This window comes from Novosphingobium sp. PP1Y (assembly GCF_000253255.1).
Lineage (GTDB): Bacteria > Pseudomonadota > Alphaproteobacteria > Sphingomonadales > Sphingomonadaceae > Novosphingobium.
This window is the reverse complement of sequence record NC_015580.1, coordinates 1,544,395-1,602,065: the sequence shown is the minus strand read 5'-3', so window position 1 is coordinate 1,602,065 and position 57,671 is coordinate 1,544,395. Positions and strand designations below refer to the sequence as shown.

Here is a 57,671-nt window from a genome sequence, read left to right as displayed (position 1 = left end):
ACGAGCACTTCCGGCAATGCGTCTTCTACGACGTGCTGCTTGGCCGCTATTCGATGAAGGAGCTCGCCGAGACCAGCGACATCTGGACGACCATCGCGCCCGGCAGTCAGGCGCGGGCCCAGCGCTTCCTCACCCGCGACACGGGGACCGGTCAGGTGACTTCGAATATCATTACCTGCCGCGAAGCCTATGATGCGCTGAACGCGCAGTGGGCCGGTTTGATCGACGGCATGGGGACGGTCTTCGGACGCCAGCTTTATCCCAACCAGACCGCCGCCCTCGCCAAGGCCAAGCTTTTTTCTGACCTGCCGGCGGCTTACCAGTACCTCACCGGGGTCTCGGCCAATGCGACCGAGATCTTCAAGCAGACGCTGACGATCAACGCGATGAGCCAGGCCATGCATTCGATGGCGGCGACGAGCGGCGCGGGCAATGTCGATGTTTACGCCCAGACGCGCGCCGATATTCAGACCGAGCGGACCTACGGCTCGATTGCCAGCAACGCGATGAAGTGGGTGCCGCTCCTCAATGTCGTGCTGACCGTACTTTTCTACGCCCTGTTTCCGGTCCTCTTCCCCCTGTTCCTGCTTCCCAAGACCGGGCCGCTCGCGCTCAAAGGCTATGTGACGGGCTTCTTCTACCTGGCGGCATGGGGACCGCTGTTCGTGATCCTGCACATGATGCTGATGTACAAAGGTGCTGCGGACATGAGCGCGGTTGCTGGAAGCAGCGGGCTTAGTCTTGCAAGCTTCACCGGCATGGCCGATGTGAATAGCGATATCGGGCTGCTCGCAGGCTATCTCATCGCCTCGGTGCCGTTTCTGGCCGGCGGCGTGGCCAAGGGCGCCATGGCGATTTCTCACCATGCGACAAGCTATCTCAATCCGAGCCAGAACGCTGCCGAGGAAGCGGCGCGCGAGGCAAGCACAGGCAACGTCTCGCTGGGCAATACGAGCTTTGAGAATTCGAGCGTTCTGACGCGCCAGTTCGCACAAGGGACGATCGCGCCAAGCTTCACCTATGGCGCGGCGCAGACCCGGACATTCAGCGATACGGGCTCGATGACGACGAGTTTCCCCGAAGCCAGCTATGACCAGCTTCCCAACTCGAGCTATCCCTTCACGCCCAGCCTCGGACAGGAGTTCACCTCGCGCCTGTCGACAATGGCATCGCAAGCCCGCTCGAACAGCGAGAGCTATGCGAACATTGCGACGGAATCGACCACCAGCGCGGTCACGAAATTCCGGGAGCTGCGCAGCCAATTCAGCCGCGGATCGGCTTTCGAGAGCGCCACCGGCACATCCAACTCCGACAGCATCCAGACCGCCTTTAACGAGGTCGACCAGGCATCGACAAACCTGCAGCGCCAATTCGGCCTTTCGCGAAGGGCTGCCGACGACATTTCGACCGCTTGGTTCCTTGGGGGTGAAGCCGGCGCCAGCGCTGGTGTCACGAACGGTGTGGCGTCTGCAAATGTCGGATTGAAAGGGGGCGGTACACGCACCTGGACCGACAGCGATATCGGCATCGCATCTGAGGATCGCTCTCGAATCTTCGGTAGCCTCGCGCAGATGTCGGACAGTCGTAACTGGTCGAGCACACGCGATGGATTTGTTCGCAGCGTCAGCACGTCGTCGAGTTCCTCGATCTCGTCGACCGCGAGCGGCATGAACGCTTCGCTGACCGAGGCCCAGAGTTACAGCCGCGAAGCACGACGGGCTGAGGAACTGGCAAATCGCCTCGAAAGCCAAGCATCGTTCTTCGAGGGCAACAGTGCCGCTGGCACCCTCAACCTCTCACAAGCTTACCGCGAATGGGGATTGGTCGAGATCGAGCGCAACCGCGACTTCTACGGCAGTGTCCGCTTCGACGACCTGACATTCCAGCTCAGTCCGGAAGGTCAGGCGCTGCAGGGCAAATTCATCGAAAGCTACGCTGAACAGCTGCGCGACGGGATCGAGGACAGGCTCGTACTGACGCCAGCACAGCCAATCTCGCGCCCTTCGGTGACAGGACCGGGATCTGTCCGTGGTCGTGCCCAAATCGGTGGAGGGGTCTCTGGAAACGTGCCGCAGGTGGACCCGGGCACCATTCACGACGAAGTGCTGCGCGCTCAGGATTCCGGTCGCCAGCGGATCCGCGGATCCAGAGGCCGCCTTGATGCGGCTACCAAGGGTGCACAGGGTGCGAGCGCGGAGTCTGCCGATGAGGTGAAGGAATGGTGATGGATGGGGTCACCAGAGCCCGGCTGATGCTCCAGCCAAATATGCAAAACCTGCGGCAATCACAAGCAGGACTGTGATCGTGAGCTTCCGTCCCCACGGATCGGCCCAGGACTTCTTGATCCGATACTCCATCAGCCGATTATCGCGGATCGCCTGATCGAGTTCCGAGAAGCCCTCCCAACTTTGGGAGTGCTGTTGCTCGGTTGCGTCGATATCGAATTTGGCCATGATCGCATTCATCTCACTTCTCCTCAGAACATATCGGAAACAAGTGATCAATGACAGAAAAATCGTTGCACTGTCTTGCGATGACCATTTTCGCAGCCTCCACTCCCTTCAACGTCATTTGCTACGATGTCCGGGATTCCGCTTTGACAAAAGGGAAAAGGTATAAGGCAATACTGTAGCTATCCGTTCCCTTTGATCGAACGACAAAGGTCGGTTAAGCCATTCGCGTCCAAGCGTGCTGATAGCGCATCTTTTTGCAGCAAATCCTCGGTCAAGTAAGGATGGAATTTCTCAAACAACAGGTTCGGCGAATGCGCAAATAGGTCCACGTCTTTGCCATCTGCCAGGGTCGAAAGTGCGTCGATCAACTGCGGGCTTTCATCCTTCCCGAACACTTCGAGAAACCCGTCGTGTGCCTGCACGGTGAAGCCGTTCGCGCGAAGGGCGAGTGCCAAGGTTGTTGTCCGAACGGAACCCGTTTTCGTCGCTATGACAGCAGCGTTGTCGCTGAGCTGCGCAATCCTTCCGGGGTCAAATTGCATCTGGCTGTAGCTGCTGCGTGCCTCGTCTAGTAGCTCCAGCGCAGTCGCATCAAGATAGATCGGGCGCTTTTTTCCCTCCAGAACATTGAACATTCGCTCGATCACCCGGTCGTGGATGTTGCCAGGATCACCCCCAAAGATGGGCGGCACTCCGGCTTTCGCCGGTACAACCATAATGACACGATCCCGGTCGAGAACTTCCTGCACCAGCCAGCGCCTGCCCGAAAAAATGAGAAGCATTCCCGGCGCGATCATGTTGTCGATGGGAAGTGTCCCAAGCTCCTTGCCGCTGGAAATCAGCCGGTATTCCTCGGGTGTCTGAAATACGGCGTAGAAGCTATAGTGCTCGACCAGCTTCTCGCCGTTGGCACCGAGCAACAGAAGGCCATCGCTGGCTTGCTCAATGAGCGCGACCTCGGGTTGCCCGAGTGCTCGCAAGACATCCAGAAACAACTGGGTATCGGCCTGGCGGAATGGTCCGCTTTGGCAGAGAATCCCGTATAGTTGTTGCGCACGTATTCCGCCTCGCTCGGCGATCACCGAGAGGATTTGGTGAACGAGGGTCGAAAGGTGAAGGGCCTCGCGTTGCGGCGGTTCACACCAGCCTTCCAAAAGCAATTCGATCATCGCAATGGCCCGCACCATCCCAAGGCGAAGACGGTCCGAAAAATTGCTGGTAGGCGTGAGCTTCGCCTCGACTGCGTATTGCCGAAGGATGGCTGGCTTGCCCGGTCGCCGCCCTGATCGGCCAAGCCTTTGCCTGAGCGATGCGACGCTGAACGGTGCGCCAATCTGGCCGACACAAGTTACATCGCCAATATCAATTCCCAATTCCAGCGTGGAAGTGCAGATGGCAGTCGTCGGCGCAGTACCATCTTTCAGGCGACGTTCGACGAAGTCTCGATGCTCGCGCGACAGGCTGGCGTGGTGAGGGTAAAACTCCTGCGGCAGGTGTTCCTTTTCGCAAAGTGCGCGCAACCGATCCGAGTAGATTTCGACTGCCTGACGCGCACCGCCAAAGACAAGATTGTCGCTGCCTCTCAGGTGTTCGAATAGGTGCTGCGCAATCGCATCCGTCGCTGAAGGGCCTTCATCGTCCTTGTCGCCAGCAACGTAGCCACGGAGCTGGAGCTGCAATTCGGCTGATCCGCCCTCGGCAATGACCTGTTCGACTTCACTTGGGCTGTCAGGACGAAGATAAGCCTTCGCCAGCTCCATATCTCCGAGTGTGGCCGACAAACCAACCCGGCGAATAGGTCTCTTTACAGCAATTTCGAGGCGCGTGAGAAGCGAACGCATCTGGATGCCGCGCTCACTGTCGAGGACCGAATGCAATTCATCGAGAATGACTGCGCGCGTTGCGCCAAACAGCCTCGGAATCTCCAATCCGCGTCGAATGAATAGCGCTTCTAGAGACTCCGGGGTGATTAGCAGCACGCCCCTAGGTCGCTTGGTAGCCTTAGCCTTCACCGATGACGAAACGTCGCCATGCCACGGCGTGATAGGCAAGTCTGTATCGCGACAAATTTCTTCAAGTCGCCGCGCCTGATCGGTGATGAGCGCCTTCAGCGGTGCGACATACAGAACATCAAATCCGGAGGCCTCACTGGGCTCGTCGAGCACTTGGGACAGCAGCGGGAGAAATGCGGCTTCGGTCTTGCCTCCGGCGGTGCTGGCAGCGACAATCAGGTCACGATTGCCGTCCATAAGCACGTGAGTTGCGCGCGCCTGAATATCGCGCAATTCCTTCCAGCCTTGCTGACGAATCCATTTCTGGATCGGTCGAGCCAGCTTGTCGAACGCGGTGCTCACAGTCGGAAGCTGGCTAGCTCGTCGCTCTCGGGAACAGCGCCAACGCTCTCATCCACGTCGCTCATGTCGTCACCAGAATCCTCCGCCACGTCGAGTTCTTCGATGAGGTCCGACCATTCGACGCCGGGGTTTTGTTCGAGCACCGCCAGAAGATTCACGAATGCCGTGACCGTGTTCCGGGGGGTTCTGAAATAGGCCTCCCCGATCCTGTCCGAACAGTGTGCCATAAACGCTTCCAAGGCGTTGTCTGGTAGGATTGCTTCATCGCCCTGCATAACGGCGCGAATGTTGGCCAGAAGCACGAACAAATCTTCGGGCGTAAGGCTGGCCAGTCGAATGACCGGCCCGGAGAGATCGACCAGTCCGTCACGCGCAAAGGTGTTCTCTGCGAGGCGAGATTGGAGGGCCTCATAGCTGTAGAGGCCGCGCCGCGTATTCATGAGGAATTCCGGCGTCCCTCCCATGAGGAACCCAAGGTTTTCCGCGCTCCCTTGCAGAACGTCGTTCAGGATGCGCAGGATTTGCTCATAGTTGGCATTGCGGGCTTGCGATGAAGTCAGCTTGTAAAGGTTGACCATCTCGTCAAGGCCAACGAGCAAGCCCTTGTAGCCCGCTTCACAGACGAATGCGGACATCAGTTTGAGGTGGTCATAGACGCTGGCGTCATTGACGATGGTGCGAACACCAAGGGCCTTACGGGCATCGGTTTTGGTCGCAAATTCGCCGCGTAGCCATCGGATCGCTGCCGATTTGAGCTCTTCATCGCCGGTTTCGTGTCCCTCCCAATACCGGCGGATCACCTGCGCGAAGTCGAAGCCACCTGTCAGCTCCTCGAAATGAGTAAGGCGCTGGCGAATGACCTCGTCTGTCGATTGTTCTTGCGCTTCGGCGTCGTGGTGGGCCTGGCTGACAAATCGCTCGACAACATTCGACAATGCACCGCCATCTGGCTTGGTACGGGTGGCAAGATTTCGCGCCATCTCCGCGTAGAGGCCTCGTGCTTGCCCGCCGGTCGCGTGGATGCGTCGATCCGGGGCAAGGTCGGCGAACATGACAACCAATCCCTTTTCGAGCGCCACAAGCCGGATGAGGTTCATGAAGAAGGTCTTGCCGGAGCCATACTCGCCGATGATAAAGCGAATTGCAGAGCCGCCATCGGCGATCCGGTCCATGTCCTTGACGAGTTCCTCGATCTCTCTCGCGCGTCCGACCTGGATGTGCCGAAGCCCCAGTTTGGGAACAACCCCTGCGCGTAGCGCTTGCACAATAGCGTCGCGTTCGCGCGGCTTCAGTCTCGACATGAATTAATCCCCCTTCGCCATCTCGGCCCTCAACGTATCGGCTATGTCCGGCGATACGTCATATCCGTCATATTCATCGAGCAATGCTTCATCGAATTTTTCGAAAGCCCATTCGTTGATTGCTTCCAGCGCGCCAGAAGGCATCAGACCCTGCTTTCCAGCAAGCTCGTCAAACTCTTCGTCGGTCCAATGTTCGCGCTGGATTATCTGCCCCACAAGCAATGCGTGCTTTGGATCGAGGCCAGTCATTGACAATGGAAGTGCATGTGCTGCGGTGGCCTCGTCGCTCACGTCTTCATCGGTCGAGAAAATCTCGCCCAGAACGCTTGAAACGCGCTCGGTGTCATTTCGGATGGCGGCAATACGCGCCGCATCGAGGGAGGCCACCTTTGCCTTTGCTTCATCGGGGATTTGTTCGCCGGGGACCTCCGCCTCAGCGGCCTTAACGCGAACCGGGCCGTCTGGCACGTCGCCAGCATGGAGGTCGGCGTAAACGAGGCCAGCATCGATTCCTAATGCCTTGTAAATTTTCTCAATACTGGCGACTTCATCGGACTGAATAACGCCATCAGCATGGGCAATCGCGACAACTGCCGCGCGCAAAGCGAGATGATGCTCTGCATCTGCATCTTTCAGCTTACTGCGCAGCCATGACATGTCCGGCGGAACATCGAGATACCATTCGAGGTTGGCGTGAAGTCGCTTTCGTTCTAGCTCTGTCAGCCCTTTAGTTGCCTCGACCTTGTTGCGGAGGGCTCGGCGCTCTGCTTCCACGATCTTACTATCGGCATGTGCCACGAAGGTCGCAAGTGCCAATTCGAACAACTCTGATCGATATGCCGGGGAGACATCCTCCAGTTGCTCGACCGTCACGCCCAGCTCGAAGATCACGACCGGTTCGTCAATCTTCGGTCCACGCAGCGAAAATCTCGGGTCAGGAGCCATGCCGAAACCGATCCGTGCGAGTGCGTCCGCTGCGCCAGTCAAGTTCCGTTTGCCGAGCTTCTCTGGTGTTACTCCTTCCAGCCGCGAGATCACATCAACCGCCGGAATCAACCCACCCGCTGTAACTTGCTCGTGGGCCCAGGTTTTTAGTTCTTCCAATTCACCTGAAGGGAAAAGGCTCCAAAGCTCAGCAGGTAGCAGCGCCTGCGCTTCGATAGTCCCCCGGCCATTAGGATTTCGCCCAAGGTATCGACTGAATTTATCCAGTTCATCCATTGCCTCATCTGCGATCTTTTGTGCTTTCTGCACTGGGGACCGCAAATCGGACACATCAGGGATTGCTACATCTCCGCCATCTCCCGCCGTGAGATTAACGGAGCAATTGAACTCGCTGGATGCCGCACGATAGTCCATTTTCAACAGCTTACGAGGTGTTCGAACCTTTAAGCCATCAGGGTACAGCGCGTCGAACTTCAGTTTGAAAAGTGCCTTGAATTCGTCACCGCAACGCTCAGCTGGAGTGCGAAGGCGTCGCTCTGGGTGGCAATGCAGCCAGAGATGCAGCCACTCGGCATCAAAGGCTTTGCCTTCGGCGATCATGCCGCCGAGTGCGAACTTCAGCGAAAATGGCAAATCCCAGCTACGGTTCTCAAGGATTGTCTGCTTAAGTGTCGCATCGTCCAAGGAGATGCCGCCCATCGCCATGATACGCGCGATGTCGAGGAACTCGCCGAGATACCGTTGGGCGGAGTAGTTATCGGCGAAAAGAACCTTCAGGCGTTCCACCTCAGCAACTATTTCCTGCTTCTCATCGTCGGGTGGTTGGTCGATCAGAAACCTGCGCTCCAGACCATAGAAGAACAGGAACATGTAGCCGGGGTTGATCGTCCCATCTTGGCGACCATCGGCCAGCCAGTCGAGATAGGTGGCCCTGCAAACGGCAGGAATGCTCGAATACCCTGGCCAGTATGACATGTTATCGCCATTCTTGTCCGACCCCACCCGCGCGACGGATAACGATGGATCGATGTAAGCTCGACAGCTCTCACCATAGTAGGATGAGCCAATACGTGGCGGTTTGCCCACAAAGACCATCCCATCGATCGTGCGACCTGCGATAGTGACCGATTGACCTTTTCGCAGCCAACCTTGCGACCTTGCCGGTGAATTTTGATGTGAGCGTTCTGGTTGAGACTGCTGATCAAGAAGAGCACTGGACAGGACTTGCCGTGCCAGTCTTCCAGCTGATCGGTCCTCCGCCGCTGCTTCAAGATCGGCGCGCGCTTGTCGCCCTGCTCCAATAAGCTCGGCATAATTCTGCTTTGGCTGGTAGGGCTTTGGTTGGCTGAGTTGCTCCTCTTCGCTCGTCAGAGCTATGCGTCTTGGGGCTTCGAGTCCGTCGTTCTGGGCGATCCGCGTCTCTCGGTGTTTTTCGTGCCACCATACAAGAAATGCAGGGGTGACAAACGCGAACAGCATTTGCATCCCAACAGATACATTTGGCATCGCAATGGCAACCACGACCATGCAGACGAAGTAGAAGAGGAAATACTTGATTGTCCAGCGAACCAACCTCAAGAACCTAACCCCCTGCAATCAGATTAAATTTTAATCTATCGGATCTACTTTCCATTTTTAAACAAAAAATAAGCAATAGAATGTCCGAGCATAGAAATTTCTGTATGCTTGTATCATATTCTGGCCACTGCGTAGTAGCTCTCTCCCACACCAGAGACGGCAGCGGTTGAGCGAATAAGCTCGCCGACTTGCACCGCAGGCGCTGCACGAAAGTCATGCCGCGGCGAACTGCCCGCGATTCGCCAGTATCCGAATCCCTGGTCGAGCAGGATCAGAACCTTCTGACCATCGGCATATTCTAGCTCAAGCTTGCGGCCATGGTTCGAATTTTCCGTGATCTGAAGTTCGACATCAAGGCCAAACTTTTCGCCCAATAGCTCGGCAACTTCCGCTCGGTCGTCTTCATACTCCCAGTCATGGAAGATCTGATGGGGTGTCCGATCCTTCTTCAGTGGCTGGACCAGGATATCAACTTCGACCGGACTATCCGCCTGCAGGTCAGCGGATAGAGCTTCGCACGTCCGCAGAAAGAGGAGCATGGGTAGAGGCGCATTGAGATAACGGTCGGTGTAAGTGATCCGCACAAGACTGCCGGGCTTCCAAACACCAGCCGCTTCCATCTGTTGCTTCAGTTTCGATCCAAAGCGTTTGCCAAATTGGGTAACCGGGCATTGCCCGAAACCTTGCATCAGCTCGACCTGATCACCAGCCGCAACCTGTCGCTCGAGATCTTCGGGGTTGATCGGGTTGTAGGCGCTGGGGCCGCTGAGAGTACCGGCAACGACAGCATGCGTCTCACCCAAGCCCCAGCGCTCCCCCGGCTGCGCTGCATTCACATCGCGGGAGAAGAACCCTGTGGCGCGATCAGTTGAGATCAATTCGGCCAGGCGCTTACTCCCGAAGGGTGCATCTTCTCCTTTGCCCAGGGCCAAAGAGAATTCGAACCGCACCGAGGCATCGCGCAAAAAGCGCCGTTCGACCTCTTCGAGCTTATCAAAGGAACTTGGATCAAGCACGAGCGTCACCGGAACGCCGCGGGCCGAGGCGGCAGAAAAGAAGGTGCGCATCTTGGTCGAAGTCAGCTCTGCAAGATCGAACACGGTGGGCAACAGGACCGAAATGCTGTCTCCGCTTCGCGCTCTCAAAAGGAGTGTGTTTGCCGCGTCATTAATTGCCCTGGCATCGGGGACCGCACGATCTTCCTGCGGCAGTTCAGCATTCGTCTCAAGAAACGCTTGGACCGCGAGGAGAGCAGACCGCCGGTCGAGACGTCCCTGCTGCTTGTAGAGATCGGCAGCGAGGACGCAGGCCGAACACCCCATCTCGCATTCCTTGGGACAATCGAGGACGCGGGCCGCTCGCTCGAATACATGATAGATGTCGTCGAGAAGTCTCGGAGCGTATCCGGCACCTCCAGATGCCTCATCGAAGATATAGACCGACGGCACTCTGCGACCGAGCTTGCCGTCTCGAGCTGCCACAGAAATTCCAAGCTCGCGCGGCTCAATGCCAAGCCAGCGCGCAAGACTCTCCCGCAAGGCTGCGCCAAGCGCCCAGGCTGCGCCGTCACTTTCCAATCCAGGCAATTGCAGCTCTACGACATCGGTTAGAACTTCATGGCCCAGCGCAAGAGCGCTCGTGATCGCATAACCTTCATCATTGCCCGGACAGCGGTCTATCGCCCTTCGATCCCTCGGCGTGAGTGGCCAATGGTCTTTGAGAGCGTCTGTCCCGGCATCCCCGGCGCGCCCACATTCCAGGCAAATCTCGTAACCCTGGTCGTTGGGTCCACGCGAATGATGGTAGATGTAGCCTTCATGTGAAGCACGGATCCGACCGGTTTCAGGCTGCAGCATGGGTTGCCACAGGGCATCACCAGCACTGACCTTCGGAGACTTGGGTTCGATGTAGACAGCCTGATCGGTGTCGGCATGCGGTTGAGCATTCCAGTCGACGCGGAACCCGGCCGGTTCAAGAAACTGTTCAATGGTAATGCTGCGCTCGCCGCAATGGGCACACTGGTCTGGCATCTGGTGGTCGCTGCTAGCCCCGCCACAATGGTCGCACCACCAGGCCCAACGAAGGTTCTGCGGCTCACGTTGGCCACTGTCGATTGGGCTCAACCAATTGAGGGTGACCCCGGCCGATTTCCAAACCAGCCCGTCAACCACTACCTCTGCCCCCGGGGCATACTCTCGAATGGCGATGTCGGCGTTGCGCGTCGGGCATTCATAGCGCCGATCACGCGCACCTTCCTCTTCCGAACGATTGCGGTCCTGCGCCTTCTGGGTCTCGGCACAGAGGGTATCAAACGGGACAACTGATGTCGGAAAACCGCTTCCAGGAATAAGCGAGCGATTGGCCAGCTCCTTCAAGAGGAACTCCTTGCACAAGCGCCGTGCCTGAAACTCGATCGCCTTCTTTGCCGGCCCTTCGAGCGCGTCCGAGTCTTCCTTTAGACGCTGCCATGTACGACGGAAATTCGCAGCTTCCCGCCCAAACATCTCCGCCGTATGCCCCCGGATCTCGCTGTCGTATTCGAGACCAGTTCCCCTGAGGAGCCGCAGCAGACCTTCTTCGGTTGCGGATGCCGTTGTTGGTAGATCGAGCCATTCGCAAAAGGCGTCCACGGGAGCGAGACCTTCGAAAGGACGAAGGTCAGCACGACAGCCGAAAAAATCCCCGGTCCTGGTCCGGGCAAACTCCCCCTCAACCTCGCGAAACCATTGAGCGAGAAGATAGGCGTTCGCGTGACGTTGCGCGATCCGATCTGAATCAAGCGACACGCGCGGCGATGCGAGTTTGCGGCGCAAATAGCCCGCAGGATCGGCAAACGTTTCGAGATCGAGAGGTGTATTGCGGGCAATTGTGAGACTTGTCGAGAAGCCTTGTCCGCGGCGGCCTGCCCGACCGGCCCGCTGATTGTAGTTGGCGATCGAGGGTGGGACGTTGGTCATCAGTACGGCTTCGATCGAACCGATGTCGACACCCATTTCCATGGTGGTCGAGCAGGCGAGCAGGTTGATATCGCCTTCCTTGAACTGCTCCTCGAACTCCCGCAGTCGGTGCGGGGGCTGCTGGGCACTGTGTTCCTCGGCTCGCAGGTAGGGCGTGGCGAGCGCGGCCTGATCGTGCCAGTTCATCCAGATGCCACCCTCGCGAAGGGCCGCGACTTCTTCGTTGGTCTGGAGCCAGGCTGCGATTTCCTTTTGGCCATCCACCGCAAGAGGCCTTGTCCTTGGGAGACGCGGAAACTCAATTTCACGCGCCGGCTTATTGGCGAACATCTTTCCAGCACTGACCAGATTGGGTGACCTGCCAAAGACCAGGCGGGGCAGGACACGCCGGGTCAAGGGGCACTGCCAAGCCTTGCCAACCGCTTCGACCTCGGCGGATTTCTCCAATCGCAGGCTGAATGTCCCACCAACACCCGACAGAAGAGGAGCGAGCTGATTCCAGGCAACATGCATGACCTGATTGATTTCATGGCGGTCGCGCTGAGACGTAAAGTCAAGGTTCAGGGCTGACGCCAAGAGAAGAATGGAGTCGGGCTGACGTCCTTTGGTATTGACCAATGGCCAGGAGACATCACGCTTGGCGCCAGGGGGCTGGTCGGGCCCGATCACATTGCGAGGCCGCGCGCGCCCAGGCATCCAACGCGCATCACCATCGTCCACTTCAAGGGCAAACTGGCCGCGAAGATAGTCGACCATGTAGTAGAGGAAGCCCCGCCAATCTTCGATCGAATAGCCCTTCTGGCCAACAAGGTCGGGTAATTTATCGGGACCGATCCGCTCGATGTCCGGGAAGCGGAGCCGTGCCAGGCCAAGCGTCTCCATCGCATTGGCGTTGCGCGGACGGCGGGCAAGCTCGCGCAACAGCATAAAGCGGGCCAGGGCTTCCTTGTTATCGTGAAACCGTTCGCTGCGATCGAGGTCCCAGACCTTGGCCATCATGCCAATCGCCGGCTCAGAAGCGAGCCCGGATACGAGGTCCTTCCAGGATATTCCGGTTGCCGCGCCACCCGCGAGCTCCGCGTCAATCTTGGCGATATCATCCTTGAACGCAGGCATGTCTGCCACGAGGTTCGCTAGAGCAGCTTTCTTTTTAAGCAGCTCTTCCCTGCGCTCTTCGGTCAGGTCGGTACCCTGGGCAGCCTTCTGAACGGCATGATAGATAAAGCCGCGGACAAAGGCCCGCTCTCCGTTGGTTTCAATATTGGCGGCAAAGCGAGCTGTTCCTTGCCTGCTGTCCGAAAAGCTGATCAGCTGACGGCCATCGAACGGCAGGGCGTGCTCCGCCTGATGTGGCGACACACCCTCAAGGAGGATCGGTGCCGCATTCTGGGTGAGGAATGGTGTACCAAAGCGAAATGGAAAGACGGCCGGTCGCCCGCGCCGCTTGTTTCCGAGACAGGCCGGGCAACGTCCCTCGTCGAGCTGGGTCAGATGAAAATGCCCCGCCTCGCCAGTGAACTCGCCACTGGATACATCGAAAGCGGTCGCCGTCGCTTCGGATTTCGGGTTGATGGCAATCAGCCGTGGATGGCCGATCCCCTCATGCTCATCTTCTTCATCGTCATCATCATGATCACGATCACGATAGCTATCTTCGCGAAACTCATCTGCATCATGATCACTCCGCCGCGGTACGATCCTGTCGCCCATGTCATCGGCCGGGAGGAAGGGCTCACCACAATCGAGGCAGTTCTGAATTTCGAACACCATCGACTGGCAATGGGGGCATTGGTCCCGATGGTCGAAGAGCACAGCGCCAAATGGCCAATCCTTGGGCCGCATCTCGCCCGGGCAGTCGACATTGATGCAGGTCCAGAGCCCGGCAATTGCCCGCGTGAAGCTGTGCGCTCGCATCGGCAGGACAGGCTTCGCTTCGCTGGCATTATGGGCCGACAGATCGAGCAAAATCCTTTCGGCGTCCGGCGAGAGCGATTTAAGCGAAGCCAGGGTCTGGGGCTCGCCTTCCAGCCTCTCGGCAACCGACGATGCTGCCGGATCATCGGACGCTGTCAGGACTTTCGAAAGATCGACCGGCTGAGGCTTTCCCACAACGACATGCGCCCGCTCAAGCGGAACGCCAGCAATGTCGGCAAGGAATCTCTGAAGGTCGTCGCGGGCCTTCTGGTCGTCAGCAGAGCCGATGGTCGCCGACGTCGCAACGAAGCGGACCTGATCCGGCGTCACATCGAATGCGTTCATTACCCTGCGAAGCAGGAGCGAGAGCTCCGCCGCTGCAGAGCCGATGTAACTGTGCGCTTCGTCGATAACGATCCAGCGCAGTTTGCCTTTTGATGCGTCGAGGATCGGACGATCCTCGCGCCGGATCGTCATGTATTCGAGCATCGTCTGGTTGGTAACGAGGATCGGTGGTGGGTTGGCTCGGAGGGTTTCGCGGTAAAGAACCTGATGCGGTATCTCGTGCTCGGCCTTGTCGCGATTGGACTTCCGCGCCGTTCCCATCAATCCATTGTAGAGGGCAAAGCGGACATCGCCGCGAAGCGGCTTGGTCCAGGCTGTAAGGCGCTTCTCCTGGCTCGCGATAAGAGCATTGAGAGGGTAGAGCATCAAGGCCCGAACCCCTGTCAGAGGACCTTGCTCTTCGGTCTCCCGGACCAGATCATCGAGCATCGGAACCAGGAAGCATTCGGTCTTGCCCGACCCCGTGCCGCTCGAAACCAGAACCGATTGCGGCTCTTTCGTGCTGAGCAGTTCCCACGTCGCCAGCTGGTGCGCGTAGGCAGGGTAATCGAAGCGTAGATCAGTATCCGACGTTTGGGTGATCGCATCGATTGTGCGCTGATGCAGCAGCGCTTGAAGTTGGTCGGGACCTTTTTCTGACGATACATAGCCGGGAGCAGCCTGAAAAAGCTGTTCGGAAAGGAGGCTACCGTTTGCTGGGTCCGTACCGGCAAGAGTGCTCCGGAGAAAAGCGTTGAGCCCTTCGTGCCGGATACCCGCGCGCGAGACCACCGCTTCGGCGAGGCCAGTCCTCAGCCGCTGGTGCACCTCCATCGGCGACAATCGGGATATAGGGAGGGGATCACTGGCGGCCATTCTTGAGCTCCGAAAGGGCATAGCCAAAGGCTTTGGCAAAGTAGTCGGGGTGACGTCGTTCGACGTCTTTGACGGTCAGGACTTGCTCCTTCTCGAGAGAAGCACGTCCGCTAGCGGACAGAGCAGCGGCGAAAGGAGCATCGAAGACCCGCATCAGCGCTTCGACGAAGTTCTCTCTTGGCAGTAGCTCGCTGTAAGCAGGCCGAAAAGGGTTGAAGCCGCCGGCATCCATATTGATGCCCTCGCTTGTATGGCTCGTGAAGTGGTTGCGAAGCTCTTCCCAGCTCAACGGTGAGAAGTCCCGGCAAATGAGTGGCGCAAGCTGCGGCGCACGCGCCGCGATTTCGTTCTGACGTTCCGTGATGTTTGCCAACGCCCACTGAGGGTCATCGAGCCGGCTGACCAGATAGTTACCTTGAGCCTGAAAGGCAGTGTCCCAGGCCTTGATCGGCAAAAGAGACCAGCTTGAGCATAGGCCATCAAACAGCTCGAGGATCGTCGAGAGGTGTTGCTCCTCGCAGCGATAAAGAAGGAGCGGCGCAAGCGGACCGGCAATCTCAAACTTGCTGAAGATTTCGAAGGTTTGCGGAGGCAAGCCATTGAGTGACTGCGCCAAGTCCATGACCGCACGAATTGTCTGGTTCGCTTCGGGAGACATGAGCTCGGCAGCGAGTTCCTCCGCCAGCCTCACGAGGTCCTCGCGGGCTTGCAAAAGAGGCTGTGCCATTGCCCGGCCGAGCCTGTGTTGCGGAACGTCTTGAACCGGATCGCCTTCGATAAACTTCGGCCTCGTGAGGACGCGAGCACCTTCGCGCAGATAGACGAGCCATGGACCGCGCAATCGTGGCAATTGAATCATTTGCCCTCCGAGGCCGCCAAGCAATCCGTCAAACGGACCGAAATCCACCTCTTTCTCGGGAGCTCCAAGAAAGCGGCCGCCAACGCGGACATCTTCGCCGACAATGGCCGTTTTCGGACGCAGCCCTCCCGAAGGTTCCCACTCAAGAGAATTGCCGAATTCCGTGACGTACCAGTTGTCATTGCTGCCGTTGTGAAAGTCGAGCCGGACCTGGGCATCGATGCCGAGCGGCCGCATCAAGGCGGCAATATCGTTGCGCAGAGCCGACAGGCCCAGTTCGACATCGACCTTCCAACTCGCCTCAAGCGACGCTCCAGCGTGATGGGCAACTTCGCCCATCAGCATCGCACGGCCTGGCGCGCGGGCAACGGTGTCACGAAGATCGGCGAGGCCTAGGACAGCATCGCGCCTGAGAAGTTCACCATCCCAGGTGGTCAGCCATTCTTTCGATCGCAATGGCACATTGAGGTCGAAGGTAGAGCCATGTTCGGGGGTGAGGCGCAAGCCGAGCAGCGCGCGACGGGGCGGATCGATCCGCACCCGCCAGCGATGGTCCGCAGTCGGCGTTTCATCGCTGAGCACCGCTTCTCCGGTCCAACCTTCCAAAGCGATGTCCGCATGGGCCGCATTGATCCGCTGGCTGAGTGCAAATTCAGCCGGCAGAACCAGTGCACTTGTCCGGTCCCGAACATGCTTGGTCGTTCCATCGAGCCAGGCGAACTCGCAATGTCCGGGGCCCGCGTTGACAAGATCATCGCGCCAAGTGCTTTCCCCTGCAAACCGCCAGCCGACCTCTCCACGCGTTGCCGTGCGCCGGGAAACCCCGTCTTCGACTTCTGCATGCAGCGGATGTTTGATCAACCGTTCGCCGCCGGGTGCCTGCACACCGGTCGCCTCTTGGGCCACCATGGTCAGGCGATCCTTACGATCTGCACTTTGCCCCGTCCGCACCAGAAATGCGTCGCCATTGGGCTTCTCTGCGATGATCTGGCCAGCACATCGGTAGAGCGAACGACCAGGTGCAAAGGCAAAGTCTTCGGCTTCGATCTCTGTATTGTTGTCCTTGCCGCGAAGCACCCAATCCTGCGGAACATCGACAAAGACTGGTTCGGCGCGATAACCACCCGACCCCTGACCGATTAGGGAAAACGCGACTAGCTCCGTGTCTCCGGTCCGCCGCTCGAATATCCGCAGTCCATGTCCAACCGTTTTGCCGCCCGGCAGAATAAAGCTTTGGGCGAGTCTTTCGCCGCGCGCATGGAATTCGGCGGTGACGGAGAGGTCCAAGGGAAAATCGATCGCAGCTTCGCTGCGCATAGCGCGCGCGATCCAGCTATTCCCCGCTTCAGCCTCAAGGTAAGCGAGCCGACCGGAGATACGGTCCGCCAAGGCGCCCGAGGGCTGAAGAAACACCCGGACATATTCACCTGCGGACAGCACACGATCCTTGTCGTCCCAGCGACCTTCGAGATGGAAATCCAGACTTTCGCGCCATTCACCGTCCTGCGAACGCATCAATCGTCCGACCCGGATGCTACCTGTTCCCGTCAGCTTTCTGGCTTCAAGGAGCGTATCAATGAGGCCCGCCGCAGCCCCGTCGAGCGTCATGGGCAGTTCATCGCGCCAGTCTTCGTAAGCGTGGTCCAGCCGGGCAGAATAAGGGCGACCGTCAACTGGCACTTCCTTGTCGATAAATGCACGAAGCTCGACGATCTTGAGGGCAAGTTCCCCGCAGATTGCGTGCATTTCCGGGCTGCGCCAGATTGAGGGAAGCAAATATTCGTTGCGTTCGCAGATCGAGACAGCGGTAGCGATGTCCTGAATATCTGCCCCGAGCAGCTCACCGACTGCCCGCTCTAGGAAGCGACGCGGCCAGCTCGCACCGCCTGCGATTGCTGCTGCAGGAAAGCCCCCATGCCGCGCGAGATTGGAGAGACGCTGATTTCCGTGCGCCGTAATAAGAGGATCAACGCCCCAGGCATCGAAACCGCGGTCTGCAAGTGCCCGCCATTCCGATTGTGGGAGTTGGAGGCCCAAAACCGCTTCGATATCGGCCCAGCGCTGCATGCCGCCCTGATAGGAGCGCCGAAACCAGTCTGCCGCCCACATAACGAAAGCTGGAGCTAACGACGGCCGCAGCAAATCCGATGCGAGATTGGCAGCAAGCTTCGCTTCGATCCGCTGAAAAATTCCCGGTGCGAGCTTGTAGCGATAAAGCGGGAGGCCAGTCGGGCGAGGTAAACCAAGATCCCCGCAAGTCTTACCCAAAGGATGCGGTCCGCTATCTGCTGCCCGGGCCAGCTGGATCGCGCGGATCATCAAGATACGCGAGCCGCCGCAAGCGTGAATGTCATCGGCAATCTTGCGCAGCCGAACCGGGTCGTTTTGCGCCGCGTCGATTTCAGATTTGAAATCGCGTCCTTCCATCCCCGCACTCACCCCCGGCACCCTCTCGCAATCACGGATGCCAGACAACACCCTCACTTACCGCAACATCTGTGAACGTTACTTCATAATCAATGATGAAGCTCCCGTTTTTCAGTGCATTGCCCGAGAGGTCGAAATCGAGCCCTCGTAAAAAGCATTCACAACGCAAGACCAGCGCGCGTTCATGACGCCGTCGATACCCCGTCCAAGATCCCAGATGACGGTATCGCCATTCTCCAGTTTAGCCCTCACGAAACGATCGTGCAGGTCGCCGCCCGACCGACGTGACTTCTGTGCGAGGTGGAGGGGAACCGAGGCCAGCATACGGTTCCACCGATCTTCAAGGTCCTGGCGCTGGTCACGCGTGCTTTCAGGGTCACGAGTCTGCACGGAATCGGCGTCGAATGTCACGATTTGCACGGCCGCGATTTCCGATGCGAGCTGTTCAAAGCGACCGATGAAATTGATGAGGCGCCCGCGAGCTTGTTCGTCAGCGCAACAATAGGGGTCCTGGATTTCGAGCCGTTCAATTCGCGCGTCGCGCGCGTACTGCTCGAAAATCGTCCAGTCGCGTTGTCCATATTGTTCAAACACGACCCGCTGAACGAAAGGAACGCGCGCTTCAGCCGCCTCGACGGGAGTACGTACGGAGAGAATGGGGCGCCGGTTTTTGCGCTCGGCATTACTCGATGCTGTCTCGCCAGGATCAGAGTGAGACTGCGAGCGCGCCGCTTCTTCTAATCCTAGTTCTGCCGCGTGCTCCGCAGCCGGATCAAGGTTTGCGGAACTCGCTGTGTTGTCGCTCGCGGGTCCGCGGGAGCGAGCACTCTCCTCGTCTCCCGTCGGCTCTTCGATTTCCGGCTGTGCGACTGGAGGGGCAGGCGGTTCTGCTTGTCGAATACTGGCGCTGTAATCGGTGTCCTGAATATCCTTGTCCACCTGCCCTGCGGCGGCATACGCGCTACTTCGATCACGGTTCTCTGCAGGGCACCCGTCGAGCACATCGGAAAGCAGGTCTTCTACATCGCGATCGCTCTCCGGCGGCATGAGCAGACCCCGGCTCAGCGAGCGCTTGCGCTCCATGAGGGCATCGAGACGCTGGTCGAAGCTTGAAGGTCCGATCGCTTCGTCCGGATGGACAGCCATCGGAATGTGAACTGTCACTGGCCTGGTCTGACCGATCCGGTAGGCGCGGTCCGTCGCCTGATCTTCAACGGCCGGATTCCACCAGCGGGACAGATGGATCACATTGTTTGCAGCGGTGATCGTGAGCCCCACGCCGCCAGCCTTGGGCGACAGGATGAGAACGTCGAATGAGGCCGGCGAACTCTGAAAGACAGTGACCATCTCTTGGCGCTTATGGCCCGCAACCTTCCCACTGATGCACATCGGGCGGCGCGCGAGCGCGAAGCGCTCCTGAATTGCCATCGCGAGGAAGGCCTGCATCTCGAGGTCTTCGCAGAATAGCAGAGCCTTTTCGCCGCGCTGCTTGACCTCCTCAAGGATTTCGAAGGTCTTCTTCAGCCGTGCAGATTGCCCGATGTACTCGTCGATGTTCGAAATTCCACGCGGCAGTGACGGGTGGAGCGATGTACCGCGCAACATATGCAGCACTTTGAGCATCGCACCCTGTTCGCCGCTTTCCCGTAGCGCTCGCGCTCTGGCCAGCACGAGGTCGTAGGCCTGCGCTTGCGCGGCCGGCATCTCGACAGGATATTTGCGGGCCTTCTTCTCCGGCAGCCCGGTCAGGATTTCGTCCTTCATCCGACGCAGCATGAAAGGCGGAAGTTCTTTGTCGCGCTCGATCAGACGGTGCTGGAGATCGCCAAGGCGCTCGAGATCGTTCGCCGGGAAACTGCTCTCGAATTCCCGGCTCGAGCCAAGGAAACCGGGATAGACCGTATCGGCAATCGACCACAGGTCCTGCAGCCGGTTCTCAACCGGTGTGCCCGTCATGGCGATCTGGATTGTGCCGTTCAGCGCCTTTGCGGCGCGTGTCATCTGGCTGGCAGGATTCTTGAGCTTCTGGATTTCATCGTAGACGATTGCAGCGAACGGAATGCGCGCGAAGCTCATGTGATAATCGCGCATTGTTTCGTAAGTCGTGAGGACGATTCCGGCGTCATTCCATTCCGACACGTCGAGACGCGAGGTTCCCCCGCGAATGTCGCTCCCAGCCTCGAGACGGAAATTGCGCAGGTTGGAGCCGAACGCCTCGACAACAGGCCCCATGAGATCTGCTTCGATGTGCTGCGAAAGCTCGGCTTGCCAATTTCGCAGAAGACCTGTGGGCGCGACAATCAAGACGGGCTTCTGATGAGGCGTTCTACTGCGCAGCCACAGCAGGAACATAAGCGCCTGGAAGGTCTTTCCGAGCCCCATATCGTCGGCGAGCAAGACGCCCGGCATCCGGCGCTCCCAGGCCTCGGCAAACCATGCGAACGCCTCCACCTGGTGAGGCTTGGGTTCTGATCTCAGTCCTTTGGGGAGCCCGGGAGCATCGAAATCCTGCACTTCGGCGTCGGGACGAGGCAGCCGCGCATAGTCCAACTGCTCAAAATTCTCTCCGACCTGAAGGAAGAAAATATCGACGCTCTCGCGTTCGGTTCTGTCCGAGGCGCGTCCCTCGATCTCATCAGCGATCTCACGTTCGAGGTCTGCAATTGCTCGCGCGGCCTGCAGGGTTGCAGGCGTCGCAGGGATGCTTTCGTCGCGCCAGGCGATCGTTTCCTGGCCTGTGTCAATCGCTGTCTCGACTTCGCTTGCGATCGTTTCAGCTTCACCTGGACCCAACTCGACATGACGCGCGTCAGGCGGATCCCCGATCCGCAATCCAAACCCTTCGGGCAGCCAGCTGTTCGGCTTGGGTTTGATCCAGGGTAGGACCGGCTTTTGCCAGACCTCGATCCCGCTGACCCGCTCGGAAAACTGCTGTGTCTCGATGAAGAGACGATCAGCTGCCTCGTCATCATCTGCCGCGTCAAGCTTGAGCTCTTCACGCAGGATACGTTGCGGCGAACGCAGGAATTCGCGCTTTTCCTGGGAGGTGCCCACCTGCTTTGCGCGCACGATGTCGAGGGCTTTGCCCAGCATCGGGTCAAGAAAAAGGAGCGTTCCGTCGGAAAGCAGATAGCTTCGGCGCCCGCCGTCCTGACCCCGGAACCGGCGCTGAAAATGCTGATTGTCCTGCGGGGTAAGCAGCGACGCTTCTTCTTCGTCGACCAGGTCACCCTCAGCGCTCTCGCTTACGTTTCTCGAGAAGAGGACGGGGTCGAAGTCGAAACGTCCATGGTCGGTCTTTGCGTTGAGTGAAAAATTGGCGGCATAGGCAATCCGGACACGCTCGAGAAAGCCATCCGCCTCGATGCCGGCGCCGATGTCATCTCCGAGCGTCGAACGAAGCTCGGCAAAGGCTGCGCGGCGCTGATCGGGATCATCAGCCGCGTTGACTGCAAGTGCGGACTGAAAGGCCGAGTAAATCGGCTCGGGAATTCGTCCGACACGCCCGCCTTCTCGCAGACGTGCGCCCGCGATGTCGGCTCGAACTGGCAGGCCACCGCGGCGGACCCATTTCGTATCGACTTTGATTGTTCCTTCAGCGAGCGAACCTCCCGAGTTAAGCTGAAGGGTCATCGACGTGGCCGGCGGAAGACCGAGGGCGAATGCGTCGGCCTCATCGAGCCGTGCAACGATCTGCGGTGGAAGGATAATGCCCTCCGCCTCTTCGCTGATCTGACTATCATCATCGAGAGCTCGAGCCAGCGCCAGAGCGGCCTGCCCAGCTTCGGGGGCTACTCTAGGCCACTCTGAGACCGGCACAATTTCGCTTGATGCTCGCCGAAAAAGCCCGCCTGGCTGCTCGCAGAGAAGCGCAATCGTCTCACCGCCGCCCTCGTTCTGTGTGGCAATGAACTTGGTCGTTACCATCGATCATTCCAGTTGCGGCCCCGGCCTCTCCCGAAACGGGGATGCGCGATTGATGTCCGGCGATGGATGATACCGGCGAACTTGCCTTCCCACCCAGGACTCGCAGGGACATGAGACTCATACTCGAAATCCGTCCGTCCGCTGGTGGTTCGCAGCTTCCCACCGTCGTAGACCTTTGCGTAGAGTTTCGGTGCTCCGGGATCGGTGTCACTCCAGAAGCGGCAGGATCCGTTATCGCTCCATTCCGATATGCGCAGGTCGCCTATCTGCATGATGATGGACGAAGATTGGGAGGGACCTCCTCGAATTTGACCGTATTCTGGTCGTTCGCCACTCTGGCGGATTAAAGAATCGATTTGGTATTTCGCGCGTGATCCCAGCGCGGGCCATGCGTCGGTGACCAATCCTTCATCGAGGTATGCAATCCAAAACGCTTCACGTTGCTTCCACTGATCAGGCCGATCCGTGGTCTTCGCGATGGCGCGGAAAAACTCGCGCATGGCGACTTCGGTAAGCCAGCGCTTGAACACCTGAGTGACCTCGCGCGCACGTTCTTCACCGATCGATTCAGCGAGCGATCGCACGATCCTGTCCCACCGGGTACGCTGGAGACGCGGATCACCCACCTGATCGAGCAGAAACTCGGAAACTGCCTTTCGATGCTCGGGTTCGGGTTTGGTCCTGATCCAGGGCTCGAGCAGGGCACGGACAACCAGTTCCAACTGTCCTGCCTGCGCTTCTGTATCAAACATACGCAGGATACTGCGCTGCGGAACGACTGCTTCTGCAGGCTGAAGCTCTGCGGTTGCTTTGCAGGTCTCGGCGAAAGTTGCCTGACCAAACCCGCTCGCCGCAAGGTTTGCGCCAAGGCCAGTCTCGCGCATCAAGAAGGAAATGCCATCAGCATCGCGCGCAACAAAATCGCGTGCCACTTTGGCTGGTCCCATCTGGGGCTTGAACAGATCCCACCGTGCTCCACGCTCGCGCCACGCCCAGTCATGCCGACCGGCAGCCCGGGAGGCAGCTTCTGCAAGCATCGGCATGATCGAGCGGCCTGTCGGGAAATAGGTAAGGTAGCCATCGATTACGGCCTGGTCGGAACTGCGCCGATGATCGACGTCGGCCCGTTCGAGCGCCGCCACGCCCAAATCATCGAATTCCGGGTCACACCATGCGCCGCGCAGGACTCTGTTGAGCTGAAACCGCGGTAAGCCGTTTGCACCCGTATCGGCCACGCCTCGCAGGAATGGCTTAAGCTCAATGACGGGCTCTGCTTCGCCCACACATGCATCGAGCTTTGCCAATTGTCGCTGCAACTCAGGCTGTGTCGTCGGAGGTTTAGCCAGTCCAGCCGATGCCAGGGCCTCCATTCTCGCGATTGCAGACCGCAGCGAACTCATTGCTCCTGCCTCAAAATGTCGCGGTCGAGGCCAGCGCTTGGGGTGGTCATCAGGAAGCGCAAGTCGATCCGACGATTACGCTTCTTGGCTTCTTCGGAGTCTCCACGATCGACGGGACGGTCGGGACCGTAGCCGCTCAGACTTAGGATCGGTGCCGAGCCGTCTTCTCCCGCCGGTCTATTCAGAAAACCGCGCAGGGCCGGTTGGTTGCGCTGGAGCATGGTGAAGGTCGTCTCTGCCCGGCGCACCGAAAGTCCATAGTTGTTCATGCCACCAGACATGACGTCGGAGTCCGTGTGCCCCTCGACAAAGACAGCATCGATCAAATGCGGCGAGCGTTCGCCTTCGCAAAGATCGGAGGCGGTATAGCACGGCAGGACCTCGACCATGGCGCTGGCGACTTTGCTGATGGCGGCCTGCCCCCTTTCCGTCAGTTCCCATTGACCTTTGTCGAACAGGACATCGTCGGGGAGCCTCAGAACTCCGGTCTTGGTGTCGATTTCCACCTGGAGCCCTCGGTCTTTCAAGGACTGCTGCAGATCGTTGAGGATCTCGGCGCGGGTCCTGTTTGCGCCGGTCAGCTCTTCGGTCTTGGTCTGCAGATTGAGGGCAAAGTAGGCTAACAGGATTATGAAAATAAGAAGCAGGCCGACCATCATGTCCGTCATGGACATGAAATAGCTTTCGCCCTCTTCAGGTGGCTTCCGGCGAACCACGCCTTCCATTATTCAGCGGCTTCCCTGTTCTGGTTTGCAAGGATGCCGGCAAGTTCCTCGACGGTGTCCCGCAGGGTCGTGAGCGGTTCGAGTGCGCCGGCGAGCTGCGCCACACCATCGCCCAGAGCCTTGTCGATCTGGCCAACCCGTTCGTTGAGGTTCGACGCATGATTGCCGGCAGCATCCGAGATCTTCTCGATTGCGTCACCAAGAGCGCGGTCCACATCCTCGAAGCGAGCACGATATTCCGACCATGCGGAGGAGGCCGCACTCGCGGTCTCGCTTAGCGCTGCCGCAAGCTGGCGCATTTCGTCACGAGCGCTCTCGGATGACTGCGCATTTCGGGAAACGATGGTCTCAACCGATTTGACTGCTTCGGCTATCGAGACTGCCGACTGGCGTACAGGCGCGGTTGCCGCCTCAACGTCGTTGGCCACCGTTCCGAACGCCGTCGCCAGATCGCTCGAGCGAGCGGCGACTTGCTCGATCGCTCGCGCGTGATCTCCGATAGCACTTTGTGCGGTCGAGAGACGTTCCGCAGACGTGGAAATGGCATCGCCCGCGTCTTTCATGCTGCCTACCAGCGGGCCGCCGGTCTGGTTGAACCGTTCAACGAACTCCGAGAAGGACTTTTCCATTGCTTCCTGGCCGATCCGGGCCGCGTCATTCGCCGCGCGTGCCGAGGCTTCACCCATCTGACTGGCCGCCGAGGCGAGTCCGGATTTCATATCGTCGAGCGTATTGCCAAGGCTGCTCAGCAATTCGTCCATCCGCTGTCTGGCAAGCTCACTGGCCTGCTCGTTTTCTTCGCGCATGCGGTCCGCGACTACGCCAAAGTTGCGGTTGAGCTCGCCAAATGCCGACCGCATCTCTTCCGACGCCTGGCCAAAGCGCCTGACAGCCTCTTCGATCTGGCGGTCAGCTTCGCCGGTCTGTTTTTCGATACGTTCGGACATCGTGGCCATCGAGACGGTCATTGCGCCAATGGCATCTGCGAGGCCGGCCATCTCGGCACCTGCACTTGAAGCGATCGCGTCGCGGACGGCTTCACCCCCGCCTCCGCTGATCTTGTCGATGCCCTGCTGGATCGACCCGAGATGTGTGATCATGGGCGCCATCTGCTTTTCCAAGGCCCCGTCGAGGGCGGCGGCAAGCTGTTCGGAAAAGGTGCGGAGTGCCGGAGTTTGCTCTTTGAGCTGTGCCAGCTGATCGCTCGCGATCCGTTGCGGCGGCAGATAGGCCATTCCGTGCTCGAGTTTGTCACACAGCATGGACAGCCCATCATTGATGCGCTTGCCAAAGAGGTAGTCATAGGATCGAAGGACGATGGAAGCCACGATGCCCCCCACAGAGGCCCAGAACTTCGCTCCCGCTACCTTCATGAGATCATTGAGCCGCTCCTGCATCGCATCGACCCCGCCGCTGAAGTCGAGTGTCGAGAGAGCTGCGATGATGCCCAGGAAGGTGATCAACAGGCCGATGGCGATAAAGATGTTAGCAAACCAGTTCAGCCCGCGATGACGGTCGCCAAGATTGACGAAGAAGTGTTCGGGACGAGCGGAGTTCTGAAGAACATCGGCCGAGGGATCGACGATCGTTTCGCGATATTCTTCCCAGGTTCTGCGGAGCGGCAGCGCCTCAGCGTCATTCGCCTCCATCATCTGGGCGTCGATATCATTGAAGCGGCGCGCGAACTCGAGGCGCGCCTGGTCGACATCCGCGGTACTGCCGCCGGTTATCTCATCAAGCAGGCGGACGCGGGCTTCGATCGCCTCAGCGAGGGGAGCGTGATATTGGCGTTTGTATCGGTAAGCTATTGCTAAGGCAGTTCCGATCAGCACGATTGCCAGAAACGCCGCCATCGCATCGCCAATGAGCGGAATTTTGGTGAAAAAGTAGATCAGCCCATGACCGAGCGATTCGGTAATTTCCACACAGCCCCCTGAAGCCCGTAAAGATGACGGGCCCCTACGAACCGTTGCCGAGGCAGGCCAAGCGTGCGTGATGCAACCGGGCGAAGAAACCCTAAGTAGGCAGGACGGTATCGAACCGCAACGTTCACTGCAAGAGAGTTGGGCACCTCCATCAACCTGATGGATTGATCGGATTGGGGCATGGCCGGCCTGGATTGGCGTTATTTCGCCGCTTTGTGCCTTCGTTTTTCGGCGTTTTCGGGGATTTTGAGCGGACTCATCCCATCGCGGCCCGTCGTTCGTGGAAGATCAGGCGGTGCATATTGTAGGCGAGGTTGGCCAGCGTGATCCTGGCCTCGGCGCGCTTGATGCCGATGGTGCGGATGAACAGGCCCATGACCGCCTTCTGGTGCGCGAACACATGCTCGACGCGGGCGCGGACCTTCGATTTGGTGGCGTTGCCGCGCCGGATATGCTCGGGCATCGGTCTTCCTTTGGGCTTGCGGCGATGGATGCGGCTGACCCGGCCTTGCGCTTTCAGCCATTTCTCATTGGCCTGGCTGCGATAGGCGGTATCGGCCCAGACATCGGAGGCGGTGTTGTCCTTCGTCACCACGTCCCGCAGCATCCGCCCGTCGTAGCGGGCGCCATCGGTGGTCTTGCCCTTGCGTATGAAGCCGAAGGCGCGGCAGATCGACACGCTGCTCTTGTAGCCGAAGCTGGGGATCGCAATGTCCGGCTGCGGCCTGCCATCAGCTGTGGGTCTCGCCTTGGCGAACTTCAGCGTCCAGCGGGCATCGGTGTCCTTTTGCGCCGCCTTGGCCGGTTCCTCGGGCCAAATCTCGCTGGCCGCCTTGCCATCCTTGATCGCAGCCTTCTCGGCATCGGTGTTGCGCTGCTTGGGCGCGGCCACCAATGTCGCATCGACGATCTGCCCGCCCATCGGCAGATAGCCCCGTTCCTTGAGCTGCCGGTCGAAATCAGCGAACAGCATATCCAGAGCGCCCGCCTGGGTCAGCCGCTCCCGGAACAGCCGGATGGTGTTGGCATCGGGCGTCGGTGCGCCAAGGTCGAAGCCCAGGAAACGCAGCCAGCTCAGCCGATCGCGGATCAGATACTCCATTCGCGCATCGCTCACATTGTTCTGCGCTGCCAAGACCAGCACCTTGAGCATCGTCACCGGGTCATAGGGCGGACGTCCGCCCTTCGCCCCGTCCGAATAGCCCAGCGCCGCATCGAGCGTTGGTCGGAACGCCTCGAAATCCACCACCCGGCCCAGTACCTCCAGCGGATCGCCATGCGCCGACAACCGCTTCAAATGATCCGATAGCCCGAACAACCCCGCCTGCCGCATCCCCGCTTCCTTCCAGCGGCAAGTGAATCAGATCAGGCCTCGATTTGCGAGGGGTTTTTGGAGGTGCCCAGTTCTCGACACAACTACAGATATCTGATTAATTTCATAATATATAAGAGAGAATCAAATTCTATCTGCCGAAAATTATTAATATGTTCATGATTCACAAAATATTTAATACACAAATTTCAAAGAATATCTATATATTGTGGATATATATTATAGTATTGTTGTTACCTATAGGGTTGAATTAAAATTATATATTTTCCAATTTGCGTCCACAAATAAAGAACTTTGCATTAGATCTGGCCTTAACGATCATCCGAAATGAAATCATTGATGCGACGCCTCGTTTGCTGCCTCGGTCGGCGTCCTTCGCGAAGGTCCTGGACGAACCTAGGATCAGCTACCGCAGCCCTCCCAAATGTGCTCGCGCGCATTCCGGTACGCGCCAAATACGCTTCGATCTGGTCCAGGAGCTCCATCACATTCGACTCGCTTTCCGCTTGTGTTCTTGTTATGTTCTTATTAGGAAGGCTTCCTAGAGTCTAGGATCGAATTTCCTAGGCGAATGCGATAGGACCCGCAGCGATGGAAGATGCACGCAAAGCCCTGGACGATCTGATCCAGCAACGAGGGTGTAATTACTCCTCGATCTCCCGCCTTCTTGGACGCAACGCGGCCTACATCCAGCAATACATCCGTCGCGGCAGTCCCCGGCAGTTGGACGAGCAGGACCGCTCCGTGCTCGCCCGCTTCTTCGGAGTAGACGAGAAGATTCTCGGCGCTCCCGAGCGGCGATCTGGCCCGGTCGTCGAATTGGTCCATGTTCCGGTTCTCGATGTCGAAGCCTCGGCAGGGCACGGCGCTTTGGCAGAGATGGAATCCAAATGCGCCCAGTTCGGGTTCGACGAAAAGTGGCTGCGCCGTCTGACCGCAAGCAAGGCGACAAGCCTTTCGATCATCGCCGTGCACGGGGATTCGATGGAGCCAACGCTGCATGACGGCGATGAAGTCATGGTCGATCTCAACGATGGACAGTCGCGGCTGCGCGACGGGATCTATGTGCTGCGCATGGACGACATGCTCAGCGTCAAGCGGGTCGCAATCGAGCCGCAAGGCAAGCGGGTCTCGGTGCTCAGCGACAATCCGGCCTATCCCAGTTGGCGCGGACTGGAGAAGCGGACGATCAATATTGTCGGCCGCGTGCTTTGGTTCGGCCGCGCGCTTCGCTAGGTAGCTCGCCAATGATTGCCCTCCTCGCTGCCTCGATCGTCGCTGCCGGCCAGACCTTTACCTGCACACCCACGCATGTCTGGGATGGCGACGGGCCCATATGGTGCGCCGAAGGCCCCCATGTCCGCATCGCCGGGATCGCCGCGCGCGAAATGGACGGAACATGCAGGACCAACCAGCCCTGCCCCGACGCGTCGGCTATCGAAGCGCGCGACGCGCTCGTCGATCTTCTTGGCGGCCCTCGAGGGACCATCTCGACAGGGCACGTCGTGGTTCGTGGACCGAGATTGACATGCCGGTCGGAAGGTTCGGCAGGCGGCAACCGGACGGCTGCCTGGTGCCGACTGCCGAACGGAGCCGATCTCTCCTGCTCGATGATCCAGACACGCACAGTGCTGCGTTGGGATCGCTACTGGAAAGGGCCTGCATGCCGCTAGGCCCGGAACTCTGTCTGACAGGCCGTCTTTCCGAAGGCCCCTTCGGACTTGAACTGCATTCGGACGGCGGGGTGTGGGAGCTCGACACCGGGCGTGGAGCCCGTCGGTTGCTCGGACGCGAAGTGGCAGTCTGCGGACGCCGCGCCGGGTTCAACGAGCTCATCTGCGATCAGATCTGGCCAGCAGGACAACCCCGCCCTCCTCGCTCCAAATTCAATATTGAACTTCTCTTGGCGGGCAGTGTCGTGGGCTACGGTTTGATCGCGTTCTTCCTCGGCCTTGTTGGACGTCTCGGCTGATGCTGAGCGATTGGGAACTCTGGGCCTGTGCCAACCAGGTCCTGAAGACCCATGGCGATGATGCACCGCTTCATGTCGCCGAACAGATCGGCGCGCTCGCGCTGGCACAGGACGAGGCGGGTATCGCCACTTGGAAAGCCATCGCCAAACGCGTTGCAGAGCTGATGGGGAAGGATCGCGCGACGCGCCTGCAATAAGCCAGTATTACCTCAGCCACATCTCAATGCTGGTCGGCCATCGGCGAGAGATCGCCCGGAAAGAGAGTGGGCTGAGAGCTCCTGCCGGCATTCCCCTCTCCTTCGAACTCCAAACCCTGCATGCGTTCGACCAGGTGGCGCGCAAGATCGACACGAGCATTGCGTTGGGTTCGCGGGTCGTCAGCACCGAGCCCGACAAGCGTTGCTTCGGACGCAACCGCAAGCGCGACCTCGATGTGCGTAAACAGGATCTCATCGGCGATTCGGGACATGGTCGCCATGAGAACAAAAACAGAACTAACAGTCAACCGGTGCCATATGGACCCATGCGGATATACGCTGTGTCAGATCCCGATTTCGAAAGGCTTGGTGATTGAGCGATCGAGTTCGGGCGGCTCGCGAGCCGGTTCTTGCGAACGATCAGACGCCTTGCCCTTCGCCTGGCCCGTTGCTGCCGCATCGCGCAGCTGATTGACCGTTTCGAGCGCCGAGCGCTTCATTCCCGGATTGCGCTCAACAGCTGCTTCGAGCTTGCCCGCATTGTCGACAAACAGGGTCAGACCATCGCGCAGGCGGGTTATCGTCACCAGAAATGTCTGCTGATTGGCAAGATTGCGTTCGCGGCTATCCATGACGGCGATCCCGCGGTCGGAGGTCAGACCCTGCGCCATGTGCGCATTGAGCGCGTAGGCGAGATCAAGACGCTCGAGCATGGGATCGCCCAGCCCCAGCCGGTGTTCGGCGCCAAGCGACGTTTTCACCGCAACACCCTTCCCATCAACCGCCACGATGCGCGCCTGATCGGCGTTGAGCAGGCCGCGCTTATGATCGGTCGCGGTCCAGCGGATGCGGTCACCATCGTGAATTTCTAGTGGGCGAACCTCAAACAGACGCAGCGGATCCTGGTCACCTTGCGGTCGCATCTGGCCCGGCCGGAATTCAAAGCGCTTGCCCCGCTCGTTCTGCAGCATCACGCGTTCGCGGGTGGGATCGGTTTCGATCACTTCATAGCGGCCCTTCTGCAGCCCCTGCCCCCTTTGCCGGCGGTCGACTTCGAGCACCATGCCGGCCGCATAGCTGCGCGAATAGCGCATTTCCTCACGCGTCAGGTTGACGCGCGAAAGCACTTTGAGATCCAAGGAACCCGGCCCCAATTCGCCATTGGCCTTGAGCCCGGTCTGAACGGCTTCATTCACCTGTCCGCGCAAGTTGCGACCCGAAGCATAGATCGCGGTCACCTGACGCTCTGCAGGCGAAAGCGAAAGCCAGGCCGCCGCGGCATCGACGGCAGCTGAATTACTCGACGCGACAACATGCGGACCGAGATGGCGCAAGGCCTCATCGATATGTCCACCCTGCGCTGCATATTGAGCATCGCGCAGCGCCTGATCGCGGGCCCGGAGATTGGTGTTCATGGTGGCCGCTTCGACGCCTGCCTTCTGCATGACGTCGAAGGGTTTGCCGGCATCGACAGCGCCCAATTGCTTCCTGTCCCCAATGCTGGCGAAGCGGTCGAGCTGGAGCAGATTGGCGAGACGCACGAGCCTTTCCTTGTCGGCATTGCCGACCATCGAGGCTTCGTCGAGCAGCACCGTGGTGCCGCGCATAGACGCGCGAGCCTCGGCAAGCCTCGCCTGGTCTGCTCCTTCCAGAAGGTCCCGATGTTGGCGCAAGAAGCGCGCGACCGTCATCGACGGAATGCCGGTGTCACGTTCAAGCATCTGCACGAGCGTGTTCTGGACTGCGAGCCCGAGCACGGACCTGCCTTCCTCGCGCAAGATATCGGCAACGGGCTTGAGAACGGTACTCTTGCCAGCGCCCGCCACACCCTGAATGGCGACAATCCGGTTGTGCGAGGCGAGAAGCAGGCGCCCTGCCCCCTCCTGCCCAGGGTTCAAGGTCAGGCCATATTTGAGCTGAGAGAGCGCCTGTAGCCGCCCTCCGGCCACATCAGCTTCGACCACCGCATTCCCATGCCCCCGGCCACCTTCGACGGCCGCAATGATGCGCTGCTCGAGCCCGATTGCATCGCGGGTGGTGACAAGATTGCGATCTGCACCCTTGCCTTTTTGCAGGTGACCCTGGCGCAGCAATTGGTCGACGCGGTGTTCGATGTCGGAGAGCGTTGTGGGCAAGGCAAAGCCTAGCGCTGAGCGATATATCTCGGTCCGCGAGAAGGCCGCCTCGCGCTCGCCCAAGTGCCTGATCGCCGATGCGACCGCATGAACGGCCGCGATCTGCTCGGGCGTCCGGCGCCCCATGTCGCGAGGTACAAGCGGGTCGCCCTGACGTAGCCCCAGACGCTCCGCAAAGGTCGCAGCCAAAAGGCGCGCGCGCTGGCCGATCGATCGTACTGAATTTCCAATTCCGGAGACGGAGCCAATGTCGGTGGCGGCCCGTGCATTGGCCTGTGAAATGACAAGCCTCGGATCAAAGCCCAACTGTGCTGCTGCCTCGCGCCATTGGTTCACGAGAGCCTGGCGGTCTGCCACCGGCCCCTTGTCCGCCCGGGTCATCAATGTGGCTGCATCCAATGCGGCCGGACCTTTTGCCTCCATGGTCGAGTATGCCTCGAGAATCTCGGTGCGGCGCGAACTGAAGGCGTCACGCACGGGTTTTGGGACGCCCACCGCTTCGAAATTGCCATGCTTGCCGTATTCGCCAACCTGGTAGCCGAGCTTCTCTACGGCCAAGCGGAAGCGCGCCATGGTCATGGCATTGAGCAGCGTGTTGTGCTCCCAGATCTTGTCATTCCTCAGCGCTCGCCATTTGCCATCGGGTCCCTGGGTGACATTGGCAACCACCGCGTGCAAGTGCGCGTTAGGCTCCTGATTGCGGTTCGTATCGTGCTGGAAAAGCCCGATCACGAGATTGCGCGTCGCGACCACCCGTTCCTTGCCTCGGTCCTCCATGCGGGTTTCGGCTAGATTCTTCTCGGCCCAGGCCAGCGTCTCGCGGACGGCCGCGCCGTAGGCATCGAGGATACGTCTGTCGCCGCCGACGAGGGCAAGGATGGACCAGCTCTTGGGCATCGAAAATGTGAGATCGGTGCCGGCGCGATGCGCCCGGTTATCGCTCCCGACACGGCTGCCATCGGGCAGCTGGCCCTTGAGTACGGCCTCGAATTGCGAGGCTTCGATTCCGCCTCGCAGTCCAAGATTCTCCGCACCCTTGCCAAGCCATTGACCAGATCTCTCGGCATCAGCGCGGGTATAGTAATTGTCGGCGGCAAAGTAGTTGGCAGCGCCGCCAGCGGTGCGGACATTGGCTACAGAGAGCATCAGGTCTCACTCCGCCAGACGGCGTCTGCCTCGTGCATCACAGTTCAAAATCGCCGAGATCGGGACCCTCGTGCGATGGCTGATCCTGCTCGGGAACGCCGTCTTCGAGCATGAGCTTGCGGGCTTCTGCCTCTCGCTGGCGCTGGGCTGTCCGGTCGACGGCTTGCGGCTTATCCGAGGGCGGATTGGCCCGCGGCAAGTCGCTTCGGCGTCCCTCCTTCACGCTATTCGATGGATCCTTCTCATCGGGATGATCGCCTTTGCGGAGCGCCGCATTCTTCGGCAGCAGCGGACGGGAGTTACGCGGCATTGCCTTGCGCTCTTCGGGCGACGATTTTCGCGGATGACCGGACTTACCTGACACCTTCCTGGTGTCGTCGGGAATGTCCTTCTCCACCCGTTTCGCGGCCTGCTGGCGTGATTGCTTGGCATCGACCTCGTCAGCCGGCTCAAGGGGAAGGGTACCTTGCTTCGGGACGACAGGCTTGCCCGCCCCGTCATCGTTCGACGAGGGATGTTCGCTCTGACTTGCGGGCGGATTGGCAGCCGTCTCGTCGCCTTCACTCTTGCCCTCGACCTGCCGGATTGGCTCTCGATCCTTGGCCCGACCGACGAAAACATGTGCGATTCTTTCCCGGTCTATCGGCTTCAGACGGACCGGCGCCGCAGGAAAGCCGTCCGGGAATTTGATGAAGCCCGACAGGCGCGGGAGGTTCATCAATTGGTCGGGCAGCAGCAAAGGCTCGATATGCTTGCGCGGCGTCAGGCTGACGGCGTCGCGGGCATTGTTGTAACCATAGGTGTAGCCTTCTTCCATGTCGCGAACCTGGCGATGCCCGATGAAGTCGGAACACCAGGTGGCTGTCTCGCGGTCTGCCGTACCGAGGATCAATTTCGTCCGGGCAAGCGAGGCAAGCGTCATCGCCATGTTCTCACCGTAGACCTCCTTGAGCTTGGCATAGGCATGGATGCCGGTGACGATTGCACCGCCGAAATTGCGCGCCGTCTGCAGGCCTTTTTCGAGAGCGGGGAGCCGGTGGAGCGCGCCCAGCTCGTCGATGAAGAACCAGCATTTGAGGTCCTTGGTGCGGGGCATTGTCATCAGCGTATTCATCGCCGTATCGAGCCACAGCGTGAGCAGCTGCGCGCACACACTCATGTCGACGTAGCGCGCGGAGATGAAGACCATCGAGCCACTTTTCTTGGCGTTAGTGCCTTCGTCTTCATGGGCGCCCTCCTCGATCCAGTCTCGGACCGAAAAGCGGCGCCCGGAAGTGGGCAGGAGCTTCAGCGCCTTGGCGTTCACGTTGAACACTGCCCGGATCGATTCCGCCATACGCGCGGCTTCGGGAGCGGTCAGGGGATCGGCGATCGTGCCTCGCATCATTGCGTGGACCCGCGAGAGATCGGCAGTCATCAGTTCGCGGGCAAGCGCGGCATTGGTGCCCCGTCCTTCGGCCACCAGTTTGAGGCAGAATTCGACGAACAGCGCACGCGCCGCGATGACCCAGAACTGCGCCTCCCCGCCCCCATCATGGGGTACGAGGGCTTCCGCTGCCGCCCAGAATTCACCCTCGGTGCGGCATTCGTCGAAGAGACTCCATTGGGGACAGCGCGCGTCGAGCGGGTTCAGAATAATGTCCCGGTCGGCCTGGTAGAAGTGTTCGATGAAAGCGCCGGTGAGGTCGAAGACGACGCAGCACTGTCCCTTGGCGCGGGCTTCGGCAATCATGTCCGACATGGCGACTGTCTTGCCCATGCCGGTGGTCCCGATGAGCATGGCGTGGCTCTGTTCGAGCCGCCAGGGATAGACAACTGTCGCAAGATGCGAGGGCCGGTATGGAAATGCCGCCGACAGTTCCTTGGGCAAACACAGATGCCATTTCCAACCCATGGCGCTCGAAAGCTCTCGGGCGCGCTCGCGCTGGTTGTGCCCGCGCAGTTCATCGACCAGTTCCTGTAGCGTAACGAGCATGGCCCCGCGCTCATGCTTGCGCTCTTTCGAGCGACTGCCGAAGCGCGCTGCGAACCAGTAGAACAACACGAAGGCCGGCACGAGAAGCAAGGCCGAACGCACCAGAGCATCGCCCAGCAAGTCGAGCAGATGATCCCACGCACGGATCACCGGAGGATAGGCATCGAGCATGATGATGGGGATCTGGACGGTTCCTCCGAATCCCGTTTCGAGTGCGACCTGTTTGGCCGGATCGAACTCCATGAAGCCGTAGATGGCAGCATAAATTCGCATCCAGACGAGGTAGGCTTCGTGATCGCTCAGCCCTGCCGAAATGGTCCACCAGCTAGTCCAGGAAATGCCGATGGCGGCGATGATCAGCGGCCCCTTGAGGCCTGCTGCAAACATGAAGCTGAAGTGTCCGAGCAGCTGACTTCCGCGCGTGAAGTTGACGAGGTTACGCTTCATCGGAACCTCCCTCGCTGGCGTTTGCTGTGAACCCCAGTTCCTTGCATTTGCGCGCGTAGGCCTGATGGGCTCGCTCACGCAGACCGTGATCGGCATGCCCTGCGAGAAGGGCATCAACGCCGACCATCGTGAACACTGATTGACGGCTGATGCGGTCGACCGATGTTTCGAGCTTCGATGCAAGATCGTCATTTTCGCATGCCTGCGAAAGCAGCGACCGGATCCATTCGCTGACGCTGATATCGTGCCGCTTGGCTGCAGCACGAACCCGCTCAGCGAGCTCGACGGTGACATGTACTTGGAGAGATTTTGGCCGTGTCATGCACGGACTCCTTGTGGTCAGGAGCCCGGAACGCACTGCGAAAGGCGTGTACTGTCTAAATCGGAAACGAGAACATGTCAAGAACACTCGTAATGCGCAGGAATGCGCCATTCTTGGCTGTCGTCAATCGAATCCGATTGGTGAATTGGCGACTATTCATTTCTGCATGAGAAGCAGCCATTTTTGCCAAAATCCATCAACACACTGTCTTTACTATATTTTTTTCTACCTGCCGCCTGCGATTTGTCGCGTAGGGTGTGCTCTTCCGTCCCCAGCTTAGAAGGTAGATCCCAGTGTCATGACCTGCACGGGATCGACGGTTTTGAAATCCCAAGACCAAGGGATGAAGACGATGCCGCTCGATTGCCGATTGTGTTAAAGATCGATCGAGTCCGCCGGCAGGAAGAATGGTGTCGCGGGCATCCCACCGGGAGCATGGATATGGCGGACGTAACACTGAGCGCGACACCCAAAGGCAATGGTTTCCAGGCAACCGTTACCTATTCGAGCGGCGTGTCGATCAGTTCGGCAGAAGCCTTTCCGACGAAGGCCGAGGCCATTTCAGCAGCGGCAATGAAGGTACTCGACATGCCCGATCGGCTCGAGATATTCGATGCGTCGGACGCCGAGGACTGATGCTGCAGGGAATGCTCGCGCGATACATACGAGAGCGACAATACGGGACCCGAGCAAAAAGAAAGGAGGAAGCCCTGACGGACTTCCTCCTTGTTTGTGGCATCAGAATTCATCGCTCAGCTTTCCGGGCACAGTGTCGATGACCCGGTCCAGCATGGCCTTGGGCAGTGCGCCGTAATCGCCCTCATCGACCGCGATGTAACCAGCCTCACCATCGGTCAGGACATATTGGGTGAAGTAGCTGTGAAGGGACCGGGCATGAGCCTTGTCGAGTGCGGCAACGAAAGCTGCCTGATCTGCCTGGAATGAACCCTGCGCGATGTTCAGTGAAGCGTACATGATCTTTCCTCCTGATGTTCGATGCGTCGCATCAGGAGCTGCGAGGATGTGGGTGACGGGCCGGGTCAGGGACCGCGCATAGCGCGGCCGCGAAGCGGCGATGGGGGAAACGATTTTTGCCGGGCTTGCCCGGTAAAAATGGTGGGGCCCCGTCGTCCTTGACGCGGCCCCAAAGCCCGCATCACACTTGGACTTTCTGCGAGAGAGACCTCTCCAACGTCAGCGAGAAAAGCACTGGCATCGCGGCAAAAACCGTTTTCCTACATGGCCCCATGCTGGCACTGTCCCGCGTGGAGGGGACCAACGGCCAGCGAAAGGACAATCTCATGGCCAGGTCCAAACCGAGCGCGCGCAATGCGCTCAAGAAGCTGCGCGAGCAGCGCGAAGAACTCGATGCACAGGAGGCCAGGCTCCGTGATGAAGCAGCCAGCGAACTGGGCAAGGTTCTTCTCGAATGCGGAGCCGAGACTATCGAACCTGCGCAACTGAAGCAGCTCATCCGCGCATCGCTCACCATCGGGATCGACGATGCTCTCAAAAGGCTCTCCCCCGCCTGACACTTCAACCGCGGCGGGGCGTGGGTTCGATGCCCCGCCCCGCCGTTCACGACAGCAAGCACAAAAAAGGCCCCGATGGCGCGAACCATCGGAGCCTTGTCATATGCGGGAAGCACTCAGTCCTCATCGATGTCGGGCGCACCTTCATTGTTCGACGTCCGGCCCTTGGTGAGGAAGTCCACCTTGTCGGCGATGATCTCGCAGCCGTAGCGCTTGGTGCCGTCCTGGTCTTCCCACTGCGTATAGTGGATGCGCCCCTCGACCGTCACGAGCTGGCCCTTGGTGCAGTACTTGGCGACGTTCTGGCCGAGACCGTTGAAGCAGGTCACGCGGTGGAATTCGCTGTCCTTGGCAGTGTAGCCGTTTTCGTCCTTGTAGGTCTTGCCGTCCTTGCGGGCGGGACGGTCGGTGACGACCGAGATCGAGGTGATGTTGGTGCCGCCCTGGGTGGTGCGGGTTTCGGGGTCGCGGGCGATGCGGCCAACGAGGATAACGAGATTGGTCATGGTCTTTCTCCTGATCGAGCATTCCGGGTCCATCCCGGCTGCAAACCCGACTAGGAAGCGGCCACGGCGAAGCGCACTGAAGGGAAACCTCGATCTGGTTCGGGTGGTGCGGGCAGCCGGGCGCAGCCCGGCAACTCGGCCGGACCTGATCGGGGTTGCGCGTCTCGACGGGGATGCTTCAGGAAAGGTTTGCTTACAGGCCGGGTTGGTCCCGAGTGCCTTGCACAGGCCAAGCCATGACTTTTCGCGTTAACGGGCTGCGACGTACCCCCTGACCTTGCCCACCTCGAAGGCTACATCATATCTCGACAACGAAAGCTCCTCCCGAAGCGGGCGGAAGACCACCTGAAAACGCACTGCCAGCACCAGTCTCCACAGTACCAAGAGGCATAGGCTCGTCCAAACGATGACCCCGCAACATCCAGTCTTGGGGCGTGATTAGGCGCCCCCAATCCGCAAAGGAAGGAATCGTACCCAAGTCCTCGCGGACGTGCTGCTCGCCTACAAGGCGAACGGGCACGACACGGCTGTCGGCGTTGACGATAGTAGGCCCGAACAGCGTCTCGAGCATGAAGATGCCTTCGGCATGGTGCCGGAGGGCCCGGTGCCGCGGATCAGCAAAGATCGCCTTCGACTGGTCAAACCATTGGTGGAGCGGCAGGTAATCTTCTACCACCCCTCCCCATTTCCGGACCGACGACAGGGCGTGATAATAGCAATGAGCCATCGCACTTCTCCTAGAGATCAGTCGAATGGTCGTCGGTCGCCGTGTAACGTAGCTGGCAGTCCAGAACGAAACTCGGCGTAGCCACGTCGATGAACAGTTCGCCGCAGGCGCCATCATTGATTTCCCATCCGGGATGATGGCGTTCGAGAGCAAGGTAAGTCAGTTGCTCGAGGGCGGAATTGAGGCTCTGGTCGTCGCCTTCTCCAGCACAGTCGATCGTCACTTCGGGACACGGAACACTCGCCCCGCCGGCGTCAGAGAAGACGCATTCTTCGACCGCACCGCTGTCGCCGCACCCATCGAAGCGGATTTCTACGCGGGCAATTTCGGCATTCCGCAGCGGGGCAATGATAGCTGCCTTGAGCCGTTGGATTTCGCTTTGTGCCTGCGCCGCGCGTTCGGCCTGGCGGACAGCAAAGTCCGCCATGATTGCCTGAAAATCAGTCATGAGATTTCTCCTGCAATGTGCGGGCAAGAACCGATCGTCTTGCCCACGATATCAGGCGATCTCTTTCCTCTGACGGGCTGCGCCAGCGCCGATGGCGCTGGCGCGATGCCGGACGCATCAGTCGGTATCCCGAGCCGCGCGCTTGGGAGAAGTTCCAAGCGGACCGCGGCGATCGACGACGGTAATCCGACGGGATTTCGCTTCGATGACGAGGCGCTCCAGGACCCCGTTTCCGGGAAAGGCGACGACATAACGGGGGTCAAGCGAGAGCATACGCTCGTTGCGCTTGAAGCCTGCGCGTGCCCCCAGGCGCATGTCGAGGGAGAAGCTGATTTGCGGAATGTTGCGTCGTTCCGCCCATGAAGATGCCAGACGGTCAACGCCCTTGGTATCACCGCCGTGGACAAGAACCATGTCAGGAACCCGGTCGTGAACCTTGTCCAGAGTAGCCCAGACGTTGTTGGCGAAAGTGAGAGCGTCCTGCTCGTTTGGATGGCGTGTGCGGCCACCGGCAAATATCACCGGCGTACCTTCTGGCATGGCGGCGCGGCGCTTGGCTTCGGACCGGGCTCGGATGAACTCGCGCCCCTCGACAAGCGCGGAAGTCAGCATGGCGCTGTGATTGAAGCGCGAACTCGACACGGGCTTCCACGAGGAGCCGAATTCGTTGAGATAGAGGGCAGCGGCCACTTCGCGCATCTCTTCGAGAGCGATCATGGCCCCTTCGGCACACTGCGCACGCTCAACCTGGGTCTCGAGTTCATGGGTATGAATTTCGGATCCATCGGCAGTAGCCAGGAGCGCTCGGACTTCGTCGGTTGCGCGGTCGACTGCGGTCGATTTGCGGGTCGCGGAACGGTGAAAGATGTTGACGAACGCCCAGCCGAGGTCCTCGGCATCGGCCTCCAGCGCAGTCCCAGAGACCATCGCAAATAGATCGGACCAGACAGCTTCGAGAGTCTGGACGACTGCATCGTGGACCGGAAAATCATTGGTGGAAACCGGGGCAGGACCAATCGAAAAGCCGGAAAGATCGAGGCCGGCAAGTTGGTCAGAAAATGATGAGTGCATGGGTATTGTCCTCCTGACAGGCGTGAGGCTGACGCACCCGCTCATGGCTGCGCCAGCGAGAGCCCGTCAGGGCCAGCTTGAGGCAGTCTCCGCACCCGACAGGGGAAACCCGCTTGGGCAGGCTGGCGCGGGCAGGCCAACGGCCCACAGGGCCGGGCCAACTCGGGCCTGCGCAAGCCGGGTTGCGGAAGACTGGCGGCTGGCCCAGGGCCTTTCTCGCATGGCTTCAGACCATGAGTGCAAAAGCAAGCTTCGTCAGGGAGGGCAGGCACCTCGCCACGGTCAAAGTGACTGGCGCATTCAGGCCACCCGTTTTGCGTAAACGCCTTCACCGTTCGACATGTGACCGAGGCAGACGTAGTCGCCGAACAACGCATCAAAACGCGAGGCGATCTGGGACAGCCAACGTTGTGCTCTGGGCGATCTGGCCGTGCGCCAATCGGCATCCCAATAGGCGCCATCGTCACGCTCGATGATCCATACCGCAGCCAGGCCGGCGTAAACCGACACGCCGAAATCTGCATAGGCATTGCGCATGAGGATGCGGTCTTCGCGGCCTCGCCAACCGTCGTGCGCGATCAGAGAAGGGAATGCCTGCCCTGCGCGCTCGCGCAGATCTTCGCGGAGCCACTCATATTCGAAGTCCCAGTCGTCGTCGTTTTCGACTTCGAGCATCGTGAAGGCCACGATGGCCCCGCTGGGGTAGCTAACCGATCGGCCCATGACATCCTCCTTCAGGCGGCCAACGCAGCGTCGGCAGACGCTTCGTCGGTATCATCGGCAGAGATCCGCCCTCCGAGTTTGAGCAGAAGCCTTGATGCTTCCTCAGCCTTCGCGGCAGCGGTGAGAATGGCACGGTCATCTTGCTTCAGGAGCTTGAGCCAGTGCTCGATGTAGCTCGCATGGCTATCGAGGTGGGTGACTGGCAGACCGAGTTCAGCGCCAAGCATGGCGCTCGAAAGTTCGGCGATGAGTTCCTCGGCGGCGTAAGCTGCAGAACCAAATCGATTCTTGAGATTGCGGTCGAGGCGGCTGGCATGGCCGGTCCAATGGGTCTTATGCCGATATCGGCATAAGACCCATAATGCCGTGACCCGGATTATGCCGCATTGTGCTGAGGATGCGCGGTTAGCGGCATGATCATGCGCTGCCTGTTCGGCATAATAATCGTGGCTCCACCAACATGGAGCATCACGATCATGACCGACATACTGACCGAGGCGGCGACCGCGAGAGCGGTGCTGCTCGCCAACTTCGAAGACTATCTCGTCAAGCAGCGCGGGTTGAGCGCACGAACGATCTATCACACGCTGCGGTTCGCCAACCGCTTCCTCGATCATCGCTTCGGCGACGGCGCGATCAGCCTCGCGGACCTTCGACCCGCCGATGTCATTAGCTTTATCGAGCATGTTCTGGCGGCGGGACGCCGCGACAAGACGGTTGCGACGCATGTTCGTATCTTCCTCCAATATCTGTTCGGCTGTGGAGCGACGGCCACCAATCTGGCGCTGAGCCTTCCTAACGCGGCCAAACGCTGGGACGCCCGGCTCCCCCGGCATCTGTCGCCGGATGGTGTCGAGGCGGTGCTCGCTTCGGCGCGGAGCAATCCGCGATACGGTGCCCGCGACTACGCGATGCTGCTGATCATGGCGCGGCTCGGCCTGCGCGCGGTCGAGGTTATCGCGATCCAACTGGACGATATTGACTGGCGCGCTGGCGAACTGACCGTGCGCGGCAAAGGCCAGTTGCATGACCGGATGCCGATCACGCCGGAGGTCGGCGACGCGCTGAGTGCCTATCTGCGCGAGGAACGTGGCCCGGCGATCTGCCGCACCCTGTTCGTCACGCAGCGCGCGCCATATCGTCCGTTCAAGGACGGACAGATCGTCAACGCGATCCTCAAGGATGCATTGAAGGCAACCGGACAGAAGCCGGTGACGCCCTATGTAGGATCGCACCTGCTGCGTCATAGCCTTGCGACCCAGTTGGTGAACGCGGGTGCGTCACTCGATGAGGTCGGCGATGTGTTGCGGCATCGCTCGCGCTCCTCGACCATGGTATATGCCCGGCTCGATATCGACGGGTTGCGGTCCATCGTGATGCCTTGGCCGGTGGCGGGAGGCGCGCAATGAGCCTCACACCCTATCTCGACCGCTATCTGGGCGTTCGCCGAAACCTCGGTTATGATCTGCGCACGAGCGAGCGCATCCTGCGCCGCTTCACGCGCTACGCCGATGCCGAAGGCGCTACCTATATCGACACGGCGCTGTTCCTGCGCTGGCACGCGACGCTGACGGCGGCGAACAGCTCGACCCGGGCCACGAGGCTGCGCGTCGTGCGGCTGTTTGCCCAATGGCTGAGCGGCTTCGATCCGGGACACGAAGTGCCGCCGCAAGGACTGCTGCCCGACTCTTCGAACCGGTCTCGCCCGCACATCTACAGCCGCGACGAAATCGCTGCTATTGTCGCAGCGGCCAGCGAACTGCCATCGATCTATGGCCTTCGCGGCCTCACCTGCTCGACGCTGTTCGGGCTGATCGCAGTGACCGGCCTGCGGATCAGCGAGGCGCTGGCGCTCGACCGGGACGATCTTGATCATGATGTGCTGCGTGTCCGGCGCGGAAAGCTTGGCCGCGAGCGACTGCTGCCGCTCGATCCGAGCGTGGTGGTGCAGTTGGTCGCCTATCTTGCCGAGCGGGATCGGCTGATCGGCCACGCCGCGAAGCCGCTGTTTGTGACCGATAAGGCGACGCGGCTCACCGACTGCTCTGCCCGCTACAACTTTGCGCAAGTCTGCCAGCGGATCGGCTTGCGGTCCCCGCAGCGCTATTGTCGGCATGGCCGGGGGCCGCGCATCCACGATCTGCGTCACACCTTCGCGGTGCGCACGATGATCGACTGGTACCGCACCGGCAAAGACCCAGCGCGAGAGATGATCCGGCTGACGACCTATCTGGGCCATAGCGATCCCTCCAACACATATTGGTATCTGGAGGCGGTGCCGGAACTGCTCGATCTGGCGATGGCGCGCGCCACTGGTGATGGGGAGGCAGCACGATGACCGCTGCCACTTTGCCCACGCTGATCCAGCGCTTCTTCACTGACCGGCTGTGCGTTCAGATGGAAGCGAGCCGCCACACGGTTGCGGGTTACCGCGACACGTTCCGCCTGCTGCTCCGATATGCGAGTACTCGGCTTGGCATGCCGCCGGTCAAACTGACGGTCGAAGATATCGACGCCGATCTGGTCGCAGACTTTCTCGTCCATACCGAGACGGCGCGGGGCAACAGCGCGCGCAGCCGCAACACCCGGCTTGCCGCTATCCGGTCGTTCTTCCGCTTCGTTGCGATGACCGATCCGGCCTTGCTGCTGCACTGCCAGCGCATCCTCGCCATGCCCAACAAGCGCTATGTGAAGCGAGCAGTCACCTTCCTTGATACGGACGAGATCGCGGCGTTGCTGGCAGCGCCGGATCGCACGACATGGGCGGGACGGCGTGACCATGCGCTGCTCTTGCTCGCGGTCCAGACTGGCCTGCGGGCATCCGAACTGGTCGGTCTCACATGCGGCGATGTGGTGCTGGGCACTGGCGCGCACATTCGCTGCATGGGCAAGGGCCGGAAGGAGCGCGCCACACCGCTTCGCCGTGATACGGCGAAACTGCTGGCAGCGTGGATCGGCAACGACACAGAGGAGAGCAGGCCGCTGTTCCCCTCGATCCGAGGCGATCGGTTGAGCCGAGATGCGCTCGAACATCTGGTCCGCAAGCACTGTCTGACGGCTGCGCGGACATGCCTCAGCATCGGCGCGAAGCGGGTTACGCCACATACGCTGCGCCACAGCAACGCGATGGACCTGCTGCATCACGGTGTTGATCCAGCGGTGATCGCACTCTGGCTTGGTCACGAAAACGTCGAGACCACCCAGATCTACATCCACGCCGACATGCGGATGAAAGAAAAGGCGCTTGCCCGCGTCGCTGCTCCGCCCACGCCGTCAGGCCGGTTCCGGCCCGACGATCAACTCCTCGCATTCCTGGAAGGACTTTGATTATGCCGAACCGCCGCGCAGCCGAACGCCAGAAAACCAACGAAAACCAGAGGCCGCACGGCATAATCCGGGTTACGGCATTATGCGACAGCTCGTGCGCGAGCGTCGCGTAATAGTGGTCGAAGCCCGAGAAGAGATGCGCGGGCGGCATTGTCACCCGGTCAGCCACTGGCTCATAATAGGCTTCGTCGCCCTGATGACGCAGGACGGCCGGAATACTGGCAAAGAATGAGTCGAGTTCAGCCTGACGGCCCTTGGGCTCCACCACCTCAAGCGTCGCGGCGGGATGGAAACGTTCCGGAAGACCTTCGACCTGATCGGCATTGAAAACCGGATAGGCCTTCAACACACGACGACTTTCGTCGGTTTTTTCGCCGGTGTGGGGGGCTTCGACTTCCTTGGTGTAGCTCTTGTAGAAGATGGCGATGGTGGATTTTTCGCCCTTGCGCACCTGTGCGCCCAGTTCTTTGGCCTGATTGTAGGTCATCCAGAACGGCGAGGCGTAACCGCACATATCGGCAACCATCCAGAGCCAGAATACATTCATGCCGCGATAAGGGATGCCGCACGCCCGCAATGGGCGCGAGACTGGCACACCGCGCCATGGCTTGATCCACGGTTTCGTGCCGGACTCGAGGCGGGCGATGATTTCCTGGGTGATACGGGTAGCAGGCGACACTCCGCCGCTTTGTCCCTTGCGATAGGCCATGTTGGATCTCCTGAAATGGCCTGACGACAGTTCCGTCGGTCAGTGCCGGAGATCCCGGAGCCCCCTCCGCTCTCTTTCCATGAAGGAAGCGGCCCCCCGGCATGTGCCGGAGGACCGCTTCACGTTGGCGAGCAGCCGTTCCTGTCAGGAGGAGGTCAGGCGGCCAGCTCGCTCGGGGGCTGATTGTCGTCGTTGGCGACGAAATCCGCGTCGGGACTTTGCGCTTCGTTATCGGCAGGAATTTCCGGCTGGTCGGCAAAACGCATGACTTCGGGTACCCAGGCGAGGGCTCTTTCCCGAACTTCGACCTCGGTGATGTAGGTCCCCGCGAAGACGCGCTCGGCGCTCATCGCAAGATCGCCCTTTTTCACCGATGCGAAGCGCGAGGACAGTTCCAGGCCGCCGACATCGGTGAGCGCATCGAGGATGACCTGCTTCGAGACTCGGTCGAAGTAGTTTGCCGCGGTCGGACGCCACCATTGCGCCATATCGATGCCGATCGCGCTGCCCAGATGATCCTGGAATGCGATTTGGCGTTCGCCTGGCATGTTGAGGCTCGCCTCGAGTGTGCGAGCGACGACAAAGCCGAGCCATGCTGCGCGGCTTTCATCAGCGAGTGTCCGAAACATCTTGAAGCGCGACGAAGCGTCTTCGCCAGATCGCCAGCTCTCATCGAGACAAGAGCGCAGGTCAGCAAGGGATGCACTTGCCGGCGCATCCTTCGCTTCGAACCCGACAATCGGACCCGCAGGGACGCCGCCACGCAGGGTCGTGGCCGCGCGTGACCGCCAGTCGTGGGTGTCGGCATCCGCGAGGGTGAAGACCATGATGTCGAGCGAAAGGCCGGGATCCGATGCCACGTGGAGCGCGAGCACGTCACGACGTTGCATCGCAAGTTCGTCGACCAGACGCTTGGAAAGCGCTGCACGGCGTTTGCCATCACTGAAGACACTCGCCACGACTTCGACGACATCGTCGTCACCAACGACTTCGATATCGCGCTCGCCGTAGAAAACCGGCTGGAGGACCGGTGTGCCGTCGCGCGAGAGAACGAGGATCATTCCGGCATCGGCCTTCAGTTCGGGCGCCAGCTCCGGGGGCTTTGCCCGAATGTCCTGGCATTCGCGTTCGATCGCTTCGATCGTCGCCTCAGCCGCAGCAATTGCTTCTTCGGCGCTGTCTTCGTCCTCGAGAATGGCCGCATGCTCGTCGTAGGAAGCATCGAGTTCGTCAAGGCGGGCCAGTTCGGCGTCAGTCAACGGAGCCGGCTCGGCCGGAAGGCGTATGAGGCCTTCGACGAGATCGTGACTGGCATAGGCGTCAAGCGTAGGCTTGACCCAGGCAAGACCCTGCTCTGCTGCGAGCGCCTTGGCACGCCTTTCCATCTCCTCCGAGGCGAGGGTTTCCAGAAGCGCGACATCAACCCAGGACTCGCTGTCATCGTCGTCGAAGAGTTCGCGTTCGATCCGGCCACCTGCAGCGGTATATGCGTCGCGACCGACAAGACGGGCCCGAGCATCGCTGCCGCGAACCATGCCGGAGAGCACCATGCGCCGGATACTGTCGGCGCTGGGCGCATAATAGCCCGAGGACGCCTGTTCGTAGACGCGAGCCTGAATTTCCTGGTCGGAGGTCGCGCCGAAAGCTTTGGCGAGATCGAGAGTGATTTCGCCGGATGCCAGAGCATCGAAGACGACAGGCGCGAGGGTCGCGAGACGCAGACGGCCTTCGACAAAGCGGACCGTCAGCCCGAAGCGGCGCGCGACATCTTCCGTCGAGGCACCAGCATCAATGAGGGCAGCGAACGCCTGCGCTTCGTCGGCCGGGTTCATCGCAAGGCGATGGAAGTTTTCGGCCAGACTCGTTTCGACTGCGGTTTCCGCATCGTCCTCAAGCACGAGGCAGGTAACCTCGTAGCCCTTCGGCAGGACTTTCTCTTCGGTAAGCGCCAGCAAGGCGCACCGGCGGCGCTCTCCGGCCTCGACCTCGAATTTTCCGCGAGAGGCAGGCCGAACGATGAGGTTCTGCAACAAGCCATGGGCTGCAATGCTCGCTTTCAGTTCGGCATCTGCAGCTGGGTCACCGTGGCGGCGCACGTTACGTGGGGACTGGACTAACTTGGTCAGCAGAATCGACTTGATCATGGGACTTACTCCTGATTGCGAGCTCAAGCATCGACCTTCGACGCTCGTTCGGCTCAATCAGAAGCAAGCCCCCTTCCCTCTCAATGACTGCCGGCCGGCTGGTTACTGATTGTTCGATTTCAGCATCTGCGCATGCATAACTCGGCATCTGGGCTTACAAAAGTAGCTCGCCGATACCTTCTACCTTTCAGCAACACATCGAAAATTCCCGATCGATATTGACCGCTCCAGAACGCATCGGTAATTGCCGATGAGTGAAATCCGCTGCAGCACTCGCTTCTCTCTCCGCCCTCGCACATCCCACACGCCTCGACGCGTTTCGCCGTCTCGTCCGCAGCGAGCCCGGTGGGCTTTCCACCGGGCAACTGGTCGACGCGTCGGGCCTCAGCCAGAGCACCTTTTCCAGTCACCTCGCCATACTCGTCGGAGCTGGTCTCGTCGTAACCGAGAAGCGGGGACGGCAGATGATCCAGCGCGCGAGCATCGGCGCATTGCGCGAGCTGATGCTGTTTCTCGCTAAGGACTGCTGTGGGGGTCGCGCGGAGCTTTGCGAACCGCTCATCGCCGAACTTTCCCATTGCTGCTGATGGAGCCGACAGTGCCTGACCAACCTTACAATGTCCTGTTCCTGTGCACGGGCAACTCGGCCCGCTCGATTCTGGGCGAAGCGCTGATGAACAAGATGGGCGGAGACTGCTTCCGTGCTTACAGCGCGGGCAGCCAGCCCAAGGGCGACGTGCATCCGATGTCGCTCGAGGTGCTGGATAGCTTCGGTTATCCGACCGAGGGCCTGCACTCGAAGAACTGGAGCGAGTTCACCAAGCCCGGCGCACCCGAGTTCGATTTCATCTTCACCGTCTGCGACAACGCCGCGGGCGAGAGCTGTCCGGTATGGCCAGGCAAGCCGCTCACCGCGCATTGGGGCGTCGAGGATCCCGCCGCAGTCGAGGGCGATGGCCAGCGGCAGGCTTTCGTCGATGCGCTCAGCTATCTCAAACGCCGGATCGAGCTGTTCTTGATGCTTCCGCTTAAGAGCATCGACGATATGTCTGTGCGCAGCAAGCTGGCCGCCATCGGCCGCGAAGAGGGCGCGACCGCCAAGGCGAGGGAAGCCTGAATGACCACCGACATCGTCATCTACCACAATCCCGAATGCGGGACCTCGCGCAACACGCTGGCGATGATCCGCAACGCCGGGATCGAGCCGCATGTTATCGAGTATCTGAAGACGCCACCTTCGCGCGCCATGCTCGAAAGCCTGATCGAGCGTGCCGGGCTCAGTCCCAGGGAGCTGCTGCGCGCAAAGGGCACGCCTTATGCCGAATTGGGGCTCGGCGATGAGAGTCTGAGCGATACGGCGCTGGTGGATGCGATGATGGAACACCCGATCCTCATCAACCGGCCGCTCGTCGTCTCGCCGCTCGGTGTCCGCCTGTGCCGCCCGTCCGAGGTAGTGCTCGACATTCTGCCGAGCCCCCAGCAGGGCGCCTTCACCAAGGAGGATGGCGAGCAGGTTGTGGACGCGGCGGGCGAGCGTATCGTCTGATGCTGCTGGCGATCGCGATCTTCGTGGTCACCATCACGATGGTGATCTGGCAGCCGCGCGGGCTCGGCATCGGGTGGAGCGCGATCGGCGGAGCACTGCTGGCCCTTGCCACCGGCGTTATCTCGTTCGCCGACATCCCAATGGTCTGGGATATCATCTGGAACGCTACCGGTGCCTTCGTGGCAATCATTCTGATCAGTTTGATCCTCGACCGCGCGGGATTCTTCGAATGGGCTGCGCTCCATGTGGCGCGGTGGGGGCGCGGCAATGGTCGCTGGCTGTTTGTGCTCGTGGTATTGCTGGGTGCAAGCGTTGCCGCGATCTTCGCCAATGATGGCGCCGCTCTGATCCTGACCCCGATCGTGATCGCGATGCTCCGGGCGCTGGGATACAACGCCAAGGCGACGCTGGCTTTCGTCATGGCGGCTGGGTTCATCGCCGATACTGCCAGCCTGCCGCTGGTGGTCTCCAACCTCGTCAACATCGTCTCGGCGGACTTCTTCGACATCGGTTTCGGTGAATATGCGCTGGTCATGGTGCCGGTCGATTTGGCCGCAATTGCCGCCACATTGGCAGCTCTGCTTCTGTTCTTTCGCAAGGACATTCCCGCCAGCTACAACGTCGCACAGCTCCGCGCTCCGGCAGAAGCGATCCTTGACCGCGCGACCTTCCGCGCCGCCTGGGTGGTGCTGGCCCTGCTGCTAGTTGGCTTCTTCGTTCTCGATCCGCTCGGCGTGCCGATCAGCGCGGTCGCTGCGGTCGGCGCGCTGGCGCTCATCGCCATCGCTGCGCGCGGCCACGTCATTCCCACAGGCCAGGTGATCCGCGAAGCACCATGGCAGGTCGTGATTTTCTCACTCGGCATGTATCTCGTCGTCTACGGCATGAGCAACGCCGGCCTTGCCACCATGCTAGCCGGGTTGCTGGAACGTTCCGCCGAGGGGGGCGTATGGGGCGCGGCCTTCGGGACGGGCATTCTTTCAGCCGTGCTATCCTCGGGCATGAACAACATGCCGACCGTCCTCGTGGGCGCTTTGTCTATCGATGCGACCAGTGCCACTGGCCCGGTTCGCGATGCCATGATCTACGCCAACGTCATTGGCTGCGACCTTGGGCCCAAGGTCACCCCGATCGGCTCGCTCGCGACCCTGCTGTGGCTGCACGTTCTGGGGCAGAAGGGCGTGAAGATCGGCTGGGGTTATTATTTCCGCGTCGGCATCACGCTGACGACGCCGATCCTGCTGGTGACACTGGCAGCGCTCGCCCTGCGATTGAGTTTTGCATGAAGCTGTTCCTCGTCTATCCGCTCGCGGCGCTGTTCGAAATCGCCGGTTGCTTTGCATTCTGGGCATGGTGGCGGCTGGAAAAGAGCCCCTTGTGGTTGCTGCCCGGGATGGTGTCGCTGGCCCTGTTCGCCTGGCTGCTGACGCTCGTCCCAACCGACGCTGCCGGTCGCGCCTTCGCGGCCTATGGCGGGGTCTATGTTGCCGCATCGCTGCTGTGGTTGTGGATCGTCGAGGGCACCACGCCTGACCGCTGGGACTTCGTCGGCGGCGCGGTCGTGCTTGCCGGCGCTGCCATCATCCTGTTCGGCCCACGCGGCTGATTATCCAAGTCTGGAGATCCTTTTTGTCCCGCGTTCGTCTGTTGCCCGATCCCGACAGCTTCCCCGCGCTCGATCCGGCCTTCGTCCATGCCCGCCCTGCCGAGGGCCTTGGTGCCGACCCGTCACCGCCGCGTATCCTGTTGCTCTACGGCTCCCTGCGGGAGCGCTCGTATTCGCGCCTCGCGGTCGAGGAAGCCGCGCGACTGCTCCAGCTGTTCGGCGCTGAGACGCGCATCTTCGATCCCTCCGACCTTCCGCTGCCGGATCAGGTCGGCGGTGACGACCATCCTGCCGTTCACGAGCTGCGCGAGCACGCCTTCTGGTCCGAGGGCATGGTGTGGTGCAGCCCGGAGCGGCACGGCCAGATCACCGGCATCATGAAGACCCAGATTGATCACCTGCCGCTCAGCATCGGAGGCATGCGTCCCACGCAGGGGCGGACGCTGGCGGTCATGCAGGTGTCGGCGGGCTCACAGTCCTTCAACACCGTCAACATGTTGCGGCTGCTTGGCCGCTGGATGCGGATGTTCACCATCCCCAACCAATCCAGCGTGCCCAAGGCCTACGAGGAATTCGACGAGGCGGGGCGCATGAAATCTTCCGCGCTCTACGACCGCATTGTCGACGTCATGGAAGAACTCGTCCGCTTCACGGTGCTGCTGCGCCCGCATGCCGAACAGTTGGTCGACCGGTATTCGGAGCGCAAGGAACGGAATATTCCGGTCCCCACGCCTGCCGACGCAGCCGGTATTATCGCAACTGGGCGGCCGGGTGCGAGGCGAGAATGAAGGGGAGGGTACTGGATCGGGTAAAGGCATTCATAGAACGCCTCCGGCTGGAGCACGATCTGGATTTTCGGTCCAAGTTCTCCTCGAGGCAATGGACAGGATCAACATGCGAGCGCTGCCGCAACCCAATTCAAATCGCTCCCGCCAGGCTTTCAACCACAGGACAGCAACCATCTGGACTGCTGTCGCACCGCGATACGAGGGTTGCCAGGGCTGATTCCATTTTCCGAAGGTCAACCAGCTTGGCACGGACATTCGACAGGTGCTGCGCCGCGATAGCCTGTACTTGGTTGCAATTCTCGTCAGGCTGTGGGGCGAGGTCGAGCAGGGCCTGAACCTCTTGCAGCGAAAAGCCGAGTTCGCGGGCACGCTGGACAAAGCGAAGGCGCTCGAGGTCAGAGGGGCCGTAGTCGCGATACGAACCCTTTCGTGGCGGTGGTTCGATGACTCCGATCCGTTCGTAGTAGCGGATCGTCTCTATGTTGCATCCACTTCGCCGCGAGACTTCGCCAATCTGCACCCGTAAACCCCTTGAGTCTGTAGTTGCTACAGACTGTAGATACGGTCGCGACTCGAGTTTTGCAAAAGGACATCCAATGCGCAGCCCTGGCACATGGTGGAACGGTTTGGCGACGGGTGGCGGCATCGCTGCGGCTTTTGGGGCAGCTGCCTGCTGTGCTCTTCCTCTCGCTCTCGCCTCGGCCGGAGTGGGTTCGGCCTGGCTGGGCAGCATCGCCCCGATCGTCGGCCCTTATCGCACGCCCCTGCTTGTTCTGGCTTCGGTTCTGCTGTTCGCCGCGGCCATACGTCTCCTCTGGCAATTCCGGCAAGCGCGAGCTTGCCCGACCGATGCGGCATGCGGTTCGTCGACCTATCGGGCTCTTACCGCCGCCGGCATTGTCATTGGTGTCGTTCTTTTGGTCGGAGCATTCCTCTATGGCTGATCCGATCCTAATCTCCCGCCTGCGTTGTCCCGAATGTGGGCACGAGAAGGACGAGGAGATGCCGACGAACGCCTGCATGTTCTTCTACAACTGTTCGGGTTGCGGCGTGCGCCTCAAGCCGGTGCATGGCGATTGCTGCGTATTCTGCTCCTATGGCACGGTTCCCTGTCCACCGATCCAGGAAGGCGATTGCTGCGATGGCTGAAGCGTTCGATTTTATCGCGATCGGATCGGGAACGGCAGCTCAGGTCGCTGTCCATCGTATGGCCGATGCAGGCAAACGCTGTGCAGTGATCGATTACCGCCCCTACGGCGGGACCTGCGCGCTGCGCGGCTGTGACCCCAAGAAAATGATGGTGAGCGGCGAGGAAGCGCTCGCGGCGTTTCGCCGGATGAACGGAAAAGGCATTCGAGGGTCGGCTTCGATCAACTGGGGTGGGCTTCAGGCCTTCAAGCGCAGCTTCACCGACCCGGTGCCCGGAAAGCAGGAAGCGCGTTATGATCGCAAAGGTATTGCGACCTTCCACGGCGCAGCACGGTTTACCGGCCCTGATCGGCTCGCGGTCGAGGATCAGGAACTGCAGTTCAGCCACGCCCTGATCGCAACTGGAGCGATCCCCCGCCCGCTGGGAATTACAGGTGAACAATTGCTCACCCACAGCGATGCTTTTCTCAACCTCGACACACTTCCTGAGCGCATCGTATTCGTAGGCGGCGGATATATCGCTGCGGAATTCGCGCATCTGGCCGCACGCGCAGGCTCAAAGGTCACGATCGTTCAGCGCGGGCGCGTCCTCAAAGCTTTTGATCCCGACATCGTCGATTGGCTGATGCCAAGTTTCGGACAACTCGGGATCGAGATCGTTGACGCTGAGGTCACTGGCCTGAGAGCCGCGGGCGAGACCCTGGAGGTCGAAGCCGGCAATCGGGTAATCGAGACGGATTTGGCTGTGCATGCCGCGGGTAGAGGTCCGGCACTCGGCAAGCTCGATCTGGAAGCGGGAAATGTGGCGAGCGACGATGAACGCTTGCTTCTCACTGCGCAGCTACGCAGCCAGAGCAACGGTAAGGTGTTCGCCGCTGGCGACGCGGCGGCGAAGGGACCGCCTTTGACGCCGGTATCCAGCCACGATGCGAAAGTCGTGGTGGAGAACATCCTCGATAACGGCGATCGGACGCCGAACTACGACGGAGTGCCCAGTGCCCTGTTCACCGAGCCGCCGGCAGCCAGGGTCGGCATGTTGGAAAGCGAAGCGCGCGAAGCCGGCCTGGAGTTCAACGTCAACGCCGGATCCCACCCCGAATGGTTTTCGGCGCGACGCCTGAACGCACAGATTTATGGGCACAAACTTCTAATCCAGGTTGGGACGGGACGCATACTCGGCGCCCACCTTGTCGGTCCCGATGCAGACGAACTGATCAACGTCTTTGGTCTTGCCATCCGGCATGGCCTCACTGCAGACGACATCAAGTCAACGATGTTTGCCTATCCGACGGCAGCGTCCGATGCGGGATATATGGTGGGATAGCAGTCCGAGCCTGCTAAGGGCGGCGCCAACCATCATGTTCATAGTTCATGGATGAGTTCCGACACGGAGGACGTCCGGTAATCGACGACAGGAATTACAAAGCGATCTCATCTTGCGCTCGCTGCGGGCTAGGATCGTACCGCCGTCATTGCGAGTGGTCAGCATTCAGAGTTCCTACCAGACAAATTGGCAGCTATCGGGAGAGTCGCGACCCGAGCTGGATGTCTGATTCAGACTTCATATTAGCTGAGGTCGCCGCGGCAGAATTCGGACTAGGAATCTATCGCTCAGACAGCACCACCCGAAACACCGCCCCTGTACCAGCGTCTCGAACCAGATCGACACCCATTCCGTCCCAGTGATAGTCGAGGTGACGTCCCTGAGTGGGGTCGGATGCACAATCCGGGTAGAACAAGCCGACACATTCACCACCCGGATGCCGGATGCTCGGATAGACAAGACCTTCGGCCCCGCCCCCTTTGAGTTCAACAGCGAGGGCTTGCGATGCAGCATAGTTGTCGGGATCTAGCGCGGGATCGCCTGCGGCAAGGCTCCTGAGATCGTGAAGATCAGCGCTTACCGAAAGGATGATCTCACGGAACTGTGATGTCCAGCCTGGCGCTTCTACAGTGCGAGCCATGAAGCGGGCATGGTGATGGATTGTCTCGAACAGCGCAGTTTCGAATGCATCCCCCGCGTATAGGACGCCGTAGGTCCCATCGGTGAAGCGACTTGGTCGGTCGGTGCTGACATGCGTGAACGGGGCCATCAGATAGGATGCGCCGCTGCCCCCTACCCGGCGGTCAGCAGGTACAAGATCGAGATTGCCGATCGTCGCCATGATGCGGGGATTGGTCTTTTGCTCGGCATAGATCAGCAGCGGCCAATCTGCGGGGTCTGCGATATCTTCGAACAGGTCGATAGGTGGAAAGGCACTGCGGATAATCCGCACAGCACCTTTCCACACGACCTGGGCGACCGGAATTGCCTTGGGATCAATCACCAGGCACCACGTTCGGCATCAAGATAGCGACGCACCCGCATGATATCGGTCAGCTCGCCGCCAAGCATGACGTCGAGTGCACTCGCTCCGGCAAAGGCGGCGTTACCTGCCTTGATCCAGGCGTAGCCACGTTGGGCTTCGGAAAAGATGATCCTCAGCGCCTTGTGGATACCCATCAGGTTGGAGAGCCGCGCCGCACCATCGCGCGAGACACGGCCCGCACCCTCAGCCTTCCACCGCCGGTAGGAGCGAACCGGCATGTCGAGCAAAGTCGCTGCCTGTTCGTCCGTTACTTCCCATTTCCCAAACAGGTTCAGCACGGCGCGGAACATCGCCGCTGCTTCCTCTTGGGTTACAGGATCGGGCCGGAAGGCATGGGGGACGGTATCAACGGGTTGCAGTGCCAACATGAGCATTCTCCATATGGCATCATATATCACTTTAGATGCCAATTGGCAATATAGGACTGCCTCATCCGACAAGTCCCGCCAAGACCGCCACCGCGCTCGTCGTCGGGACGAAAAGTCGCGTCTGATAGCGTATGATCTCTGTGAAGCACCCATGTGCCTTGTACCAGTCGAGGCGCGACGCCGACCAACCAGCCAGTTCGAGCCGCTGCGCGCCATTCACGAGGCTGCGCTTGAGCGTAAGCGCTTCGCGGCTTTTGATTTGCATCGATCGCCCTGTCCCGAGCACCGCATCGACGGTTTGCTCTGCCGAAACGGAATGTTCGTCTTCGAGCCCAAGCGCCTGGCACAGTTCGGGCACGCAATGAAGCGGAACCTCCCGACCTAACAGCGAGCGTCCGTCTCGCGCCGAGATCCGGCTGACCCGAACATAGTCGGAAGGTAGTTTGTCCCACACCGGAAGCAGCAGGCCGGTTGCAAGATGCAGTCGCTCGCGCTTGTGATTTGATGCGGCGTCATCGACCTCCGCCTGCCACAGGCGCTGAAATTCGGTTGGATCCACCGTGTCCCAGTTGCTCTCCGCGAGTTGATCGGCGGTGATGTGCCCATGCTTCAAGGGACGGACAAGCTCGAAGCGGGCCACCCGCATACCTTCGTCTGTGAGCAGGCTGCGCGCTGGGACAAGCAGCCCGATCCGGCCTGAGCGCGTATTACGGAGAAGCTGCTGACGCGCACCTGAAAAGCCGTAGAGCTCCTCGAGGCGTTTGAGACGCAAAGGCTTGAGCGCGCGGGCGATCTCGAGCTCCAGGAGATGCGTAGTCGCGCCCGACAGCGCATCGGTGCGCAGTAGCGTGTCGGTCAGCACATCGTAATGCTCCACCGCAATGGTCTCGACCCCAATGTCGAGCGTGCCGGCCTGGCGTGCTGCATCGATCCGCGCTTCGACGAGGCCGAGAAACTCGTCAAATATGCCGTTTTGCAAAGCAATCGGCAACGCGAGGATGCGATTGAGCCAGCGCTGGATTGTTGGCAGGTCATCGACCATCCCGCCGTCGGGCCCTTCGACCCTGAGCCCGCTCAATTCCTCAAACCGAGAAAGCGTAACGGCTTCCAGCTTGCCTGCGAACAACAGGCCGAACCAGCGATGAAGCGCCTCCTTGGCGTAGGTGCTCTCGAGATTGTCGGCAGGATCGAAGAGGTTCTGCCCACCTGTCTGGCGCTGCCCTCGGGTCAGTGCCCCGAGACTGTCAAGCCGACGTGCAATGGTCGATATAAACCGACGTTCGCCACGCACGTCGGTGGTCACCGGGCGGAACAGCGGGGCCGACGCCTGATTGGTGCGGTTGGTACGGCCAAGGCCCTGAATTGCGGCATCGGCCCGCCAGCCCGGCTCAAGCAGGAAGTGGACCCGGCGCATCTGGTTCTTTTCCGCAAGGTCGGCATGATAACTGCGGCCGGTGCCACCGGCATCGGAGAAAACCAGAATCCGCTTTGTCCCGTCCATAAAATCTCGCGTTTCGGCGACATTGGCGCGCGGAGAGCGCGACTGGAGCACCTGGCGTCCATCGCGCCCGACGATCAGGCGGCGGGTACGGCCGGTGACTTCGGCGACCTGATCGACACCGAACCGTTCGATGATCGCATCGAGCGCCGTCGCGATCGGCGGCAAGGCACAGAGCTGCTCGATCATGCGGTCGCGCGCGGCAAGCGCCGAACGACAGAGAACAGGAGCACCATTCTCATCACTCATCGGTTCGGACCGGGCATTGCCATTCTCGTCCGTGAACACCGCCATCAACCGAACCGGGAAGCTTTTGGTGAGGTAATCGACCACATATTCGCGAGGGGAGAGATCGATTTCGAGTGCTTCACGTTCCGCATCGGAGAGATCGGCGAGGCGGCGGTTGAGCATGGCTTCGGCGGTCGAGACGAGTTGCACTACAACAGCGTTGCCGTCGGCAAGTGCCGTATCAATCGCAGGCAGCAGGCTCGGCAGCTTCATCGATAGAAGGAGCTGCGCGAAGAAGCGCTGCTTGGTGCCTTCAAACACCGAAAGCGCAGCCGATTTGGCACCTGAATTCAGGGTATCGCCACTGTCAGTGTCGACGATCCGGGTTGCCTCGAGTGCTTCGCGCAGGTTGGCATGAATGATTGCCCAGGCGTCTGCATAGGCGTCATAAACCGCTACCTGGTCGGGGGTCAGGCAATGCTCGAGAATCTCGTACTCAACTCCGGCGAATGAAAGTGCCCTCGCCGCGTACAGTCCGAGTGCCTTCAGATCGCGCGCGACCAGTTCCATTGCAGCGATACCGCCATCGCGGATGTCTGCGACGAAGGCTTCACGATTGGCAAAAGCCGTCTCGGGACCCCAAAGGCCAAGACGGGTGGCATAGGCGAGATTATTGACGTCGGATGCCCCGGTCGCCGATGCGTAGAGCACGCGAGCGCGCGGCAACAGATTCTGGATGCGAACACCGGCAATGCCCTGTTCCGATCCTTTGACCTTACCACGTGAGCCCTCCCCGCCTGCGGCGTTGGCCATCGCATGGGCTTCGTCGAAGACGATGAGCCCGTCGAAGTCCTCCCCTGCCCATTCGAGAATCTGATCGAGGCGGGTCGCGTCGCTTCGACCCGAACGGAGTGTCGGATAAGTCACGAAGAGTATGCCCTCGCGCATCCCGATCGGGACACCGAGCTTCCATTGGCCAAGGGGCTGGACGTCGATGGGAAGGCCGCCGAGCGCGCTCCAGTCGCGGCGGGCATCTTCGAGCAAAGCTTCGTTCTTGGAAATCCAGATGTGGCGCCGTTCGCCCCTCACCCACCGATCGAGGATGACGGAAGCGACCTGCCGTCCTTTCCCTGCACCAGTTCCGTCACCAAGAAAGTAGCCCATGCGGTAGGCGTGCCCCTCGGCGCTCGCCTTCAAGGCGCAGCCCTTGTCGTCGGGCTCAAACCGTCCCGGCAGATCGCGGGCATGCGCGCTTGCGGCATAGATCAGGGTCTCGGCCTGCGCAGCGGATAGGGCGCCCCCAGCAATGAGGCTCGACGGAAGCTGAGGCACCACTTCGGGCACGGGTGCGGTTATCGAACCCATCGCAACGGATTCGACTAGGGGGGTCGGATGCGGGACAGCATCTGCAATCGAGATCCGGCTCGGCCGGTAGGGCAA

46 protein-coding genes and 1 pseudogene (2 of these 47 only partly in view) are annotated in these 57,671 nt (G+C 60.2%); 20 read left to right on the top strand and 27 right to left on the bottom strand.

Annotated features, from left to right (window positions below; translation table 11 throughout):
* On the top strand, positions 1-2,225 hold the 3' portion of the coding sequence (locus PP1Y_RS13625; RefSeq protein WP_013832763.1) for a conjugal transfer protein TraG N-terminal domain-containing protein. 478 nt of this gene lie to the left of the window's left edge; 2,225 of the gene's 2,703 nt are visible here — the last part of the coding sequence; its start codon lies beyond the left edge, outside the window; the stop codon is at positions 2,223-2,225.
* Between the two features lie 9 nt (positions 2,226-2,234).
* Here the strand turns inward: PP1Y_RS13625 and PP1Y_RS13620 are convergent, their stop codons facing one another.
* The 11 genes from PP1Y_RS13620 to PP1Y_RS13570 all read right to left on the bottom strand — a co-directional run bounded on the left by PP1Y_RS13620 (position 2,235) and on the right by PP1Y_RS13570 (position 27,298).
* Positions 2,235-2,465 (bottom strand): hypothetical protein, encoded by a 231-nt coding sequence (locus PP1Y_RS13620; RefSeq protein WP_013832762.1) that lies wholly within the window; start codon positions 2,463-2,465, stop codon positions 2,235-2,237.
* Between the two features lie 167 nt (positions 2,466-2,632).
* On the bottom strand, positions 2,633-4,807 hold the full coding sequence (locus PP1Y_RS13615) for a DEAD/DEAH box helicase (protein ID WP_013832760.1): 2,175 nt from the start codon (positions 4,805-4,807) through the stop codon (positions 2,633-2,635).
* Positions 4,804-6,108: an ATP-binding protein gene (locus PP1Y_RS13610; protein WP_013832759.1), complete on the bottom strand. Its 1,305-nt coding sequence runs from the start codon at positions 6,106-6,108 to the stop codon at positions 4,804-4,806. The genes PP1Y_RS13615 and PP1Y_RS13610 overlap by 4 nt, the downstream gene beginning before the upstream one ends.
* A 3-nt stretch (positions 6,109-6,111) precedes the next feature.
* On the bottom strand, positions 6,112-8,631 hold the full coding sequence (locus tag PP1Y_RS13605) for a TerB N-terminal domain-containing protein (protein ID WP_013832758.1): 2,520 nt from the start codon (positions 8,629-8,631) through the stop codon (positions 6,112-6,114).
* A gap of 113 nt (positions 8,632-8,744) precedes the next feature.
* A complete protein-coding gene (locus PP1Y_RS13600; protein ID WP_013832757.1) occupies positions 8,745-14,702 on the bottom strand; it encodes a DEAD/DEAH box helicase in 5,958 nt (1,985 codons plus the stop codon).
* Positions 14,689-17,988 (bottom strand): STY4851/ECs_5259 family protein, encoded by a 3,300-nt coding sequence (locus PP1Y_RS13595; protein ID WP_013832756.1) that lies wholly within the window; start codon positions 17,986-17,988, stop codon positions 14,689-14,691. The genes PP1Y_RS13600 and PP1Y_RS13595 overlap by 14 nt, the downstream gene beginning before the upstream one ends.
* A gap of 111 nt (positions 17,989-18,099) precedes the next feature.
* On the bottom strand, positions 18,100-21,915 hold the full coding sequence (locus PP1Y_RS13590; protein WP_013832755.1) for a DEAD/DEAH box helicase: 3,816 nt from the start codon (positions 21,913-21,915) through the stop codon (positions 18,100-18,102).
* Entirely contained in the window at positions 21,909-23,315 is a 1,407-nt protein-coding gene (locus PP1Y_RS13585; RefSeq protein WP_173364727.1) for an EH signature domain-containing protein, read from the bottom strand. The genes PP1Y_RS13590 and PP1Y_RS13585 overlap by 7 nt, the downstream gene beginning before the upstream one ends.
* On the bottom strand, positions 23,312-24,040 hold the full coding sequence (locus tag PP1Y_RS13580; RefSeq protein ID WP_006832463.1) for an OmpA family protein: 729 nt from the start codon (positions 24,038-24,040) through the stop codon (positions 23,312-23,314). Before PP1Y_RS13580 ends, PP1Y_RS13585 begins: the two co-directional genes overlap by 4 nt.
* Positions 24,040-25,965: an anti-phage ZorAB system protein ZorA gene (gene zorA / locus PP1Y_RS13575; RefSeq protein WP_013832753.1), complete on the bottom strand. Its 1,926-nt coding sequence runs from the start codon at positions 25,963-25,965 to the stop codon at positions 24,040-24,042. The genes PP1Y_RS13580 and zorA overlap by 1 nt, the downstream gene beginning before the upstream one ends.
* 256 nt (positions 25,966-26,221) lie before the next feature.
* The gene (locus PP1Y_RS13570) at positions 26,222-27,298 is read right to left on the bottom strand and encodes an IS5 family transposase (protein WP_041558852.1); all 1,077 of its coding nucleotides are present in this window, start codon (positions 27,296-27,298) and stop codon (positions 26,222-26,224) included.
* 591 nt (positions 27,299-27,889) lie between these two features.
* Between PP1Y_RS13570 and PP1Y_RS13565 the strand changes: the two genes are divergently transcribed.
* Genes PP1Y_RS13565 through PP1Y_RS26005 form a run of 5 tightly spaced genes read left to right on the top strand, consistent with a single transcriptional unit; the run spans position 27,890 to position 29,844 of the window.
* Positions 27,890-28,534, top strand: coding sequence for a S24 family peptidase (locus PP1Y_RS13565; protein ID WP_007011047.1), 645 nt, complete (start codon positions 27,890-27,892; stop codon positions 28,532-28,534).
* Between the two features lie 11 nt (positions 28,535-28,545).
* Complete coding sequence (locus PP1Y_RS13560) at positions 28,546-28,971, top strand: thermonuclease family protein (RefSeq protein ID WP_013832751.1); 426 nt, start codon at positions 28,546-28,548, stop codon at positions 28,969-28,971.
* Positions 28,962-29,270, top strand: coding sequence for a DUF5818 domain-containing protein (locus PP1Y_RS26360; protein WP_041558851.1), 309 nt, complete (start codon positions 28,962-28,964; stop codon positions 29,268-29,270). Before PP1Y_RS13560 ends, PP1Y_RS26360 begins: the two co-directional genes overlap by 10 nt.
* On the top strand, positions 29,270-29,467 hold the full coding sequence (locus PP1Y_RS13550) for a hypothetical protein (RefSeq protein ID WP_013832750.1): 198 nt from the start codon (positions 29,270-29,272) through the stop codon (positions 29,465-29,467). The genes PP1Y_RS26360 and PP1Y_RS13550 overlap by 1 nt, the downstream gene beginning before the upstream one ends.
* Positions 29,468-29,493: 26 nt before the next feature.
* Positions 29,494-29,844 carry a hypothetical protein gene (locus PP1Y_RS26005; RefSeq protein ID WP_158511852.1) on the top strand — a complete coding sequence of 117 codons (351 nt, stop codon included), beginning with the start codon at positions 29,494-29,496 and terminating at the stop codon, positions 29,842-29,844.
* Here PP1Y_RS26005 and mobF read toward each other — a convergent pair.
* From mobF to PP1Y_RS13530, 3 genes are read right to left on the bottom strand one after another with little or no spacing between them, the layout of a single operon-like run.
* Entirely contained in the window at positions 29,812-32,748 is a 2,937-nt protein-coding gene (gene mobF / locus PP1Y_RS13540) for a MobF family relaxase (RefSeq protein WP_013832748.1), read from the bottom strand. The genes PP1Y_RS26005 and mobF overlap by 33 nt on opposite strands.
* Before the next feature lie 37 nt (positions 32,749-32,785).
* A complete protein-coding gene (locus PP1Y_RS13535) occupies positions 32,786-35,170 on the bottom strand; it encodes a type IV secretion system DNA-binding domain-containing protein (protein ID WP_013832747.1) in 2,385 nt (794 codons plus the stop codon).
* Positions 35,160-35,492: a ribbon-helix-helix protein, CopG family gene (locus PP1Y_RS13530; RefSeq protein ID WP_013832746.1), complete on the bottom strand. Its 333-nt coding sequence runs from the start codon at positions 35,490-35,492 to the stop codon at positions 35,160-35,162. Before PP1Y_RS13530 ends, PP1Y_RS13535 begins: the two co-directional genes overlap by 11 nt.
* A 441-nt stretch (positions 35,493-35,933) precedes the next feature.
* Between PP1Y_RS13530 and PP1Y_RS13525 the strand changes: the two genes are divergently transcribed.
* Complete coding sequence (locus PP1Y_RS13525; RefSeq protein WP_013832745.1) at positions 35,934-36,128, top strand: hypothetical protein; 195 nt, start codon at positions 35,934-35,936, stop codon at positions 36,126-36,128.
* A gap of 102 nt (positions 36,129-36,230) precedes the next feature.
* Here PP1Y_RS13525 and PP1Y_RS13520 read toward each other — a convergent pair whose 3' ends face one another.
* Positions 36,231-36,467 carry a hypothetical protein gene (locus tag PP1Y_RS13520; RefSeq protein WP_013832744.1) on the bottom strand — a complete coding sequence of 79 codons (237 nt, stop codon included), beginning with the start codon at positions 36,465-36,467 and terminating at the stop codon, positions 36,231-36,233.
* Positions 36,468-36,793: 326 nt separating this feature from the next.
* On the opposite strand from PP1Y_RS13520, the gene PP1Y_RS13515 reads away from it, so the two are divergent.
* On the top strand, positions 36,794-37,024 hold the full coding sequence (locus tag PP1Y_RS13515) for a DUF6437 family protein (protein ID WP_041559310.1): 231 nt from the start codon (positions 36,794-36,796) through the stop codon (positions 37,022-37,024).
* 116 nt (positions 37,025-37,140) lie between these two features.
* Here the strand turns inward: PP1Y_RS13515 and PP1Y_RS13510 are convergent, their stop codons facing one another.
* The 6 genes from PP1Y_RS13510 to PP1Y_RS26355 all read right to left on the bottom strand — a co-directional run bounded on the left by PP1Y_RS13510 (position 37,141) and on the right by PP1Y_RS26355 (position 41,083).
* The gene (locus PP1Y_RS13510; protein ID WP_041558850.1) at positions 37,141-37,530 is read right to left on the bottom strand and encodes a single-stranded DNA-binding protein; all 390 of its coding nucleotides are present in this window, start codon (positions 37,528-37,530) and stop codon (positions 37,141-37,143) included.
* A gap of 298 nt (positions 37,531-37,828) precedes the next feature.
* Positions 37,829-38,257, bottom strand: a complete 429-nt coding sequence (locus PP1Y_RS13505) for a hypothetical protein (protein ID WP_013832741.1) — start codon at positions 38,255-38,257, stop codon at positions 37,829-37,831.
* Between the two features lie 10 nt (positions 38,258-38,267).
* Positions 38,268-38,705, bottom strand: a complete 438-nt coding sequence (locus PP1Y_RS13500) for a DUF6878 family protein (RefSeq protein ID WP_013832740.1) — start codon at positions 38,703-38,705, stop codon at positions 38,268-38,270.
* A gap of 117 nt (positions 38,706-38,822) precedes the next feature.
* On the bottom strand, positions 38,823-39,776 hold the full coding sequence (locus PP1Y_RS13495) for a DUF2493 domain-containing protein (RefSeq protein ID WP_013832739.1): 954 nt from the start codon (positions 39,774-39,776) through the stop codon (positions 38,823-38,825).
* Positions 39,777-40,076: 300 nt separating this feature from the next.
* The gene (locus PP1Y_RS13490; RefSeq protein WP_013832738.1) at positions 40,077-40,499 is read right to left on the bottom strand and encodes a hypothetical protein; all 423 of its coding nucleotides are present in this window, start codon (positions 40,497-40,499) and stop codon (positions 40,077-40,079) included.
* Positions 40,500-40,510: 11 nt separating this feature from the next.
* Positions 40,511-41,083, bottom strand: a complete 573-nt coding sequence (locus PP1Y_RS26355; RefSeq protein WP_232512678.1) for a zincin-like metallopeptidase domain-containing protein — start codon at positions 41,081-41,083, stop codon at positions 40,511-40,513.
* Here PP1Y_RS26355 and PP1Y_RS13480 point away from each other — a divergent pair.
* The 3 genes from PP1Y_RS13480 to PP1Y_RS13470 are packed head-to-tail and all read left to right on the top strand — an operon-like array spanning position 40,976 to position 43,826.
* Positions 40,976-41,908 carry a tyrosine-type recombinase/integrase gene (locus PP1Y_RS13480; protein ID WP_013832736.1) on the top strand — a complete coding sequence of 311 codons (933 nt, stop codon included), beginning with the start codon at positions 40,976-40,978 and terminating at the stop codon, positions 41,906-41,908. The two genes, PP1Y_RS26355 and PP1Y_RS13480, sit on opposite strands and share 108 nt — an antisense overlap.
* Complete coding sequence (locus tag PP1Y_RS13475; RefSeq protein WP_013832735.1) at positions 41,905-42,837, top strand: tyrosine-type recombinase/integrase; 933 nt, start codon at positions 41,905-41,907, stop codon at positions 42,835-42,837. Before PP1Y_RS13480 ends, PP1Y_RS13475 begins: the two co-directional genes overlap by 4 nt.
* Positions 42,834-43,826, top strand: a complete 993-nt coding sequence (locus PP1Y_RS13470) for a tyrosine-type recombinase/integrase (protein ID WP_013832734.1) — start codon at positions 42,834-42,836, stop codon at positions 43,824-43,826. Before PP1Y_RS13475 ends, PP1Y_RS13470 begins: the two co-directional genes overlap by 4 nt.
* A gap of 82 nt (positions 43,827-43,908) precedes the next feature.
* Here PP1Y_RS13470 and PP1Y_RS25355 read toward each other — a convergent pair.
* Positions 43,909-44,535: pseudogene (locus PP1Y_RS25355) on the bottom strand (ArdC family protein); the annotation flags it as partial.
* Between the two features lie 155 nt (positions 44,536-44,690).
* Positions 44,691-46,679 (bottom strand): ParB/RepB/Spo0J family partition protein, encoded by a 1,989-nt coding sequence (locus PP1Y_RS13465; RefSeq protein ID WP_013832732.1) that lies wholly within the window; start codon positions 46,677-46,679, stop codon positions 44,691-44,693.
* A 254-nt stretch (positions 46,680-46,933) separates the two neighbouring features.
* Here PP1Y_RS13465 and PP1Y_RS13460 point away from each other — a divergent pair, with 254 nt between their 5' ends.
* From PP1Y_RS13460 to arsH, 6 genes are read left to right on the top strand one after another with little or no spacing between them, the layout of a single operon-like run.
* Positions 46,934-47,266, top strand: coding sequence for a helix-turn-helix transcriptional regulator (locus PP1Y_RS13460; RefSeq protein ID WP_013832730.1), 333 nt, complete (start codon positions 46,934-46,936; stop codon positions 47,264-47,266).
* Positions 47,266-47,796, top strand: coding sequence for an arsenate reductase ArsC (locus PP1Y_RS13455; protein ID WP_013832729.1), 531 nt, complete (start codon positions 47,266-47,268; stop codon positions 47,794-47,796). Before PP1Y_RS13460 ends, PP1Y_RS13455 begins: the two co-directional genes overlap by 1 nt.
* A complete protein-coding gene (gene arsC, locus PP1Y_RS13450; RefSeq protein WP_013832728.1) occupies positions 47,797-48,225 on the top strand; it encodes an arsenate reductase (glutaredoxin) in 429 nt (142 codons plus the stop codon). It abuts the gene before it with no gap.
* Positions 48,225-49,511, top strand: coding sequence for an arsenic transporter (locus PP1Y_RS13445; RefSeq protein ID WP_013832727.1), 1,287 nt, complete (start codon positions 48,225-48,227; stop codon positions 49,509-49,511). Before arsC ends, PP1Y_RS13445 begins: the two co-directional genes overlap by 1 nt.
* On the top strand, positions 49,508-49,831 hold the full coding sequence (locus PP1Y_RS13440) for a YnfA family protein (protein WP_013832726.1): 324 nt from the start codon (positions 49,508-49,510) through the stop codon (positions 49,829-49,831). The genes PP1Y_RS13445 and PP1Y_RS13440 overlap by 4 nt, the downstream gene beginning before the upstream one ends.
* 23 nt (positions 49,832-49,854) lie before the next feature.
* The gene (arsH, locus tag PP1Y_RS13435; protein ID WP_013832725.1) at positions 49,855-50,619 is read left to right on the top strand and encodes an arsenical resistance protein ArsH; all 765 of its coding nucleotides are present in this window, start codon (positions 49,855-49,857) and stop codon (positions 50,617-50,619) included.
* A 130-nt stretch (positions 50,620-50,749) separates the two neighbouring features.
* Here arsH and PP1Y_RS25350 read toward each other — a convergent pair whose 3' ends face one another.
* Positions 50,750-51,139, bottom strand: coding sequence for a helix-turn-helix domain-containing protein (locus PP1Y_RS25350; protein WP_230291016.1), 390 nt, complete (start codon positions 51,137-51,139; stop codon positions 50,750-50,752).
* Positions 51,140-51,215: 76 nt separating this feature from the next.
* On the opposite strand from PP1Y_RS25350, the gene PP1Y_RS13425 reads away from it, so the two are divergent.
* Genes PP1Y_RS13425 through PP1Y_RS13415 form a run of 3 tightly spaced genes read left to right on the top strand, consistent with a single transcriptional unit; the run spans position 51,216 to position 53,092 of the window.
* Entirely contained in the window at positions 51,216-51,563 is a 348-nt protein-coding gene (locus PP1Y_RS13425; RefSeq protein ID WP_041558847.1) for a mercuric transporter MerT family protein, read from the top strand.
* Positions 51,556-51,768: a GDCCVxC domain-containing (seleno)protein gene (locus tag PP1Y_RS13420; RefSeq protein ID WP_041558846.1), complete on the top strand. Its 213-nt coding sequence runs from the start codon at positions 51,556-51,558 to the stop codon at positions 51,766-51,768. Before PP1Y_RS13425 ends, PP1Y_RS13420 begins: the two co-directional genes overlap by 8 nt.
* Complete coding sequence (locus tag PP1Y_RS13415; RefSeq protein WP_013832723.1) at positions 51,761-53,092, top strand: NAD(P)/FAD-dependent oxidoreductase; 1,332 nt, start codon at positions 51,761-51,763, stop codon at positions 53,090-53,092. Before PP1Y_RS13420 ends, PP1Y_RS13415 begins: the two co-directional genes overlap by 8 nt.
* Before the next feature lie 280 nt (positions 53,093-53,372).
* Here the strand turns inward: PP1Y_RS13415 and PP1Y_RS13410 are convergent, their stop codons facing one another.
* The 3 genes from PP1Y_RS13410 to PP1Y_RS13400 form a co-directional block, all read right to left on the bottom strand.
* Positions 53,373-54,095, bottom strand: a complete 723-nt coding sequence (locus PP1Y_RS13410) for an RES family NAD+ phosphorylase (protein ID WP_013832722.1) — start codon at positions 54,093-54,095, stop codon at positions 53,373-53,375.
* Entirely contained in the window at positions 54,092-54,505 is a 414-nt protein-coding gene (locus PP1Y_RS13405) for an MbcA/ParS/Xre antitoxin family protein (RefSeq protein ID WP_013832721.1), read from the bottom strand. Before PP1Y_RS13405 ends, PP1Y_RS13410 begins: the two co-directional genes overlap by 4 nt.
* Before the next feature lie 61 nt (positions 54,506-54,566).
* On the bottom strand, positions 54,567-57,671 hold the 3' portion of the coding sequence (locus PP1Y_RS13400) for a strawberry notch family protein (RefSeq protein ID WP_013832720.1). It continues 1,128 nt past the right edge of the window; only the last 3,105 of its 4,233 coding nucleotides appear in the window; its start codon lies beyond the right edge, outside the window; its stop codon occupies positions 54,567-54,569.

Coding starts and splice junctions, on each gene's coding strand:
- PP1Y_RS13560 (WP_013832751.1), top strand. CDS start 28,546: ATGATTGCCCTCCTCGCTGCCTCGATCGTCGCTGCCGGCCAGACCTTT.
- PP1Y_RS13585 (WP_173364727.1), bottom strand. CDS start 23,315: ATGAGTTCGCTGCGGTCTGCAATCGCGAGAATGGAGGCCCTGGCATCG.
- PP1Y_RS13475 (WP_013832735.1), top strand. CDS start 41,905: ATGAGCCTCACACCCTATCTCGACCGCTATCTGGGCGTTCGCCGAAAC.
- PP1Y_RS13535 (WP_013832747.1), bottom strand. CDS start 35,170: ATGAAGCGTAACCTCGTCAACTTCACGCGCGGAAGTCAGCTGCTCGGA.
- PP1Y_RS13490 (WP_013832738.1), bottom strand. CDS start 40,499: ATGGGCCGATCGGTTAGCTACCCCAGCGGGGCCATCGTGGCCTTCACG.
- PP1Y_RS13525 (WP_013832745.1), top strand. CDS start 35,934: ATGGCGGACGTAACACTGAGCGCGACACCCAAAGGCAATGGTTTCCAG.
- PP1Y_RS13530 (WP_013832746.1), bottom strand. CDS start 35,492: ATGACACGGCCAAAATCTCTCCAAGTACATGTCACCGTCGAGCTCGCT.
- PP1Y_RS13405 (WP_013832721.1), bottom strand. CDS start 54,505: ATGTTGGCACTGCAACCCGTTGATACCGTCCCCCATGCCTTCCGGCCC.
- mobF (WP_013832748.1), bottom strand. CDS start 32,748: ATGCTCTCTGTAGCCAATGTCCGCACCGCTGGCGGCGCTGCCAACTAC.
- PP1Y_RS13610 (WP_013832759.1), bottom strand. CDS start 6,108: ATGTCGAGACTGAAGCCGCGCGAACGCGACGCTATTGTGCAAGCGCTA.
- PP1Y_RS13620 (WP_013832762.1), bottom strand. CDS start 2,465: ATGAATGCGATCATGGCCAAATTCGATATCGACGCAACCGAGCAACAG.
- PP1Y_RS13595 (WP_013832756.1), bottom strand. CDS start 17,988: ATGGAAGGACGCGATTTCAAATCTGAAATCGACGCGGCGCAAAACGAC.
- PP1Y_RS13480 (WP_013832736.1), top strand. CDS start 40,976: ATGACCGACATACTGACCGAGGCGGCGACCGCGAGAGCGGTGCTGCTC.
- arsC (WP_013832728.1), top strand. CDS start 47,797: ATGACCACCGACATCGTCATCTACCACAATCCCGAATGCGGGACCTCG.
- PP1Y_RS13570 (WP_041558852.1), bottom strand. CDS start 27,298: ATGCGGCAGGCGGGGTTGTTCGGGCTATCGGATCATTTGAAGCGGTTG.
- PP1Y_RS13420 (WP_041558846.1), top strand. CDS start 51,556: ATGGCTGATCCGATCCTAATCTCCCGCCTGCGTTGTCCCGAATGTGGG.
- PP1Y_RS13565 (WP_007011047.1), top strand. CDS start 27,890: ATGGAAGATGCACGCAAAGCCCTGGACGATCTGATCCAGCAACGAGGG.
- PP1Y_RS13515 (WP_041559310.1), top strand. CDS start 36,794: ATGGCCAGGTCCAAACCGAGCGCGCGCAATGCGCTCAAGAAGCTGCGC.
- PP1Y_RS13495 (WP_013832739.1), bottom strand. CDS start 39,776: ATGCACTCATCATTTTCTGACCAACTTGCCGGCCTCGATCTTTCCGGC.
- PP1Y_RS13600 (WP_013832757.1), bottom strand. CDS start 14,702: ATGGCCGCCAGTGATCCCCTCCCTATATCCCGATTGTCGCCGATGGAG.
- PP1Y_RS13415 (WP_013832723.1), top strand. CDS start 51,761: ATGGCTGAAGCGTTCGATTTTATCGCGATCGGATCGGGAACGGCAGCT.
- PP1Y_RS13425 (WP_041558847.1), top strand. CDS start 51,216: ATGCGCAGCCCTGGCACATGGTGGAACGGTTTGGCGACGGGTGGCGGC.
- PP1Y_RS13550 (WP_013832750.1), top strand. CDS start 29,270: ATGCTGAGCGATTGGGAACTCTGGGCCTGTGCCAACCAGGTCCTGAAG.
- PP1Y_RS13505 (WP_013832741.1), bottom strand. CDS start 38,257: ATGGCTCATTGCTATTATCACGCCCTGTCGTCGGTCCGGAAATGGGGA.
- PP1Y_RS26360 (WP_041558851.1), top strand. CDS start 28,962: ATGCCGCTAGGCCCGGAACTCTGTCTGACAGGCCGTCTTTCCGAAGGC.
- PP1Y_RS13440 (WP_013832726.1), top strand. CDS start 49,508: ATGAAGCTGTTCCTCGTCTATCCGCTCGCGGCGCTGTTCGAAATCGCC.
- PP1Y_RS13445 (WP_013832727.1), top strand. CDS start 48,225: ATGCTGCTGGCGATCGCGATCTTCGTGGTCACCATCACGATGGTGATC.
- PP1Y_RS13590 (WP_013832755.1), bottom strand. CDS start 21,915: ATGGTAACGACCAAGTTCATTGCCACACAGAACGAGGGCGGCGGTGAG.
- PP1Y_RS13470 (WP_013832734.1), top strand. CDS start 42,834: ATGACCGCTGCCACTTTGCCCACGCTGATCCAGCGCTTCTTCACTGAC.
- PP1Y_RS13455 (WP_013832729.1), top strand. CDS start 47,266: ATGGAGCCGACAGTGCCTGACCAACCTTACAATGTCCTGTTCCTGTGC.
- PP1Y_RS13500 (WP_013832740.1), bottom strand. CDS start 38,705: ATGACTGATTTTCAGGCAATCATGGCGGACTTTGCTGTCCGCCAGGCC.
- PP1Y_RS13520 (WP_013832744.1), bottom strand. CDS start 36,467: ATGTACGCTTCACTGAACATCGCGCAGGGTTCATTCCAGGCAGATCAG.
- PP1Y_RS13510 (WP_041558850.1), bottom strand. CDS start 37,530: ATGACCAATCTCGTTATCCTCGTTGGCCGCATCGCCCGCGACCCCGAA.
- PP1Y_RS26005 (WP_158511852.1), top strand. CDS start 29,494: ATGCTGGTCGGCCATCGGCGAGAGATCGCCCGGAAAGAGAGTGGGCTG.
- PP1Y_RS13465 (WP_013832732.1), bottom strand. CDS start 46,679: ATGATCAAGTCGATTCTGCTGACCAAGTTAGTCCAGTCCCCACGTAAC.
- PP1Y_RS13580 (WP_006832463.1), bottom strand. CDS start 24,040: ATGGAAGGCGTGGTTCGCCGGAAGCCACCTGAAGAGGGCGAAAGCTAT.